Genomic DNA, 57,237 nt, shown 5'->3' with positions numbered 1-57,237 from the left:
TTCACGGGGCTCTGGGCGTTGGCCGGCGCTTCCTGCCCGCCGCGGGCGGTGCGATAAGCCTCGAAGAAATAGCGGATCACGAAGATGATGGTGACGCTTGCCACTACAAGGCGCATCGCATCGGCCGAAATCATGCTGGACATCGCCCATCCGAGCGTAATTCCTGCAATCGCCCCAGGCAGCATGAGCAGCAGGGTCTGGCGGTGATTGTATTTGCGCCAAGCCATCAGTGCGACCAAATCCATGACCACGAGGATCGGCAAAAAGATCGCGGCGGCCTGAACCGGCGGCACGGCCAGCGCCATCAAAGGCACACCCATCAATGCCAAAGCGCCGCCCAGCCCGCCCTTGGAAAGGCCGACGAGGATGACTGCCGGGATGGCGACGAGGAAAAAATGGAAATCGGTCAGCATGGATGGACGGTTGATCCTTTCGTCAGTCCGGTTTATCGGAAGTATCTCATGAAAACGAGTGCAGATAACGCAGGAAGCGTCCCGTCTGCGGAAAATGGAAAAACCGATGACTGCACCCAAAGACCGCTGCCGACTCGTTCTGATCGTTCCTGCGCACGACGACGCCGATCACCAAGCCAGGACCTTGGAGGATGCATTGCGCGGCGGCGACGTGGCCTCCGTCATCATTCCGCAATACGGTCTCGATGATGCGACCTTCCAGAAGCTCGCCGAAACTTTGGTGCCGATCGTTCAGGAAGCGGGTGCCGCAGCGCTTGTGGCGGGCGATAGCCGGACGGCCAGTCGCGTCAAGGCCGATGGTCTGCACGTCAATGGCGGTGCTGAAGCCCTGTCCGAAGCCGTCGAGAGTTTTTCGCCAAAGCTCATCGTTGGCGGCGGTAATGCCGATGACCGTCACAAGGCGCTGGAGCAGGGTGAAAGCAACCCGGATTACATGTTCTTCGGCAAGCTGGACGGCGATATCAAGCCGGAAGCGCATCCGAAAAATGTGGCGCTGGGCGAATGGTGGGCCTCGATGATCGAAATCCCGGCCGTCGTCATGGGCGGTTCGGATGTCGCTTCGGTGGTTGCCGTTGCCGAAAGCGGCGTCGAATTTGTGGCGCTGCGCAACGCGGTTTTTGGCCATGCTGGCGGTGTGGCTCAGGCCGTTGCCGAAGCGAATGCGTTGCTTGACGAAAAAGCGCCACGGTTTGGCGGTTGATACAGGCGATGATCGCTCGTTTCCTTCGTTTGCAACCGTCTGTTTTGGCTCTCGCGCTGGCTTGCGCCTCCATCTCGCATGGCGTTTTTGCGCAAGATCCGACCACGGCCCCGGCCCAGCCACAGGCCGATTTATTGCCGGGTGTCGGAGCCAACGCGCCGCAGCCTGACGTGACGCCGACGGATGGGGATACGGATTTTGGGCCTGCCAAGGCCGGTGCGCCCGAGATTCTGTCGCGTCCATCCGATCCGAATGCCGATCCGATCCGCAAGGGCCGCGTCGGTACGAGCGACCAGAAGGATCTGCAGCCGTCCGAAGGTGTGAACGTTTACCAGCGTATGGGCGCCGATCTTCCGGCACTTCCGCCGGAAAAGAAATTTCTGGGCAAGGTCGATGAAGCCTTTGGTCACTATCAGCGCGGCGAATATGTTCAGGCACTGTCGAAAGCGCTGACCCGCGCCCAGGCGGGCGACGCGGCGGCGCAGACGCTGGTTGCCGAAATGATGTCCCGTGGGTTCGGTATTGCGCGCGACGAAAAGACCGCTGCCTTCTGGTACGAGCAGGCTGCCAAGGGTGGCGATGCGGTCGCCATGTTCAAATATGCCCTGCTGCTGATAGACGGCAAAATCGTCAAGCACGACAAGACCCTGGCCGACGATTACATGCGCCGCGCTGCACAAGCGGGAAATGGCGAGGCCGAATTCAACTGGGCGCAAATCCTTGTGTCGCAGACGCCCGGGGCCAATGGCTTGCAGGCTGCCCTCCCATTTTATGAAAGATCCGCTGAAAAAGGCATAGCCGACGCGCAATATGCCGTTTCGCAAATCTATTGGAACCTCAAGGACATCCCGGCTGCCAAAAAAGCGAAAGCCCGTGACTGGCTGACGCGTGCGGCAAAAGCCGGCTTCGATACCGCACAGGTTGATCTCGGCGTCTGGTTGATCAACGGCGTGGGCGGCGAGCGCAATTTGGAAGAAGGCTTCCGCTGGCTCTATGGCGCGGCCCAACGCGGCAATGTCGTTGCCCAGAACAAGGTCGCCCATCTCTACATTCAGGCACTTGGGACCAAGCCCAATCCGGTCGAAGCTGCGAAATGGTATGTGCTGTCACGCCGCGCGGGCCTCAAAGACGCAAGTCTGGAGGATTTCTATCTCGGCATCGAAGAGGACCAGCAGAGACAAGCGATCGACGCCGCGAACCGTTTCCGTCCGAGTTGAGTTCCTATCGTCTTTCGGCTTTTTACCTTGAATTCCAGCGCGTTTTGTGGTCTTGAACCGCAAACTTTCAATCAGAAACCGCATTTGCGTGCCTGCCGGAAATTTCGGCTAGCAGGTTCAGCCACCTTTCAGGAACATCGTCATGGCCCGTTCAGCCCTTCTCAACGTCATGGTTCAGGCCGCCCTCAAGGCTGGAAAATCGTTGTCGCGTGACTTCGGTGAAGTGCAGAACCTGCAGGTCTCAGTCAAAGGCCCTGGCGATTTCGTCTCGCAGGCCGATCTCAAGGCTGAGAAGATCGTCCATGACGAGTTGATGAAGGCCCGCCCGACCTACGACTTTCTTGGCGAAGAAGGCGGCGAGGAAAAGGGTTCCGACGGCGCCCATCGCTGGATCGTCGACCCCCTGGACGGAACCACCAACTTTCTGCACGGCATCCCACAGTTTGCCGTCTCCATCGCGCTGGAGCGCAACGGCGAAATTGTTGCCGGCGTGATCTTCAACCCTGCGACAGACGAGCTTTACACCGCCGAGCGTGGCAGCGGCGCGTTTCTTAACGATCGCCGCATTCGTGTCGCCGCACGCAAGCAGATTACCGATTGTGTCGTCAGTTGCGGCGTTCCGCATCTGGGTCGTGGCAATCACGGCAAGTTTCTCGTTGAGCTTCGTCACGCCATGGGTGAGGTCGCTGGCATCCGCCGCTTCGGTGCGGCTTCGCTGGATCTCGCTTATGTTGCGGCTGGTCGTCTTGACGGTTTTTGGGAGGCGGAGCTGGCGCCTTGGGACATGGCCGCTGGTCTCGTTCTGATTCGTGAAGCTGGCGGCTTCGTCAGCGACATGAAGGGCGGACAGGACATTCTCGGGACAGGGAGCGTCGTTGCCGGAAACGAATATATCCAAAAAGCGCTGAGCGAAGTCATCAACCGTCCGATACCAGGGCGTTAATGCTGTCATGTCATCATTCGGGCCTTGAGCCGGAATTCAGCACTGTTACGTTGACTGTGCAAAGTAATGTTGTGCGATCAAGGGGTTGATCGCACCTGTCCGGCATAAGATGCGGGATGACGCAAACGGTCCTCCCCACGGCCCTGTTATCAAGACATCTTGCAAAAACCCTTTGGCCTCCGGCTTTTCACTTCAATTCGTCGTAATTTTCCACTAGCTTCCCGTCATAACAGCGATGACGCGATGCCGAACCGCTTTCAGGCGCGTTTACGCGGACGTCGCGGCAGGTCCAGAGGGAATGAGCATTATGGCGGATACGGAACGGCTCGATGTCGGCGTCGAGAGGTCGGTCACGAAAGAATATCATCATAAGCTGTCGAGCCCCACGCCGTTTTTGTGGACGATGGTCCTCTTCCTCATCATCGTCGCCTTCCTCGCTGCAATCCTCTTTCGGCAGGCGCAAACCGCGTTCATGACCAATCCAGGCCTGAACGGCTTCATTCTCGGCGTTCTGGTTATTGGCATCATTCTGGTGTTCACCCAGATTCTTTCGCTTCGCCCCGAGGTGAGCTGGTTCAACCGGTTTCAGGCGGCTGGCACCGTGGACAAGGCTGGACGAGCGCCAAAGCTGCTGGCTCCCATGCGCTCGGTTCTCGACAGGCGCGCCGAGGTTCGCCTGTCCACCGTCACCCAACGTTCGCTGCTGGATTCGATCGCCACGCGTCTGGACGAATCGCGCGACACATCGCGCTATCTCATCGGTCTCTTGGTCTTTCTCGGTCTGCTCGGCACCTTCTGGGGTTTGATCGGCACCATCGCTGCCATTAGCGACGTCATTCAGGGGCTCGACCCCACAGCGGGTGATACCAACGACATTCTCTCCTCTTTGAAATCGGGTCTGACCGCGCCCCTTTCCGGCATGGGTACGGCGTTCTCGTCCTCGCTGCTGGGTCTGTCCGGCTCGCTCATTCTCGGCTTTCTCGATCTTCAGGCCGGGCGTGCCCAGAACCGGTTTTACACCGAGTTGGAAAACTGGCTGTCGTCCGTGACCGATCCTGGCAATGACGTTGTCGGCGAGGGCCGGCCTGCCGCTTACGGTGCCGTCGGCACCGAACGTTCGCTCGCTGCCATGACCAGCCTTGCCGAGGGTATTCAGGGTCTTGTCAAGAACATGCGCGGTGAACAGCAGATGCTGCGTGACTGGATCGAAGCGCAGCAGGAGGAATCGAAATCCCTGCGCCGTACGCTGGACAGGCTGTCGGCCCGCATCGACGCCGAGCAGAAAAACACCGGCCGCTCCACCCGCCACGATAACGGGAGCGATTGATCATGGCGCTTGGGCGCAATCGCCGTCGCGATCGCAGTGTCGATTATTGGCCGGGCTTCGTTGACGCCCTGTCGACGCTGCTCATGGCCGTCATGTTCCTGCTTACGGTCTTCGTGCTGGCACAATTCATTCTCTCGCGGGAAATTTCCGGCAAGGATGAGGTGCTGAACCGGCTCAACAACCAGATTTCCGAACTCACCGAGTTGCTGGCACTCGAAAAGGGCAGCAAGCAGGACATCGAAGATACGCTGGCCAATCTGCAATCGACATTAGCCGTATCGGAAAGCGAACGCTCGCGGCTGCAATCCTTGCTGGATTCCGGCGCGGGCAACAGTTCCGCCGCCAATGCCCGCGTTGGCCAATTGTCTGGTGAGCTTGAGGACGCACGACAGTCCGGCGCACGTGCCTCGGCGCAGATCGATCTTCTCAACCAGCAGATCGCAGCGCTTCGCGCGCAGATCGCGTCGGTCGAATCCGCCTTGCAGGCGTCCGAAGCAAAAGACACCTCCTCACAGGTCAAGATTGCCGATCTCGGTCGCCGCCTGAATGTGGCGCTTGCGCAGCGCGTGCAGGAACTCAACCGCTATCGCTCGGATTTCTTCGGACGTCTGCGGGAAATCCTCTCGGATCGGGAAAACATCCGTATCGTCGGTGACCGCTTTGTCTTCCAGTCGGAAGTGCTGTTTCCGTCCGGTGGCAATGATCTCAACCCGGACGGTCAGACCGAGATGGCCAAGCTTGCGACTGCCATCATTGATCTCGCAAAGGAAATTCCGCCCGAAATCAATTGGGTGCTGCGCGTGGACGGTCATACCGACAACGTCCAGCTTTCGGGCAATGGCCGTTTCCGAGACAATTGGGAACTCTCGTCAGCACGCGCGACCTCGGTGGTCAAATACCTCGTTTCCAAAGGCGTTCCGGCCAATCGCCTCGTTGCTGCCGGTTTTGGCGAATACCAGCCGCTGGCCGAGGGCGATACACCGGAAGCCCGTTCTCAGAACCGCAGGATCGAGCTGAAACTGACGGAGCGGTGAGGTAGAGGTGCAGCCGCGGGACTGGCTGCCATCTCGGCATAGGTTCGGCGGATAGGGTCGCTTTGCCCTCCAGCAAGGGGATGTACCCTGCCTCTCGTTGCCCAGGTCACGATCACTTTGATTCTTCAACCGGATGCCCTCTCACCCTCACCCGTTGCATCCTTTTGACGTTTGCGTAAAAGTAAATCGATTCTGTCCGGGAGGGGTTGATGGAGCGATTTGACGTTATTGTTGTGGGCGCCGGGCTTGCCGGTCTGGTGGCCGCGATCGAGGCAGCAGAGCGTGGGCTGCGGGTTTGCCTGCTGGATCAGGAAGGCGAGCAGAACCTGGGAGGGCAAGCGTTCTGGTCACTCGGAGGGTTGTTCTTCGTCGACAGCCCGGAGCAGCGTTTCATGCGTATCAGAGACAGTCTCGATCTCGCCCGTCAGGACTGGCTGGGTTCGGCAGCGTTTGACCGGCCTGAAGACCATTGGCCGCGCCTTTGGGCTGAGGCCTATCTGAATTTTGCCGCGGGTGAAAAGCGTGCATGGCTGCATGGGCTTGGCATGCGCTGGTTTCCGGTCGTCGGTTGGGCAGAGCGTGGCGGATCGCACGCCCACGGTCACGGCAATTCCGTGCCGCGCTTTCATGTCACCTGGGGCACCGGCCCCGGCGTCTTGGAGCCCTTCGTGACGAAAGCAAAAGCCCTAGAGGCCGACGGCAAAATTGTCTTCAGATTCCGCCATCAGGTGGATGCGCTTGAAAATACCAATGGTGTGGTCACTGGCATATCCGGGACTGTTCTGGACCATGATCCGGTACGGCGCGGCGAAACCAGCAACCGCGACAGGATTGGCACCTTCCGTGTTGATGCCTCGGCTGTGGTGGTCACATCGGGTGGCATCGGCGGCAATCATGATCTGGTTCGGCAGAACTGGCCGGTGGAGCGGCTGGGCCAACCGCCAGCGGAGATGGTCTGTGGTGTGCCAGCCCATGTGGACGGGCGCATGATCGGCATTACCGAGGCGGCGGGCGGCAAGGTCATCAACCGTGATCGTATGTGGCATTATACCGAGGGCGTGAAAAACCACGACCCGATCTGGCCCAATCATGGCATTCGTATTCTCCCCGGCCCATCGTCCTTCTGGTGCGATGCACGCGGTGATCGCCTGCCTGCCCCTGCCATGCCTGGCTTCGACACGCTGGGAACGCTTAAAATCCTGCGCGAACGGAACAGCGATTACAGCTGGTTCATTCTGACAAAGGCGATCATCAAGAAGGAATTCGCACTATCGGGTTCCGAGCAAAACCCTGACCTGACAGACAAGAATATCCGCTTGCTGCTGAAACGTCTGGGCAAGGAGCCGCCGGGCCCGGTCAAGGCCTTCATGGAGCGTGGCGAAGATTTCGCCGTTCGCGAAACGCTTGAGGATCTTGTGGACGCGATGAACGCCATGACCGGTGAGCGAGCGTTGGATGCCGGTCATATCCGCACTCAGATAGAAGCGCGGGACCGGGAGCTCACCAATGGTTTCAGCAAGGATGCGCAGATCACAGCGATACGCGGTGCGCGCAATTATCTCGGCGACAAGCTGATGCGCACGGCAAAGCCACATCGCCTTCTAGACCCGGCAGCCGGGCCGCTGATTGCGGTGCGCCTGCACATCCTCACCCGCAAGACGCTGGGCGGTCTCCACACCGATCTCCAGGGTCGCGTGCTGGACGGAGCCGGTGCGCCCGTGCCTGGACTTTACGCGGCAGGCGAAGTCGCCGGGTTCGGCGGTGGGGGCATGCACGGCTACAACGCGCTCGAAGGCACATTTCTGGGAGGGTGCCTGTTTTCCGGTAGGGTCGCGGGCAGGAGCGTTGGGAGCTAAAGCGTGTCTCTGTGAATAGGATTCACTGCGACACGCTTTAGCTCTAGGTTTGTCGCTTGTACGTTATCGTTTCATTGAGGACAATGAAATGCGACATGCTTTAGCTCGATTTTACCAGCGGTACGACCGCCTCGCTTCCAGGTGTTTCGAACTGGAGGCGGGCGAGTTTTGCATAGAGGCCACCTTGTCTGGTGAGGCTCTGATGGGTGCCTTCCTCGATGATCCGGCCCTCGTCCATGACCAGGATGCGGTCGGCTTTCAGCACGGTGGCAAGGCGATGGGCGATGACGATGGTGGTGCGTTTGGCTATCAGCTGATCCAGCGCCTTTTGTACCAGTGTCTCGCTTTCGGCATCCAATGCAGAGGTTGCCTCGTCGAGCAGCAGAACGGGCGCATCTCGAAGGATGGCACGCGCAATGGCGATACGCTGACGCTGGCCGCCGGAGAGTGTGACGCCGCGCTCCCCCACGATGGTGTCGTAACCGTTGTCGAGATTGGCGATAAAGCCGTCGGCCTGTGCGGCGATGGCGGCGGTGCGCACCTCTTCACGGGTCGCTGTCGGTTTGCCAAAGGCAATGTTGTCGTGGATGGAAGTCGCAAAGATCGCGACATCCTGCGGTACGATCGCCAGCCGGGAGCGCAGCTCTTCCAGCGTCACCGAGCGTATATCCGTGCCATCGACCGTGATGCGTCCACTTTGTGGATCGTAAAACCGCATCAACAGCGAAAAGATCGTACTTTTGCCGGCGCCGGACGGGCCGACGATGGCAACCGTTTCGCCCGCTGCGACTTTGAGGGACAAATCGGTGACGACAGGTCTGCCTCCGCCTTGTGGGTAATGGAAGCTGACATTTTCGAAGCTCGCTTCACCGCGAGCCGGGGCAGGCAGGGGAACGGGCGTTGCCGGATCCGTGACGGGGGATTTTTCCTGAAGCAATTCAGACAGACGTTCAGCTGCACCGCCGGCCTGCGAAAGCTCACCCCAGACTTCAGAAAGCTGGCCAAGCGAGCTTGCGGCGATAACGGAATAGAGAACGAACTGGCTGAGTGTACCGGCAGAAATCGTGCCGATGAGCACGCCATGCGCGCCATACCACAGGATGGCGACGACGCTGCCGAAGACGAAGCTGATGGCGACAGCCGTCAGCACAGCGCGTGCGCTGATGGCAGAGCGGGCGCCACGGTAGGCTTTCTCGACGGCGTCATTGTAGCGTGAGTTGGCCAGGCTTTCGGCATTGAAGGACTGGATTGTGCGGCTGGCGGAAATGGTTTCGGCGGCAAAGGCAGAGGAAGTCGCCAGCGTATCCTGCGTCGTTCTGGACCGCGAACGCACCGAACGACCGAAGGCGATCAGCGGGAAGACGATGAGGGGGATGGCCAGCAGTGCCAGACCCGAGAGGCTGGGGCTTGTATAGACCATCATCGCCACTCCACCGAGACAGAGCAGGATATTGCGCAGTGCCTGCGACGCAGACGAGCCGAAGGCCGAGCGGATCTGCACCGTGTCGGCGGTCAGGCGCGAGGCCAGTTCACCGGAATGGTTGACGTCGAAAAAGGCCTGGGAGAGCGATGTCAGATGGGCAAACACGTCGCGGCGCAGGTCGGCCACGACCCTTTCGCCGATCGACATGACGTAATAATAGCGCATGGCACTGGCAAGTGCGAGCACGACGGCGATCGCCAGGAGGACGGCGAAATAGCTGTTGATCATCGCGCCATCTGCTCCTTCGAAGCCATGGTCGATGATGCGCCGAACGGCGAGGGGCAGGGCAAGCGTGGTGGCCGACGACAGGACGAGCGCGAAGACGGCAGCCGCCACCAGCCCGCGATATCGCTTCAGATAAGGCAGGAGACTGGCCAGCGGTTTCGGCGTCTTGCGCGCGGACGATTTCTGGTCCTCAATGTCTGCCACGATCTACTCCTGCATCTGCCGGCTTGACGAATGGCTTTTGCCAGCCTGCGGCAAGCTCAGCGTCTTTTGTGTGTCGCCAAGTGTGAAGCCAGGCATCGGCAGGCACTTGTTATCTCGGCGACCTTCATGTATAGGCTCCGCATCGAATTGGGAAGCCATGGCCAAATGGTCTGGAGCTTCATTATTGAATTGGCTCAGTTGACGCAATTGCGGCAAATGGTCCGCACGTTACCAAAGCAGGAAGATTGTCATGAAGGCTGAAATTCATCCCGACTATCACATGATCAAAGTGGTCATGACTGATGGCACAGAATACGAAACACGCTCCACATGGGGTTCTGAGGGTCAGGTCATGAACCTCGAAATCGATCCAACGTCGCACCCGGCATGGACCGGCGGCAACCAGCAGCTGATGGACCGTGGCGGTCGCGTTTCCAAGTTCAACAAGCGCTTTGGCGGCCTCGGCCTCTAATCCTCTTGACTGTCGAGACAGAAAAAACTCCGGAGTGATCCGGGGTTTTTTGTTGTTTGAGATTCGGGAATGATGCCGGCGATCTGAAGGGCAGGGGGCGGGATGTGGACATTGCCGAAACAAAAAAGCAGGCCGAAGCCTGCTTTCCTCATTTTCAGCATCCAGCGCCTTAGTTGCCGGAAAACGCGGTCCGCAGCAGGTTGAGCTGTGCCTGAACGCTGTTCTCGTTATCTGGAACCTTGTTGGCTTCAGACGGACGGTAGATTTCACGATCCAGCAGGGCAACGCGATTCTGGAGACGAAGGGAACGCTCAACCAGATCACGGAAGGATTCAGGCAGGTCGCCCCAGCCCGGTGCGCTACGATCAACGTTGAAGTTATCGAGACGAACCTTGTTCTTCTCGCTCAGAACCTGATCCCGGCTCATTTCGCCATTGTTGACGGCGCGCTGGAGAAGAAGCCAAGAGGCCATCTGCATCAGGCGTGTGGTCAGTCGCATCGACTCTGCCGCGTAGAGAACAGAAGCCATCCGTGGCAATACTTTGGACGCGGCACGTCCGGAACCGTCCAGGTAAGTCGCCGTTTCTTCCACCAAAGTCATTCCCTCAGAATAGAGAGACTTAAACTGGTTGGATGCCGCAGCACGGCCTGCAAAACTTATGGTATTCAAAACCTGTTCTGACATTTTTTCGAATCCTGCTTACGCACCATACTAAGGCAACGGGACTGAGGCTTAATAGTTCCGGCCTCTTTGTATTTTCAGGATGATATCAATAACGCAAATGCGCAAGCTGATTATTAAAGAAAGGTTAATACCCACAGCTTTGGTAATAGTGACGCGAGACAAAAAAAGAGCCGCAAAAGCGGCTCTCAAGGTAAAACAGGGAGAAAAATCAGACCAAATCGCCGATAGGAGAAACTGCCTGAGGTTCAGCAGGACTGAACATGTATAATATTCACTTAAAAAGCTTAATTTTTCGTTAATGGTAAACGGAAATCTGATCCTTTGTGTAACGTTAATAAAACGTTGCTAAAGGGATGAGGATCGAAACAGGCTTTCTGCTGCCTTTCTCCCGGCTGACTTCTTTTCCCGCTCGACCTCCAGACGTTTGATCTCGTCTCGCAAAATATTGATGCGGGCGGTCAGGTCATCGACGGATAAAAGTGCAAGGTCGCCACCGATAACGTGAGTCGTGGCCTGCTGTTTCAACGGTTCATCATCGAAGACGCTCATATTCCAGCTCCTTTTTCCAACTCTGCCTCATCCTCGGGGTATTGCGGTGCACGCGGATCGAGCGAGACGCTTTCCGGTGTAATCTGCGCCATGGCCGTGGTCGAGAAATTGTCTTTCTCTTCTGTTGGCAGCGCCGCACGCTGTCTGGATCTGAACATGGCGTAGGCCGTGATGAGGAGATGCGAGATGGCCGTGACCCAGAACAGGGCATAGGGGCCAAAGGATGTCATGATCGGGCCGCCCAGCGTCGGGCCGATGATGGTGCCGATGCCGTAGAGCAGCAGCAACCCGCCCGACACTTTGACAAAATCTTCCGATGAAGCGTAGTCGTTGGCATGCGCTACGGCGATGGGATAGAGCGCGTTTGCAGTTGCGCCATAGACTGCGATCATGCCGATCAGCACATAGACGTGGCCGGGCTGGACAATCGTGACCGCAAGACCTGCGAGTGCCGCCACACCGGAAAGACCCGCCAGCACATATCGCCGGTCTATCCTGTCGGACAGCTTGCCTGCGGGGAACTGCGCGAGCGCCCCGATGAAAATGGTGACGCTGACCATGATGGCGATGGTCGTCGCATCAAGTCCCGCCCGCGCGCCAAACACCGCGCCCAGCGTTCCGTAGGCGCCATTGGCGATGCCGATGAGCAGAATGCCGATAAAGGAGACCGGCGAGTTTCGGTAAAGCGCCGGTAGATCCAGCTTGACTTTTTTCAGCGGTTTTGGACTTTCGGCTTTTGACAGCATGGCCGGCATAATGGCGACGCAATAGATGATGGCGCAGACCATGAAGAGCGACGTGGTGCTTACATTGCCAAACGGCACGATCAACTGACCCGCGACGACCCCGAACAGCGTGATGGCAATGTAGAGCGAGAAGATCGCCCCACGGCTTTCATTGGTGGCACGCTCGTTCAGCCAGCTCTCGATGATCATCGAGGTGCCTGCGGTGCAGAAACCCGTCAACGCGCGCAGGGCGACCCATGACACGTCGTCGATGAAGAGCCCGGTCAGCAATATGGTCAGGCAGATCAGGGCGACGAAACTGCCGAATGCTCTGATATGACCGGCACGCCGGACGATGGCGGGCGCCACGAAACAACCAACAACGAAGCCTGCGGCCCACGACGTGCCGAGAAAACCAAGCACTTCGTTGGAGTACCCTTCGGCCGATCCTCTGACCGGTAGAAGAAGGCCCTGAAGACCGTTGCCCAGAAACAGAAACAAGGTGCTGGATAAAAGAGCGAATACGGGTAGAAGGTTTCTGCTCATAAGCCACTCTCATGCTAAGCGATTCAAGATGTCAATCTGGGTCGACGACGCGCGAATAGGTTGCCTGTCCTTGGTGAACATTAAAAATGTCCAGCCTGTGACGCTGTTTCAATAAAGCCAAAAGGTTTCGGGATGACGAAGGCAATCGGGCTTTTTCTGCTTTTGGCAATGTGCATCCAGATCATTCGTCCGCTCGGCTTGCCAGGTTTGCGCAAGCGTGGCGATTGCTGGAAGATCGCTGTCTCTGCTTTTGTTATCTGGAGTTTGGTGCTGTTGCTGCGGCCTTGAAGGGGGATTTCGCCCAACTCCACAAACCAAACCGCCCGCAACCAGGTTGCGAGCGGCGGGTTTGACCAGTTTGGTAAAGACGTTGGCTCAAGCGGCTTTTTCGACATCCTGTGTCCAGTTGCCGAGCGCCGCCAGCGAGTTCATTTCAGCACGGTGCTGGAAGGCGCGTTGGCCGGCGGCGACGTTTTCAGCCTTGCCGCCCCAAGCCTTGAGCGCCGTATCCTGAAGTGCGCGACCGTAGGAGAAGGTCAGTGCCCATGGCAGGTCGTAACCTGCATTCATGGCCGAGAGATGCGCGGTTGCTTCTTCCGCCGATTGGCCACCGGACAGGAAGGCAACGCCTGGCACGGCGGATGGCACGGTCGCTTTCAAAACCTTGACGGTCTTTTCTGCCACTTCATCGACAGATGCCTTGCGGGCGTTCTTGCCGTCGATGACCATGTTCGGCTTGAGGATCATGCCTTCGAGGTTGACGCGGGCGTCGTAAAGATCGGTGAATACGGTACGCAGAACCCATTCGGTGACTTCGGCGCAGCGGTCGATGCTGTGGGTGCCGGGTTCACCGTCCATCAGCACTTCAGGCTCAACGATCGGCACGATGCCAGCCTGCTGGCAAAGCGCTGCGTAACGGGCGAGCGCCTGTGAATCCGCCTTGATGGAGCCCCATGTCGGCAGACCGTTACCAATGTTGATGACGCCGCGCCATTTGGCGAAGCGTGCACCGGCATCGTAATATGTCTTCAGACGATCAGCGAGGCCATCGAGGCCTTCGGTGACTGTTTCACCCGGAAAATACGCCTGCGGCTTGGCGCCGGTGTCGACCTTGATACCTGGAATGCTGCCCGCCGCCTTGATGAGGTCAACGAAAAGCGTTCCGTCGGCAGCCTTCTGGAAAAGCGTTTCTTCGTAGAGGATAACGCCGGAGATGCACTCTTTCATCGCCTCGTCTGTGCGAAACAGCATTTCGCGGTAGTCGCGACGGCTCGTTTCCGTCGATTCCAGATTGATGCTGTCGAAACGTTTCTTGATGGTGCCGGTGGACTCGTCCGCAGCCAGCAGACCCTTGCCATTGGCGACCATTTTCACTGCGATATCTTCAAGACGCTCAGTCAATTTTCAATCTCCCTTCGAACCAGTAAATCCGGGTTATCAGAAGTTCCGAGGCAGGAAAATGGCAGGCTAAATCATTGAAACGATTGAAATGATTTCAATCGTTTGAAACTTTAGGAAACCTTTAAAATTTTTTAAATGCCAGACGGTTGGGGGGGGGTCGATCCCGTCATCCCCGGGTGAAGTCCAAGGATGACGGTAAACGTGTTGGATATAAGGGTCGTCTTATTTCTGTTCATGCAAGATAGCGACGCCGGGCAGAACCTTGCCTTCCATCCATTCCAGGAACGCGCCGCCTGCGGTGGAGATGTAGGTGAAGTCATCTGCGACGCCTGCGTGGTTCAGCGCTGCCACCGTATCGCCACCACCGGCAACGGAGACGAGTTTGCCGTTTCTGGTGCATTCTGCGGCGTGCTGGGCGGCTGCAACGGTGGCTGTGTCGAACGGGGCGATTTCGAAGGCCCCGAGCGGGCCGTTCCAGACCAGTGTTTCAGCGCGGGAAATCCAGCCCTTGATGGCTTCGACCGATTTCGGACCGACATCGAGCACCATCGCGTCTTCCGGGATGTCGTTGATATCGACGACTTCATTGTCGGCATTTGCCTTGAACTCGCGGGCTACAACGCCGTCTTCCGGCAGCACGATAGCGCAGCCCGCAGTCGCAGCCTCGATCATGATCTGCTTTGCGGTTTCGGCCAAATCATGCTCGCACAGGGACTTGCCGACAAGGGTGCCACGCGCTGCAAGAAATGTGTTGGCCATGCCGCCACCGATGACGAGAGCATCGACCTTTTTCACAAGGTTCATCAACAGATCGATCTTGCTCGATACCTTGGCGCCGCCGACGATGGCAACGACAGGACGGGCAGGCGCGCCGAGGCCTTTTTCCAGAGCTTCAAGCTCGGCCTGCATGGTGCGGCCGGCGTAGGCAGGCAGGTGGCGGGCCAGGCCTTCGGTGGAGGCGTGCGCGCGGTGCGCTGCCGAGAACGCGTCATTGACATAGATGTCCCCGTTCTTCGCAAGCTCTGCCACGAAGGCGGCATCATTCTTTTCCTCGCCCTTGTGGAAGCGGGTGTTTTCCAGAAGCAGTATATCGCCGTTGTTCATCTTGGCGACGGCGTCTGCAGCCTGTGAGCCGATGGCGTCGGAGGCGAAGTGAACCGGGTGGCCCAGGACGGATTCGACTGACGAAACGATGGGCGAGAGCGACATATCGGCAACGGGCTCACCCTTCGGGCGGCCGAAATGGGCAAGCAGAATAACCTTCGCGCCCTTGTTCGACAGTTCGAGGATCGTCGGCGCAACGCGTTCGATGCGGGTCTTGTCCGTTACCTTGCCGTCGGCAACCGGCACATTGAGATCGACGCGGACGAGGACGCGCTTTCCAGAGATGTCGGTGAGGTGATCGAGGGTCTTGAAGGCGGGCATATATCGATCCTGATATCGTTGAACGGAATGGCTTTGCGCGCGACCATACTATGCCTGACCAGCGGTGCAAGTCGCTCAGTCATCATTTTCTGCCTGACCGGGACCTGAGTTTGATCCCGGTATCTTGTTACCGGAGGCCGTCATCGTGCGGGTTAGTTTTCGTTTCGCCAGACGGGCGCGGCTGCGCTGGACGATTTCCTTCAGATTGATGAAGACGGGGAGTTCCGTGGCAGGCTCCACGGGTTCCAGCGAGATGCCAACACTGGAGATGGCATGGTTTTCATCGAGATCGCGGACAATGAGAATGAGGGAGCCCAGCCTCACGCGGTCGGCATATTCCGCTTTGCCACCAAAGCGGTTCTGGATGAGTTCGCCAACGGTCAGCGACAGTTCCTGAGGAGAGAGGAGGCCGGGACCATATGACGCCTCCAGTTCTTTTGCCGGACGTTGAGGTGAGATGGCAAAGGTACCGAAAATGTCCTCGTCGTCTTTTGTCACGGGCTTGGCGCTGGCAAACAACCGGTCGAGAAGGCGCGTGTAGCTGGGCATGACGAAGAGATAGACCAGATCTTTTTCCCGCAGTCGGCCCGCATATTGATAACGGATGGATTTGCCGTCCCGAACCACCAGTGAAGGCATGGCCCAACGCGGAATCCGCTCGCCCTGCAGCACGGCGCTGCCTTTGGCGACGCGATAGGAGATGAGTTCGTGGTTGGCGGTGCCGGGCAGATCCACCTCCAGCTTGTCGACATCGCCCATGCGTGGCGGGACGATGAGGCCGAGCCGGGTGGCGACCGGCTTGATGGTCCAGCCCTGTATCAAGAGAGAGACAAGGACGATGATGAAGGCCGCGTTGAAATAGGTCTCCGCGCCGTCCAGCCCGCCCAAAGCTGGAAGGATGGCGAGCAAAATGGACACCGCGCCGCGCAGGCCGACCCAGGCAACGAAGGTCGTCTCCTGTTGGGTATAGTTAAACGGTAGCAGACTGAGCCACACGGCCAGCGGTCTGGCGATGAAGATCAGAAAAAGTGCCAAAAGGACCGCAGGTACGATAATGGCCGGAAACTGCGAGGGTGTGGCGAGAAGGCCGAGCATCAGGAACATGATGATCTGCGCCAGCCAGGTCATGCCCTCGTGAAAACGGCGGATCGCGCCCTTGGCAAAGACGGTGCGGTTGCCAGCAACGATGCCCGCCACATAGACCGCCAGAAAGCCGCTGCCATGCAGTGCGCCGGTGAAGGAAAAGACGAGCAGCGCCAACGCCAGAACAAGGATGGGCACGAGGCCGCGGTCCACCTGAAAACGGTTGACGACATTGGCGATCATCAGTCCGCCAAGCACACCGAAGATGACACCAAGCCCCATTTCCTGCACGAACAGCAGAAGAAAGCTCGTATCGAAGCCTGCGAGACCCTGACCCTTGGCGACCACTTCCACCAGTGCAATGGTAAGAAAGATGGCCATCGGATCGTTGGTGCCGGATTCGACTTCAAGCGTCGAACGCACCTGATCACGGATGTGGATGCCACCGATGCGCAGGAGGAAGAACACCGCCGCTGCATCTGTGGATGCCACGATCGACCCGAGCAACAGGCCTTCCAGCCAGGAAAAACCGAGCAGCAACGCCGCAGCGCCTGCGAAAAAGATCGATGTCAGCACCACGCCGACAGTGGCCAGCGCGATCGACGGACCCGCCGCCAGCCGGAAGGATTGCACGGAGGTGCCGAAACCGGAATCGAACAGGATGACGGCCAGGACCAACGACCCCAGCATATAGGCCAGCGGATTGTTGCTGAAATGAATGCCCAATCCGTCCGTCCCTGCGGCGAGACCAATCATCAGGAAAAGAAGCAACAGAGGCGCGCCGAAGCGGTAGGCAATCAGGCTTGAAAACGCTGCAACGAGAACGAGGACCGTGGCGACCAGTAGCAATATGTAAAACGATTCCAAGCACACGTCCTTTTGTGAAGGTCGTTGCAAGGCATGCTCTGCACGTCAGCAGTCAATCCGGCCCGGGTGTTGGACGGCCTTGGCGCACGGAGGTGCGCAGGGCAGGGCAAGCGGGTGTATCGATTGATACGGCAGGGCACGATGCGCATTGCACGCGACCGAATCCCTAGGTTCGATTTTTCCGGGGCAAAGTGGACCAGAGCAAGGCGGTGGCGGGAAATTCATGAAAGATGTACTTTCGAACACAACCGCAGAGAACATCGGTGTTGATGTGTATAGCGTAGCTTGACGCTTTTCATGCGATTTGCTAGCTTTTAATATGAAAATTCGAAACGTGATCCATAAAGGTTTACGCCGTCTCATCGAAGACGATGACGCGACCGGCTTGCCGTCGGCGGTAGTACCGAAACTGCTTCGCATCGTTTCTTTCCTTCAAGACATGGAACGAGAAGACGAGTTGCGCACGGTTCCGAGCTGGAAGGCGCATCAACTTACCGGTGATCGTAAAGGCACCTGGAGCCTGTTCGTGACCAAGAACTGGCGGATCACGCTTCGGATCGATCAAACTGAAATCGAGATTGTCGATCTCGACTACGAAGACTACCACTAGGAGGTGGCCATGAATGCGTTGCAAGGCATCCGTCTTAAAAACCCTGCTCATCCCGGCGGTTTCATTAAAAGCGAGATTATCGAAGCGCTGGAGCTGTCGGTCACGGCTGCGGCACAGGTGCTCGGGGTTACGCGCGCGGCGTTATCGGCGCTGTTGAATGAGCGGTCAAATCTGTCTTCAGAGATGGCGTTGAGAATAGAGAAGGCCTTTGGGGTGTCTATGGATACGCTCATGAGGATGCAGAATAGCTTTGACATTGCTCAGGCGCGCAAGCGTGAAGGTGACATTCACGTCGCACAGTTCCGTCCAAGCCAATCGACGACCCGATCATGCTGACTTTGCCTGAGGACTGACACCTTCAAACACAAAACCCGGCAGGATCGCTCCCGCCGGGTTTTGCTTATTCGCAATCTGCGAAAATCAAATGGTCTTGGCCAGTGCCACTGCCGTGTCGGACATGCGGTTGGAGAAGCCCCACTCGTTGTCGTACCAGGTGAGGATACGCACGAAGTTGCCTTCCATGACCTTTGTCTGGTCCGTTGCGAAGATAGAAGAGTGGCTGTCGTGGTTGAAGTCTCTGGAGACCAGTGGCTCGTCGGTGTAGCCGAGAATGCCCTTGAGCTTGCCGTTGGAAGCAGCCTTGATGGCTTCGTTGATTTCTTCAACTGTCGTTGCCTTCTTGGCCACAAACTTGAAGTCGACAACCGAGACATTCGGTGTTGGAACGCGGATGGACGTGCCGTCGAGCTTGCCCTTGAGGTGCGGAAGAACAAGGCCAACGGCCTTTGCCGCGCCGGTCGAGGTCGGGATCATGGACAGGGCTGCGGCGCGGGCGCGGTACAGATCCTTGTGCATGGTGTCCAGTGTCGGCTGGTCGCCCGTGTAGGAATGGATCGTGGTCATGAAGCCATGATCGATGCCAACAGCGTCATCCAGAACCTTCACAACCGGCACGAGGCAGTTGGTGGTGCAGGAAGCGTTGGAGATGACGAGGTGATCCTTCGTCAGCTGGTCGTGGTTGACACCGAAGACGACCGTCAGGTCCGCACCTTCGGCAGGTGCCGAGATAATGACGCGCTTGGCGCCTGCGGTGAGGTGGGCGGCGGCCTTGTCACGGGCAACGAAAATGCCTGTGCATTCAAGCGCGATATCGACGCCGAGTTCCTTGTGCGGAAGCTGTGCAGGATCGCGGACGGCTGTCACCTTGATCGGCTTGCCACCGGCTACGATGATCGTGTCGCCTTCGACCTTAACGTCCGCCGGGAACTTGCCGTGGATGCTGTCATAGCGCAGCAGATGCGCATTGGTTTCAACCGGGCCGAGGTCATTGATGGCAACCACTTCGATATCCGTGCGGCCGGATTCGACGATGGCGCGAAGGACGTTACGGCCGATGCGGCCAAAACCGTTAATGGCAACTTTTACAGTCATTGAGCTACTCCCTGTCAATATCTTCGAATTTTGTGCGAATGCTTGGAGCGGCGCAGACGTTGGCCGTCACGCCACTCCCGGTTCTGTTCAGGCGGTCAGCCGAGCTTTTCTTCCGCAGCAGCGACCACAGCTTCTGCAGTGATGCCGAACTGCTTGTAGAGATCCTTGGCCGGTGCGGATGCGCCGAAGGAATTCATGCCAATGAACGCGCCATCGTTGCCGATGAAGTAATCCCAGCCCTGGCGGATGGCCGCTTCGACACCGATTTTCACCGGAGAATTGCCGATGATCGCCTTGCGGTAGGTCTCCGGCTGCTCCTTGAAGAGTTCAAAGCATGGAACGGAAACGACGCGGGTCGAGATACCCTTGACCTTGAGGTCGGCCGCAGCCTTCAGCGCAATCTCGACTTCAGAACCCGAAGCAAAGATCGAGACCTTGGCATCGCTTGCCGAAACCAGCTCGTAAGCGCCGTAGGAAACGAGGTTCTTTTCCTCGTAATCCTTACGGGCCGGCGTAAGGTTTTGGCGGGTCAACGCGAGGGCAGACGGGCGGTTCTTCTGATGAAGGGCAAACTGCCAGGCCTCCGCCGTTTCCGTTTCATCCGCCGGGCGGAAGACCAGAAGGTTTGGAATGGCACGCAGGGCTGCGATCTGCTCGACCGGCTGGTGCGTCGGGCCGTCTTCACCAACGCCGATGGAATCGTGCGTCAGTACGTGAACGACGCGGATGCCCATGAGCGCGGCAAGGCGGATCGACGGACGGCAATAGTCCGAGAAGATCATGAAGCCGCCAGCATAGGGAATAAGACCGCCATGCAGCGCGATGCCGTTCATGGCTGCTGCCATTCCATGTTCGCGAATGCCGTAGTGGAGATAACGGCCCGAGAAGTCTGCCGGTGTAATCGACTTCATCTGGCTGGTCTTGGTGTTGTTGGATGGCGTCAGGTCGGCAGAGCCGCCGATGGTTTCGGCCAGGATGCCGTTGACGACCTCCAGCGTGTCTTCGGATGCCTTACGGGTGGCGACGGTCGGATTGTTCTCCGAAACCTTCTTCTTGAATGCGTCGATGGAGCTGTCGAAGTTGCCGGTCAGATCGCCTGCAAAGCGGCGCTTGAACTCAGTCTTCTTGTCGGTCTCGGTTGCTTCCAGGCGCGCTTCCCATTCCTGGCGCGTCTTGGTGGAACGCAGGCCGGCTAGACGCCAGGCGTCGAGCACGTCTTCTGGAATGACGAAGGGTTCGGCTTCCCAGTTCAGGCTCTTGCGGGCCGCGGCAATTTCTTCGGCACCCAGCGGATTGCCGTGTACCTTGTGCGTGCCCTGCTTGTTCGGCGCGCCAAAACCGATGATGGTCTTGCAGGCGATGAAGGTCGGACGGTCGGACTGGTGAGCAGCCTCGATGGCGTTGGCAATTGCTTCGGGATCGTGACCGTCGATTTCGATGGTGTTCCAGTGAACGGCCTTGAAGCGCGCGATCTGGTCCGTTGAGTCGGACAGGCCGACCTCGCCGTCGATGGTGATGTTGTTGTTGTCCCAGAAGAGAACGAGCTTGTTGAGCTTCAGGTGGCCAGCCAACGCAATCGCTTCGTGGCTGATGCCTTCCATCAGGCAACCGTCACCGCACAGCGCATAGGTAAAGTGGCTCTGGAGATCGGAGCCGAACTCTTCTTCCAGCTTGCGCTCGGCGATGGCCATGCCGACTGCGTTGGCAATGCCCTGACCCAGTGGACCAGTGGTGGTTTCGATGCCGGTCGCGTGGTGATATTCCGGGTGACCTGCGGTCTTGGAACCCAACTGACGGAAGCGCTTGATCTCGTCGATCGTCATGTCCTCATACCCCGTGAGGTAAAGGAGTGAGTAGAGCAGCATGGAGCCGTGACCGGCTGACAGCACGAAACGATCGCGGTCTGGCCACTGCCATGCCTTCGGATCAAATTTCAGATACCGTGTGAAGAGGACCGTGGCCACATCTGCAGCGCCCAATGGCAGGCCTGGATGGCCGGAATTGGCCTTCTCCACAGCGTCCATGGCAAGAAAGCGGATTGCATTGGCCATCCGGTCGTGTTTGTCGCGAGAAATCATGGCTTTTCCGTCTGTTCCGGGTGAAAGGAGATAGCCATTATGACTATCCAAAAAGCGGGTTGATGCATAGCAGGTAGGGCGGGGCTGTCAATAAAACGAGGGGTGCTTGCGGTTCGATCAGCAACAAAAATCGTTTTGTATTCTGGCAATATTCGGGCCGCCGCCCACAATCGGCCCCTGCCGTGCTGCATTCATCCACAGCGCAAAGTGTTTGAATGTATTGGTTTGATTGACGTGGGCGTTAATCAGGTCATATCGTGCAAGCGCCCTGATTGACACCAAGAGACAACGATTCGGCTTGGCTCTGGCGGTTTGGAAGAAACGATGACGGCGGAAAAAACCATACAGATTGCGTTGACGGAGCTCAGCTCCGCCATCAACAGCCTTGAAAACGCGATCGACATGCGGATCGAGCGTCAACGGGAAAATGGCGAGGTCGAGAGCGAAGTGAAGCGTGTGCATGTGGACCGTGCCCGGCTGGCGCAGGAGCTTGACCAGTCGCAATTTCGTGCCAACCGTCTCGAAGAGGTCAACCGTGAGGTTTCCCGCCGCTTGGTGACCGCGATGGAGACAATCCGCGCAGTGCTGGATCGATAAGGATTTAGGATATCATGGCTCAAGTCACGGTGATGATCGACGGCAAGGCTTACCGCATGGCATGCGAGGCGGGGCAGGAAGCGCACCTGACCGATCTCGCCAGCCAGTTCGACCAGTATGTCGGCCATCTGAAGAGCCAGTTCGGTGAAATCGGTGATCTCAGGCTGACGGTCATGGCGGGCATCATGATCACCGACGAGATGTCGGAGCTTTCCCGCAAGATCGAGGCGCTGGAGGCCAAGGTCGCGACCTTACAGCAAAACCGCGATGGAATGGCGGAAAGCAAGGCCAAGACAGAGGAAATGCTGGTGGATGCTATCTCCGAATTGTCCACCCGCTTGAACGGCATTACCGAAAAGCTGGTGGCGCGTCCGAAGCCGGTCGTGAATTAAGGTTTCTCCTCAAGGGTTTCCTGCAAACCTGGTCTTTTGTAGCGGAGAAGCTGTTTTCCACGATATTGCAGTCGGTTGCCCCTTCCGCATTTCATCAAACCACCCTATATAGAAGATGCGTTCTGCGCTTCTCGACAGGAAACTCAATCCCTGGGGCCATACTCGATCCAAAGGGAGCTGTCCCTGGCCAGGCCCGTGGGCTTGGACATATGGCGCCCACCTACGTTTGTAGGCACCCAGGATCGTAAAACTCCATCGGTCGCCGCGGATCGCACTCTTTTCGATTGATCGACCAAGCTTCGTTGCTTAGCTCTCCGCCAAGGAAATGAGCGCAGTGCGCATCTTAAACGTGTGGTTGCTTAAGGCGATGCACGGTGCAGCGACTGTATCATTCGTTTTTCATCTTCCGGTCATTGCATTGGCGGAACAATTCCTTATTATCCGTGTTGGTATGTCCGCTCCCGCTTTCAACTCTAGCGATTGTGGTTGCAGCCGCGACATGCCGTTCAACAGCCCAGAAGAGCTAAACTTGTTTATTGAAATTATGACCGTGGTTCTGCTCACCGTACTGAACGGTGTGCTTGCCATGTCCGAGCTTGCCGTTGTCTCCTCCAGACCGGCGAGGCTTAAAGTGCTTGCCGCCCAAGGCAGCAGAGGCGCCGCAATGGCGCTGACTCTTTCCGAAAACCCAGGACGTTTCCTTTCCACTGTACAGATCGGCATCACGCTCGTCGGCGTTCTGTCGGGTGCGTTTTCCGGTGCGACACTGGGTGCCCGCTTTACCGGCTGGCTTTTGGAGCAGGGTGTGCCCGACCGTGCCGCCGACGCCATCGGTGTGGGTTCCGTGGTTCTTGCGATTACCTACCTGTCCCTGATCGTCGGCGAATTGGTTCCCAAGCAGATTGCCTTGCGTGATCCTGAAAAGGTTGCCGTGCGGGTGTCTCCCGCCATGGTGATGCTGTCGAAGATCGGTGCGCCGGTTGTCTGGCTTTTGGATCGCTCCGGCAAGCTGTTGCTCGCGATCCTCGGCCATAGCGGCGAGTCCAACGCATCGGTCACAGACGATGAGATTCGCACCGTTTTGGCCGAAGCGCACAGTGCCGGCGTGATCGAGACCGAAGAATCGGCCATGATCACCAGCGTCATGCGGCTTGCAGATCGCAATGCCCGTGGTCTCATGACGCCACGCCGCGATGTGGAAGTCGTTGATATCGAGGATTCGGCAGCGGAAATCCGTGAGCAATTGCGTGCCACGCAGCGCTCACGTTTGCCCGTGCGCAATGGCGCTTCCGATGAAATTCTCGGCGTCCTCTTCGTCAAGGATGCGTTTGATGCGTTTGCTTTCGGCAAGGAACTCAATATTCGCGAATTGCTGCGCGAAGTCCCTGTCGTTTCAGACCTGACGAGTGCGGTTGATGTTATCCAATCGCTACGTCGCTCAACGGTTCATATGGTTCTCGTTTACGACGAATACGGCCATTTCGAAGGTATCATTAGCTCCGGCGACGTTTTGGAGGCCATCACAGGTGCCTTCCAGGAAGACGACGGCGAAGAGCCAGCCATGGTGGAGCGCGAAGATGGCAGCTTCCTCGTGGCTGGGTGGATGCCTGCCGACGAGTTTGCCGACCGTATGGGTTTCCAGATTTCCGACGATGCCGAATTCGAAACGGTGGCCGGTCTGGTGCTGGACGAGTTCCGCCGTTTGCCGGAACTGGGCGAGCACATCACCCGCAACGGCTGGCGTTTCGAAGTCATCGACCTGGACGGTCACCGCATCGACAAGGTGCTGGTCAGCCGGGCAGCCTGATGACGTCGGGTCACCTCGATAAAGCACAGATCAGAATTGAGCGTCTTGCCTTGCGGGACGCTCTTTCCGTTGAGCAGCGCCTCGACAAAAGTCTCAGCATTGCCGCCCGTGGCGCAGCGGAGTTGAAATTCGAGGCGGGGGCGACAATTTCGGGTTTTCTGCCCATTCGCTCAGAGGCAGACTTGCGCCCCTTGATGGATGGTTTGCGCGTGCGCGGTGCACGCCTTTGCCTTCCGGTTATCCTAGACCGCGAGACGATCGTATTTCGAGAGTTTGCGAAGGACGCAGAGCTGGTCAAGACCGGCTTCGGGACGACCGGTCCGGACGAACGTTCGCAGGTGCTGGATCCGAATATCCTCCTGGTTCCTCTCGCCGCTTTCGATATGACGGGCCAACGGATTGGCTATGGTGCCGGACATTACGACCGCGCAATCGCCCGTCTTCACACAAAAGGGCTTGCACCAACCCTCGTCGGCATTGCATTCGACTGCCAGGAAGTGCCATCAGTGCCCGCGCAGCCTCATGATGTGGCACTGCATGCCGTTCTGACCGAGAGCGGCCTACGATATTTCAACGGCAGGACGACGGAATGAGATTACTGTTTCTGGGGGATATGGTTGGCAAGGCGGGCCGCACAGCGGTGTGGGAGCGTCTTCCGGGACTGATCTCCGATCTCAATCTGGACTTCGTCATCGTCAATGGCGAGAACGCCGCTGGTGGTTTCGGCATTACGGAAGAAATCTACCTTGAGACGATCAATGCCGGTGCCGATGTGGTGACGACCGGCAACCATGTCTGGGACCAGAAGGAAGCCGTGACCTTTTGCGAGCGGCACGACCAGTTCTTAAGGCCTGCCAATTATCCGAAGGGGACGCCGGGCAAGGGTTCGGGTCTGTTCTACGGCCGCAACGGCGCCCGCATTCTCGTGGCCAACATCATGGGCCGCGTCTTCATGCATCCGGAATTGGACGATCCATTTTCCTCGGCAGAAAGCATTCTCGGTGCCTGCCCACTGGGTGAACAGGCCGATGCCATCGTCTTTGATTTTCACGCAGAGGCGACCAGCGAAAAGCAGTGCTTCGGCCACTTCGTCGATGGTCGCGCAAGTTTTGTCGTCGGTACCCACACGCATGTGCCGACGGCTGACGCGCAAATCTTGAACGGTGGTACGGCCTATATGTCGGATGCCGGCATGTGCGGCGATTACGACTCATCGCTTGGCATGGAAAAGGAAGAACCGATCAACCGCTTTATCTCGAAAATGCCAAAAGGCCGGTTTGAAGCGGCCAGCGGGCCAGCGACGATTTGCGGCGTGGGCGTCGAGATTTCCGACAGCACAGGTCTTGCCGAAAAGATCGCGCCTTTGCGGATTGGGCCACGGCTCGCAGAGACCATCCCGCCATTCTGGGTTTGACTGCATCTGGGTCTAGCGGCGTTTGAAATCTCGCAGAGAGGTCAGCCTTACTCGCCTTACCTAAAATGACGTGAATGTGAGCGCCTCGACCTGATCGTTGCTTTACGATGCCGGTACCTTGCCGCATCCTGCTGTCCATTCACCTCGTGAAGGGAGTGGCGTAATGCTTCGCATGCTGATGCTCGCATTGACCGGATTTCTGTTGGGTGCAGCCTCGACGCAGGCCCAGCAACAGCCCACCCGACCCTTGGTCAATCGCCCGCCGATCAGTCAATGCCAAGCGATTGCCCAATCAATGCCCGGGGCCAGTTTCGCGAGCTTCAAACCTTCGGACCTGCAGCGCATCCAAGCCACCAAGGAAGAGGTGAACATCCAGTATATTGGTCACTCGACCTTTCTGATCACGTCACCGGATGGTGTGACGATCGCAACAGATTATAACGGTGTCTACCTCCCACCCGTTACGCCCGATGTCGTGACGATGAACAACGCTCACTCGACGCACTATACGTTGCACCCGGACCCTGCGATCAAAAACGTGCTGCATGGCTGGGGCGATGTGCCTGGCGAAAAGGCTGTGCATAAACTGCAGGTCGGGGATGTCTATATCCGCAACGTCACGTCCGATATTCGCAATCGCTGGGGTGGTGGTGGCTTATTGCAAAAGGATGGAAATTCTATCTTCATTTTTGAAGTCGCTGGCCTTTGCATCGGCCACCTCGGTCACCTTCACTATGAACTGACGGAGAGCCAGTATGCGGAAATCGGCCGTCTCGATATCTTGATGGTGCCGGTTGACGGTGGGTTGACGATGGGCGCCGATAGTATGAGCCGTATCGTGAAACGGCTGCGGTCTGCGCTTATTTTGCCTATGCACCAGCCAAGCGGTCTGGAGCAGTTTCTGGTGACATTCGGTCCCCAATTCAAGATCGCTTACGCCAACGATCCTGTCATTCGCGTCTCTATGCGAAGTCTTCCCCGCCAGCCGCAGATTCTCGTGCCGCAAGGCATGTGAATGAGCGGTGGCGGGAGTGATATTATGCGAAGGTCAGATGCTGACGCACGCCAATGTTTGGCATCTTGTCGTCTGACAAATTCGCCTTGGCGATTTCCCAGCCGAATTTCAGCGTGCTGTCGGTGGATGCCCAGATTTCTGCATCATCGACGTGCAAAGCAAGCATGGTTAGATCGGGGTCGCTCTTGCCGTGTTCATACCACGCGGCGGTGACGGAATTCCAGTATTCGTCGAGCTTCGCCTTGTCCTCTCGCACCTCCAGCTTGCCAGAAAGGCACGCATGATAATCGTGGTCCTTACCAATGACGCAGAAGTGGGCGCGGGCGCCGGACTTGAGAGTTTGAACGAGATCGGCGCTTTTCTTGGTGAAAAACCAGATGGTGTTGGTCTTTGGATCAGCATGTGGTGCCATTGGCTGCATATGGTTGTGGAGGCCTTCAAGGCCCAGCATCCCGGCATGCACGGAATTGATTTCGTCCCAAAGCTGACGGGCAGGGGCTTCGCGTGCTTCACTCAGACTGACCATTGAATGTGTCTCCTTCACGTTTCTCGTTATCGTCACGATCAGTGGGCAAGGCTGCCCGCTTCGTACTGGTAACCAAACGAAGAGCGAACATTTCAGTTCCTTAATGTGTTGCGAGAAGAGTGGGCATCTGGGCTTGAACAGGCGGGCCATCGCACTTATAAGCACCGCAATCCAAACAAACGATCCGATCAGGGGTGCCATGGCTGGCCATTCACAGTTCAAGAACATCATGCATCGCAAGGGAAAACAGGATTCGATCCGTTCGAAGATGTTCTCCAAACTTGCGCGTGAAATCACCGTTGCTGCGAAGTCCGGTCTGCCGGATGTGAGCATGAACGCTGCGTTGCGTTTGGCGGTCCAGAACGCCAAGGCGCAGTCCATGCCCAAGGACAACATCGACCGTGCCATCAAGAAGGCATCCGGTGCGGATGCTGAAAACTACGATTACGTGCGTTACGAAGGTTATGGTCCGGGCGGCACGGCGGTTATCGTTGAAGCGCTGACGGACAATCGCAACCGCACGGCGTCAAACGTCCGCTCGATCTTCACCAAGGCCGGTGGCGCGCTGGGTGAAACCGGTTCAGTATCCTTCTCCTTCGACCGCGTTGGCGAAATCACCTACAAGGCCTCTGTCGGCGACGCGGATACCGTCATGGAAGCGGCGATAGAAGCCGGGGCCGATGACGTGGAAAGCAGCGAAGACGGCCACACGATCATCTGCGGCTTTGAAGCGATGAACGAAGTTTCCAAGGCTCTCGAAGCGGTGCTCGGGGAAGCCGAAAGCGTCAAGTCCATCTGGAAACCGCAGAACACGGTGCCTGTGGATGAGGAAAAAGCGCAGTCGCTGATGAAGCTGATCGACAACCTCGAAGATGACGACGACGTCCAGAGCGTCTACTCAAACTTCGAAGTATCGGAAGAAATCATGTCCAGGCTTTCGGCCTGATCCATATTCCATTGCAATGTAAAAGCCTCCGGCAGCGATGCGCGGAGGCTTTTTTCATGAGGTTTGAGGAGACGCCGTTAGGCAGCCTGCCTCAGTTCGCCCCGAACTTCGGCGAAAACTTCTACAGAGCGTAGGCGCTTCTGGATGTCATGGACTGGCATGGAGACGATCAACTCGTCAGCGCCGGTTACCGCGAGGAACTCACCGAGTTTGTGTTCCACCGTCGCGTGAGAACCGACAACCGCGTATCTCAGCGTATGGTCGACCGTGATGCGCTCCATATCGCTCCAATAGTCATCCATGCTGTCGACCGGCCGTGGGAACTGGCTTCGGATATTCTTTCGCAAATTGACGAATTGCTGTTGGGCTGAAGTAAACAGGTGCTCCGCTTCCGCGTCGGTGTCAGCGCCCACGCCCATGACGCCAACCATCACATAGGGTTTTTTCAGCGTTGCCGAGGGCTGGAAGCGCTCCCGGTAAATAGCGATGGCGTCCATCAGCATATCCGGCGCAAAATGCGATGCGAAGGAATAGGGCAGGCCAAGCATGGCCGCCAAATGCGCGCTGTAGGTGCTGGACCCCAACAGCCAGATCGGCACATTGGAATGCATTCCGGGTACAGACAGGATCGACTGGTCTGGCTGCGGTGCACCCAGATATTGTTGCAGTTCGATAATATCATGCGGGAAATTTTCAGCACCGGCATCGAGATTTCGTCGCAAGGCGCGCGCCGTGCGCATGTCCGTGCCGGGTGCACGACCGAGACCAAGATCGACGCGGCCCGGCAACAAGGCATTGAGCGTGCCGAATTGTTCAGCGATGACGAGCGGCGAGTGGTTTGGCAGCATGACACCCCCGGAGCCGACGCGGATGCGCGACGTTGCGGCACCGACATGGGCAATCACAATGGCAGTGGCGGCGCTGGCAATGCCGGGCATGCCGTGGTGTTCGGCCAGCCAGATGCGCTCGTAGCCTTGTTCTTCGGCCTTGATGGCCATGCGGCGCGAATTCTCAAGCGCCTTGCTCGCGTTCTCGCCTTCACCGATGGGCGACAGATCGAGAATGGAAAAGGGAATCATAGGACGCTCCTGATGCGTTTCGGGTTGTGCTAGATGTAAGTTTCATGGCCAAATTTGCCAGTGCAATCGCGCCGAATTGAACGATGGATCAAAAAAACTGGTGCACATATGCGGTGGTTACGGAGCCCGTTTCGATCAGACCCAGCGTGAGCGGCCATGCCATCTTGTGCAATGTTGTCGTTTTGTTCACTTATCGCTGGCAGGTTTCGCGCCTGAACGGTAGGGTGCCACATGACAAATGCGATTCGAATTATCGGGATTGACCCAGGGCTTCGGCGAATGGGCTGGGGCGTCATAGAAACGCTGGGCAACAGCCTGCGCTTCGTGGCCTCCGGCACTGTCACGTCCGATGGCGATATGGACCTGGCGTCGCGCCTTTGCCAGCTCCATGACGGCCTTTCCGCAATCGTCCATTCCCACCAACCGCACGAGGCGGCGGTGGAGCAGACCTTCGTCAACAAGGATGCTGTGGCGACGCTAAAGCTTGGTCAGGCGCGCGGTATCGCGATGCTGGTTCCCGCACGCGCGGGCCTTCCGGTAGCGGAATATGCACCGAATGCCGTCAAGAAAGCCGTGATCGGTGTCGGGCATGGCGAAAAGCAGCAGATTCACATGATGTTGAAAATTTTGATGCCTAAGGCTGAGTTCAAGGGTAATGACGCAGCTGATGCTCTTGCCATCGCCATTTGCCATGCACACAACAGGGCGGGCGAGCGCATGCGCCGCGTGCTGGCCGCAAGCTGATTTCCTCTTTTCACAGGCATTCCCATGATTGGAAAACTCAAAGGCACGATCGATGAAATTGGCGATGACCATGTGGTCGTTGATGTTCACGGTGTCTGTTACGTGGCCTATTGTTCGGCGCGAACTCTGTCGCGCCTTGGCTCTGCAGGCGAGGCCGTGGTCCTCTTCATCGAAACCTATGTGCGCGAAGACCAGTTGCGGCTGTTCGGGTTCCTGACAGCACTGGAACGGGAGTGGTTCACCCTGTTGCAAAGCGTTCAGGGGGTGGGTGCCAAGGTTGCGCTTGCGGTACTGTCAACATTGACGCCCTCTGAATTGGCCAACGCGATTGCCCTTCAGGACAAGGTCGTCGTGTCGCGTGCGCCCGGTGTCGGGCCGAAAGTTGCCGTGCGCATCGTCACGGAACTTCGCAACAAGGCGCCTGCCTTTGCTGGTGAGGTATCGTCCTCCATCGGCTTCAAACAGGAACTGGGCGAAGGCGTCGCATCCGCACCCGTGGCCGATGCCGTGTCTGCCCTCACCAACCTTGGCTATTCCCGCGATCAGGCCGCCAATGCCGTGGCGGCCGCGCTGAAGAATGGCGGTGAGGGTGGCGATAGCGCCAAGCTGATCCGGTTGGGCTTGAAGGAGCTTTCGCGGTAGAACGCCCTGTGTTATTTTCCTTGCGATCTTTAAAAACTAAGAACAGAGGTCGTCATGGGGCTCCAGACGACCATGACATCCAAAGGCGAAACGACTGGTCCAAAAGCGTGTTCTAGATCAGCTCGGCTGAAAGCCTGGTGACAGATGATTGACACATTCGATCAGAGAGCCGCACGCAAAATACCCGGAATGGAACTTCTGACATGAGTGACGCGGCACGGCTGATTTCTTCGGAAAAGCGCGGCGAAGATATCGATACGACGCTTCGCCCACAAACGCTGGATGACTTTACCGGCCAGGCGGAGGCGCGGGCGAACCTCAAGATTTTCATCGAAGCGGCGAAGAACCGTGGCGAGGCGCTGGATCATGTGCTGTTCGTCGGGCCACCGGGTCTTGGCAAGACGACGCTGGCGCAGATCATGGCCAAGGAGCTGGGGGTCAACTTCAAGTCCACGTCCGGACCGGTGATTGCCAAGGCCGGTGATCTGGCGGCGCTTCTGACCAATCTGGAAGAACGGGATGTTCTGTTCATCGATGAAATCCACCGGTTGAGCCCTGCCGTGGAAGAAATCCTCTATCCTGCGATGGAGGATTTTCAGCTCGATCTGATCATCGGTGAGGGACCGGCTGCGCGGTCCGTAAAAATCGATCTGTCGAAATTCACGCTGGTTGCGGCCACCACGCGTCTCGGCCTTTTGACAAATCCGTTGCGAGATCGCTTCGGCATTCCCGTTCGCCTGTCTTTCTACACGGTGGAAGAACTCGAACTGATCGTGCGCCGTGGTGCGCGCATCATGGGTTTGCCGATGACGGAAGAGGGCGCACGCGAAGTGGCGCGTCGTTCGCGCGGCACCCCACGCATCGCCGGGCGGCTGTTGCGCCGTGTTCGTGATTTTGCCGAGGTGGCGCGGGCAGAATCCGTGACGCGACAGATTGCCGACGAGGCGCTGACGCGGCTGCTCGTGGACAATATGGGTCTTGACCAATTGGACATGCGATATCTGACGATGATCGCCGTGAATTTCGGCGGTGGTCCCGTTGGCATCGAAACGATTGCCGCCGGCTTGTCGGAGCCACGCGATGCCATTGAGGACATTATCGAACCCTACATGATCCAGCAGGGTTTCATTCAGCGAACGCCGCGAGGACGTATCTTGACCGCAACGGCGTGGAAGCATCTGGACCTGCAGCCGCCGAAAGATATCGAAGCGGCGCAGTTTCGTTTGACGCTCGAGGACGACTGATCGTGATCACCCGTCGCGCATTGCTCAAGACGGCTGCCACCATGGCGGCGGGTCTGGTTTCTCTTGGTGCCTATGCGGGTGGCATCGAGCCCTTGGCGCGGCTATCGACCACGCGATATCGTATCAATCCGCCCGGCTGGCCCAAGGGGCAACGCTTGCGCATCGTGGCGCTTGCCGATTTTCACGCCTGCGAGCCATGGATGCCTGCCGAGCGCATTGCAAAGATCTGCGATTACGCCAACACGCTGGGTGGCGACGTCATTCTGCTGCTGGGCGATTACATGTCCGGCATGAAACTGGTGACAGGTGTCGTTCCACCGGGAGACTGGGCGAAGGCTCTTTCGGGGTTGAAGGCACCGCAAGGGGTGCACGCCGTGTGCGGCAACCACGATTGGTGGCAGGACCTTGAAGCGCAGAGGCTGCGGCTGAAGGAAACGGTTGCGCATAAGGCGCTTCGGTCGGTCGGCATTCAGACATATTCGAACCATGCTGTGCGTTGCGGTTCCGATACCCAACCCTTCTGGATTGCGGGAATAGAAGACCAATGGGCCTATCTGACCGGACGCCGCACGACGGGTCTGGACGATCTTCCCGGCACACTTGCGCAGATCACGGATAACGCCCCCGTCATTCTTCTTGCGCATGAGCCTGACATCTTCGTTTCTGTCCCGGACCGGGTATCGCTGACATTGTCGGGCCATACGCATGGCGGGCAGGTCAATCTGTTCGGCTGGCGTCCAGCTGTGCCGTCGCGCTTTGGCGAGCGTTTCGTCTATGGTCACGTTGTCGAAGATAACAGGCATCTTGTCGTCTCCGGCGGGCTCGGCTGCTCCATCGCCCCGGTCCGTTTCATGTCGCCGCCAGAGGTGGTGGTGATCGATCTGGGTGAGGCATAGGAACCATCCCGCTTGCCGGCCATTTCACGTTCTTTGCCAGGAGCGTGACATGACGAAATTCCGTAAGGGTACCAAAGTCCAGTGGAAATGGGGTTCGGGTAAAGGCGAAGGCAAGATTGCCGAGAGCTTTACGAAAGACGTCGAGCGCAAGATCGAAGGCTCGGTCATCAAGCGGAAGGCAAGCGAGGACGAGCCCGCTTACCTGATCGAGCAGGAAGACGGCGGCAGGGTCCTGAAAAGTCATTCGGAGCTCGATAAGGCCGATTGACGCTTTTCACGCAGTCGCGTCTTTTCCCCGCTGCGCAGAATAGGAGAAAGCCATGAGTTACGACCCTCGTCGCGTGTTCCGAAAGCTCGCCCGCAACAACCGGTTGGCAAATCTCAGGCTGCACGCTGCTTGCGGCAGGCTTTCTCCCGCCGAATTCGTCGCGGCGCGAAATGGTTTCTTTCCCACCATCTGCGCCACATTGAACCACATCTATCTCGTCGACCTGTTTTACATCGATGCTCTGAAAGGTGGAACGAGGGGCCCTGACATTTTCGCTCACGGTGATCCTTTCGCAGACATGAGCGCTCTCCAGAAGGCGCAATCGCAGCTGGACGACGACCTCATCGCCTTTGTCGATACATGCACGGACATCGATCTGGAAGCAGACGTGCGCGTGCACCGTGCAGAGAGAGTTCAACAGGACCGTTGCGACGATATTTTAAGCCATCTTTTTCAACACCAGACCCATCACCGAGGTCAGGTGCACGCAATGCTCTCCGGCAGCTCCGTCAAACCACCCCAGCTGGACGAGTTTATCGTGGATGATGATGCAAGGGTTCGCAAAACGGAACTGGACGCGCTAGGTTGGGCGGAGCGTGACCTCATGTTCCCGGAAGCCAAAGCATATGACTGAAGACCTTCGTATCCGCATCAAATTCAAGCCCAAGCGCCTCTTCCAGATGCGTGTAGCGGGTATCGCGTTTCGCGACGGCCACGTGCTGGTGCACCGGGCGACGCACGAGAAATTCTGGAGTTTTCCCGGTGGCCGGGCGGAAATGGGCGAGCAATCGCGCGAGACGCTGGCGCGTGAAATGGTGGAGGAGCTTGGTGTCGAGGCCAAGGTCGGGCGGCTGCTTTGGGTGGTAGAGAATTTCTTCCATTATGAGGGCAAGGACTGGCACGAGCTTGGTTTCTATTATCTGATGGAATTGCCCGAAACCTTTCCTTTCCACGAAGAAGACATCGTCCACCGCATGCAGGATGGCAAGCATCCGCTGGAGTTCCGCTGGGCGCGTGCGACCACGGAAGCCTTGACGCAGCTGGACATTCCACCGTATTTCATCGCCGGTGAGATCGAAAACCTTCCCACTTCCACGCAACACGTCGTTTGGGATGACCGCAATCTGGATGATAAATGAACCTTTGTGCCGCTCCACATCCGGGACTTTCACATGACTGATCTGACCGTTTCCCTCTCCGGTGAGCTCATCGAACACGGCCACCGGCTGACACAGCGCGTCTATTACGAGGACACGGATTTTTCCGGCCTCGTGTATCACGCGCGCTATCTGCATTTTCTGGAGCGAGGTCGTACCGATTACCTGCGCTGCCTTGGCTGTGAGCAGAGCGCGCTTCTGACCGCCGATGACGAAGGCCTGGTTTTCGTCGTTCACCGCATGGAAATCGACTTCAAGTCGCCTGCACGCATGGACGATGTGCTGGTCATTACCACGCTGACCGAAAAGGCGGGCGGGGCGAAAATGGTTCTCAATCAGGAAATACGACGCGGCGAAACGCCACTCATTGTCGCAAAAGTGATTATCGCTGTGATCAATTCGAAGGGAAGACCGCGCCGTCTGCCGGACGCGATTGCAGAGAAATTTCTGAAGTAAGAGCGAAGAAACACGCGACGGCTGTTAGACGTGCCTATTTCGTAACACTCTCTTAACCATAATGTAGTCTACCTTAACCATTCGGTATTTGTGCGCCACACGCCTTCCTTTTACCAAATTTACGGTCAAGGAAGGCTAAATGGTCATATCGGGGCACGGCTCAAGGGGTTTTCGGCGACTGCCGCAGGACTTCAAACGTTGATGCGCGTTTAAATCGCCCGGTCATGCACCGGGCGTTTGGATTCGGGGATTGGATTTTTATGGAACAGGCAGGTTTGGCCGCAGCAACGCACGACGTAAGTCTTTGGGCGCTGTTCATGCAGGCTGGTCTCATCGTCAAGCTGGTCATGATCGGTCTTATAGCCGCATCTGTCTGGACGTGGGCCATTGTCATCGACAAGTATGTGTCCTTCGGCAAGGCAAAGCGCCAGTTCGACCAGTTCGAACAGGTCTTCTGGTCTGGCCAGTCGCTTGAAGAGCTGTACCGGACGCTGGCCGAGCGCCAGAATACGGGCCTTGCGGCGATCTTCGTGGCGGCGATGCGCGAATGGAAAAAGTCATTCGAGCGTGGTGCGCGATCGCCGATCGGGCTCCAGATGCGGATAGACCGGGCGATGGACGTGACCATGGCGCGGGAAGGCGAGACCTTCGAGGCGCGTCTCGGTTCGCTGGCAACGATCGGTTCGGCAGGTCCGTTCATCGGTCTGTTCGGTACTGTTATCGGTATCATGACCTCATTCCAGGCGATCGCCGGTTCCAAGTCCACCAACCTCGCGGTTGTGGCGCCTGGTATCGCCGAAGCGCTTCTGGCAACGGCCATCGGTCTTGTCGCCGCTATTCCGGCCGTTATCGCATATAACAAATTCACCGGCGATGCAGGCAAGCTCTCTGCGCGTATGGAAGGTTTTGCGGATGAGTTTTCCGCTATCCTTTCGCGCCAGATCGATGAGAAGCTGCAGACGCGTCAGGCCGCGCAGTAAACGCGCTTCCGAGCGAGTGGAGTAACACGATGGGAATGTCAGCAGGCGGTGGCGGCGGTGGATCCGGCGGACGCCGTGGTCGAGGCCGGGGACGCCGCAAGGGTGGCGCGATCAGCGAAATCAACGTGACGCCGCTTGTCGACGTCATGCTAGTCTTGCTCATAATCTTCATGGTGGCTGCACCGATGATGACGGTCGGCGTGCCTGTCGATCTGCCGCAGACATCAGCCAATGCGCTGAATTCCGATACGCAGCCGATTACCATTTCGGTCAATGCCGATGGCGTGATCCATTTGCAGGAAACGCCGATCCAGGCAACGGAAGTGGCCGACAAACTGCAGGCAATTTCGACCACCGGCTACAATGAGCGTATTTTCGTCCGTGCGGACTCGGTTGCCGCTTATGGCATCGTTGCCGATGTCATGGCGCGTATCCAGGCTGCGGGTTTCAAGAATATCGGTCTCGTAACACAACAGAAACAGGACAACTGATCTCGGTATGAAAGGCAGCGTCACCACATCTGCGATCGTGCACGCCTCACTGCTGGCCTTTGCCCTCGTGTCTCTGGGCTCGCCAGCGCCGCTCGAGGTGTCTCAGGCCGAGTCGATGCCTGTCGATCTGGTGTCCGTGGAAGAGATGACGCAGATTCAGCAGGGTGACAAGAACGCGCCCAAGGCGGAAAAGTCTGCGCCTGTTCCGACCACTCGTCCCGACATCGTTGCCAACGCCCAGAATGCCGGTAACAACAGCGTCGATCTCGAAGCGCCGCCGACGCCGACGGAAAAGCCCAACAATAATGAGAGTGCTGCTGCTCCTCCCAAGCAGGAAAAGCCAGCGCCTGTCGTCGATACCAAGCCCAACGATGTGAAAGACATCGTCAAGGAAGAGACGTCTGCGCCAAAGCCATTGGAAACGGCGTCGCTGCCTGTTCCCAAGCCGGAAATAGCAACGCCACCGACGCCGACGCAGCCGCCCGCGCAACAGCAGGCTCAGGAGCCACCACCGCAAAATCAGGAACCGGCGGAGATTCCGGTGCCGCCAAATGTGCCGCGCCCGAATTCGCGCCCACAGCCGGCTGAGCCGAAGCCGGAACCTCCGAAGCAGGCCGAACAAAAGCCAGCCGAGACGAAACCAGCCGAAAAACCGGCGGAGAAGAAGCCGGAGCAGGCGAAGTCGACAGAGAAGCCGTCCGACAAGAAACCGGCAGACCGCAAGCAGGAGACCGCCAAGTCTGCCGCTTCGCAGGCCAGCGAGTTCAACGCCGACGACATCTCGAAACTGTTGAACAAGCAGGCCCCGTCCGGCGGCGGTGCAAAACGGTCTACCGAAACAGCGTCGCTTGGTGGCAAGAAGACAATTGGCACCGGTTTGAGCGCTAGTGAGATCGACAGTGTTCGTGGTCAGGTTCAGGGTAACTGGAGCATGCCCGGTGGTCTGACGGGTGTGGCCGAGGTGAGAGTCGTCGTTCGCGTATCACTCGATCAGAACGGCATGGTTGTCGGTCAGCCAGAGGTGACGGCCACTGGTGGACCCGAGGGTACGCGCCGCGCCGTCGAAGGCAGCGCGCGTCGTGCGATCTTGAAGTCCCAGCCTTTAAAAAACCTTCCGCCGGATAAATACGAAGGTGAAAGGGGATGGAACACGATGGTTCTGAACTTCGACCCCTCTGAGTTTGCGATTTAAACCGACAGTTTTGGGATCTATGACAAAAACCACACCCAATTCGATGTCCAATTTTGTATGAAGCTGAAAGGCTTGTCTCAATGATCAAGTTCTCTCTCCTGCGCGCGATGATGGTTGCCTCTGGCATGCTGTTGTCTTTCGTTGCGGTCACACCGGCCAGTGCCGAAGTTCAAATCAACATCAACAAGGGCAACGTTCAGCCGTTGCCGATCGCGATCACCGATTTCATGTCGGGTGACGGCATCGGTGCGCAGGTCTCGCAGGTTATCGCGGCCGACCTCCAGCGTTCCGGGTTGTTTGCGCCCGTCAACAAGAATGCGTTCATCGAGAAGATCAGCAATCCCGATCAGCAGCCCCGTTTCGAGGACTGGAAAGTCATCAATGCGCAGGCACTGGTCACGGGCCGTGTGACGAAGGAAGCCGATGGCCGACTGCGCGCCGAATTCCGCCTTTGGGATACGTTCGCCGGTCAGCAGATGAGCGGTCAGCAGTTCTTCACCCAACCGGAAAACTGGCGTCGTGTGGCCCATATCATCGCCGATGCGATCTACGAGCGTGTCACGGGTGAAAAGGGTTACTTCGACACCCGTGTCGTCTTCGTCTCCGAAAGCGGTCCCAAGACCGACCGAAAGCGTGCGCTCTCGATCATGGACCAGGATGGCTTCAATGTTCGCAACTTGACGACGACCAAGGACCTCGTTCTGACGCCGCGCTTTTCGCCAAGCCGTCAGGAAGTGACCTACATGTCGTTCGAGGGCCAGCAGCCGCGCGTCTATCTGTTGCAACTGGAAACCGGACAGCGTGAAGTCGTCGGCAACTTCCCCGGCATGACGTTCTCGCCGCGCTTTTCGCCAGATGGACAGAAGGTCATCATGAGCCTTCAGCAGGAAGGCAATGCCAACATCTACACGATGGACCTGCGTTCGCGTACCACGACCCGCCTGACAAACACGGGTGCCATCGATACGGCACCGTCCTATGCGCCCGATGGCCAGCGCATTGCGTTTGAAAGCGACCGCGGCGGTCGCCAGCAGATTTACGTGATGAATGCCGATGGTTCCGGCCAGAACCGCATCTCCTTCGGCGATGGTTCCTACTCCACGCCGGTCTGGTCTCCGCGCGGCGATCTGATTGCTTTCACCAAGCAGTCTGGCGGCAAGTTCTCCATCGGCGTCATGAAGCCGGATGGGTCCGGCGAGCGTATTCTGACCTCGGGCTTTCACAATGAAGGACCGACATGGGCACCAAACGGCCGCGTACTGATGTTCTTCCGTCAGGCAGCCGGTTCCGGTGGCCCGCAGCTCTACTCCATCGATCTGACCGGCTATAACGAGCAGCTGATCAAGACGCCGACATTTGCATCCGACCCGGCATGGTCGCCGCTTCTGGATTGATAACGCGATTATGGCGGTATGTTGCAAGCATGCCGCTATATTTTCTACGCATGTGATACCGGGACCTGTCTCGCCTTTTGCTGCAAAGTTGTTGTGAGGGCGCTAAAAAAAGCGGGACATTTCCTTTCTGTTAACCATAATTGTTTGGGGGCAATTAACTGCATTCGGTTATTGTCTGGCAACGTTACTGAAATTCTAAGGAGAGACCGGCTATGAGCCGTACAAACACTTCGGCACTCGGCCCGATGCAGAAAATTGCCCGTAACCCGGCTGTTATCGCTTTGACGCTTGCTCTTGCGCTGGCTGGTTGTGCCAACAAGAAGAACATGCCCAACAGCGCCGGCGAACTTGGTCTTGGTGGTGGTGCAGGCTCTGCGACGCCGGGTTCTGCCCAGGACTTCACCGTCAATGTCGGCGACCGCATCTTCTTCGATACCGACAGCACGTCGATCCGCGCAGACGCGCAGCAGACCCTGCAGCGTCAGGCACAGTGGTTGGCCCGTTATCCGAACTACGCCATCACAGTCGAAGGTCACGCCGATGAGCGCGGCACACGCGAATACAACCTCGCACTGGGCGCTCGCCGTGCAGCTGCCACCAAGGAATTCCTCGCTTCGCAGGGTGTTCCTGCCAATCGCATGAGAACCATTTCCTACGGCAAGGAACGTCCTGTTGCCGTTTGCGACGACATTTCTTGCTGGTCGCAGAACCGTCGCGCTGTCACCGTTCTGGGCGGTGCCCGCTAAGGTCTCGCGATTGTATGATCATGTTTGAGAGGCGGTCTTCGGGCCGCCTTTCTTTTTTCCATAGTTTGGCCGAACTTAAGTTGCTTTTTTACGCCAAATGGAAAAAATCCGGATTTGCGTCGTTGGGGCGCAAATCAACCAGACAGGACGCAACATGAAGAAACTTGTCGTGGCGGGAATGCTGGGGCTTGCAGCCTTCACCGGCTTGAGCGGCGCGGCCGTCTCGGGGCCGTTGTTCGGCTCGGGTGGGGCCTTCGGCACGTTGAACACGCAAAATGCACCCGTCGTGAAGGTGCAGGCAAACGATGCCTATCGTGTCCAGCAACTCGAGGAGCAGATTCGTCAGCTGAACGGCCGTATCGAGGAAATGAGCTTCCAGTTGCTGCAAATGCAGGAAACGATCCGCAAAGCCCAGGAAGACAACGAGTTCCGCTTCCAGGAACTCGAAAGCGGCAAGGGTGCGTCACCTGCACCGAAGAAGAAGGCCGAAGCCGAGATTCCGTCGGCAGGTCCGCAGGATGACGTCGCAACCATCATTGAAACGCCGTCCCAGGGCGGCGCTTCAATGGGCGGCAGCGAACGGGGTACCGGCCCGTTGGCCTCAGCGCCACGCAGCAATGCGGCGCCGGGTGAAAGCACACTCGGTTCCATTGAGCTCGATTCGCGTGGGCTGCCTGTTGGTGGTTCGATGAACCCGAACGCCAATAACTCGGCTGGTACGTTGCCTGGTGTCGAGACCGGCCGTTCGACGACCACCGATCCTGTCAACACAGCGGCGCTCACCAGCGAGAACGATGTCTATCAGGCGGCCTACAGCCATGTTCTGTCAGGTGACTATAAGGCGGCGGAAACGGGTTTCGAGCAGTATATCCAGGGCTATCCCAAGGGTGCCAAAGCCGCGGATGCCAATTTCTGGCTGGGCGAAGCCCAGTATAGCCAAGGCAAATTTACTGATGCTGCCAAGACGTTTCTGAACGCTCACCAGACCTACAGCAAGTCGCCAAAAGCGCCAGAAATGCTGCTGAAGCTGGGTATGTCGCTGGCCGCCCTCGACAACAAGGAAACCGCCTGCGCGACCCTTCGCGAAGTGCCCAAGCGCTACCCCACCGCATCCAAGACTGTTCTGGGCAAGGTTACCAGCGAACAAAAACGCCTGAGCTGCTGAGCCGGTGACGACCGCTGACCATGGCAGGTCGTCCGCAGCGATGCCGGTTGCACCCCTTGAGGCTGCTCGGCTTTTTGTCCAGAAAATTACAAGTCGGTCCTGTGTTCTCGTTGCCATTTCCGGCGGTAGCGATTCCACCGGATTGCTGTTGGCGCTGCATCAGGCCCTTCGCGATCTCGGCAGGCAGGATATTTCTCTTCAGGCAGTCACGATCGACCACATGCTTCGTCCTGAATCGGGGGAGGAAGCCGAGGGCGTTGCGGCCTTTTGCCTGACCCTTGGCGTCCCGCATCACCTTCTTCGTTGGGAGGGGCAGAAGCCGAAGGCGGGACTGTCTGCGGCGGCGCGGGTTGCGCGTTACGCGTTGATCGGAACGGTCGCGGGTGAGATCGAGGCCGATATGGTTGTCGTCGGCCACACCTTGGGTGATCAGCAGGAAACGATCGCCATGCGCGGCGCCCGAAGTGATCGACCAGACAATCTGGGTCTTGCCGGCATGGCGGATGCGGTGCTCTACGACGCGCGCCATTGGGTCCTTCGTCCCTTCCTGACCGTGACAAGACGTGACATTCGCGACTTCCTCGTTGCACAGGGACAATCATGGTACGACGACCCCAGCAATGACGATGCGACATACGAACGCGTGCGGGTGCGAAACACACCTCGCGAGGCTCAACGGACGTTGATTGATCAGTCAATCAACCGATTGGCCATGTCATCGGAGTCCGCCCGACTCATCGAACAATTCGCAACATATTGCGGCTATGGGCTCGTTGCGCTGGATGCAGGATGTCTGGCTGGGAACTCCACAACGGTTCGACATGCGCTTTCTGCTCTTGCCTGTGTCATCGGTGGTCGGCGGTTCGCTTTGGGCGCTGCGAGCATGGACAAAGTTCTGGCCTTCGCCAAAGCCGGAGAGCAGGGCAGGGTGACGGCCAGCCGGGTGGTGTTCGAGCGACGCAGGGATACCCTTTTTCTGATGCGCGAAAACAGAGATATTCCCCATGTGACGGTGGCCAGAGGGGCGAGCATCCGATGGGATGAACGGTTCGATATCACCAACCTGTCGAGCAGCGATATTACCGTGCGCGGATTTGGCACATGCGACATCTCGATACCGGATGAGGTCGGGCCCTCCGTTCCGTCGGGCATCGTCAAGCGCGCTTTGCAGGCGATGCCGATCTACGGGGGGGAGGGCGATGCGCCAGCATTGACGCCACCGCCAGGGGTGACCAGTCAATTCAGGCTTGCGCCTTATGATCTCTTTCTCACACGATTTGATTTCGAGTTGGCGAATACCATTGCGAGGCTTGTCGGCCGATTTGCCTATCCCAGGCCGCCTGTTTGAAGGTCCAATGGCGGTAAAACCGATTTTTGTCAGAGTTTTTACCGCAAATCGCAACTCATCTCTTCGCCTGCCTTGGCAACGGCAACTGTCCTCCTTATGTTAAGCCCAACATAATGGCGGGCGCATATTCGCACGTTGCAGTTCGGGGAGTTCGATGAACCCAAATTTTAGAAATTTCGCCCTGTGGGCAGTGATCGCTCTGTTGCTGATCGCGTTGTTCAGCATGTTCCAGACGTCGCCGTCACAATCGGCGTCACGAGAGATCGCCTATTCACAGTTTTTGAGTGATGTCGACGCAGGGCGCGTCCGTGAGGTGACCGTCACCGGAAACCGTGTTCTCGGAACCTACACCGAAAGCAATGCAGCGTTTCAGACCTATTCGCCCGTGATTGACGATGCCCTGTTGGCGCGTCTCCAGGCAAAGAACGTCGCCATCAACGCGCGTCCTGAAAGCGATGGTTCGTCAGGCTTCCTGAGCTATCTGGGAACGCTCCTGCCGATGTTCCTTATTCTGGGTGTCTGGCTGTTCTTCATGCGGCAGATGCAGGGTGGGTCGCGTGGCGCGATGGGCTTTGGTAAATCCAAGGCCAAGCTCCTGACCGAAGCGCATGGGCGTGTGACGTTTGAAGACGTCGCAGGCGTCGACGAAGCCAAGCAGGATCTGGAAGAAATCGTCGAATTCCTGCGTGACCCGCAGAAATTCCAGCGTCTGGGCGGCAAAATTCCGCGCGGCGTTCTGCTGGTCGGTCCTCCGGGTACGGGTAAGACATTGCTCGCACGGTCAGTCGCGGGCGAAGCGAATGTGCCGTTCTTCACGATCTCCGGTTCCGACTTCGTGGAAATGTTCGTCGGCGTCGGCGCAAGCCGTGTCCGCGACATGTTCGAGCAGGCGAAGAAAAATGCGCCCTGCATCATCTTTATCGACGAAATCGATGCTGTTGGCCGCCATCGTGGTGCAGGTCTCGGCGGTGGTAACGACGAGCGTGAGCAGACCTTGAACCAGTTGCTGGTGGAAATGGATGGCTTCGAGGCGAATGAGGGCATCATTCTGATTGCCGCGACCAACCGTCCAGATGTCCTCGATCCCGCATTGCTGCGCCCAGGCCGTTTTGACCGTCAGGTCGTTGTTCCGAACCCGGATATCGTCGGTCGCGAGCGCATCCTGAAGGTTCACGCGCGCAACGTACCGCTGGCGCCGAATGTAGATCTCAAGGTCCTCGCACGCGGCACACCCGGTTTTTCCGGTGCCGATCTGATGAACCTCGTCAACGAAGCAGCACTGATGGCCGCCCGCCGCAACAAGCGCGTCGTGACCATGGCGGAATTCGAAGACGCCAAGGACAAGATCATGATGGGCGCCGAGCGCCGCTCGTCCGCCATGACCGAGGCCGAAAAGAAACTGACGGCCTATCACGAAGCCGGTCATGCCATTACGGCGCTGAAAGTGCCGGTGGCCGATCCCTTGCACAAGGCAACGATCATCCCCCGCGGCCGCGCGCTTGGCATGGTCATGCAGTTGCCGGAAGGCGACCGCTATTCCATGAGCTACAAGTGGATGGTCTCTCGTCTCGTCATCATGATGGGTGGTCGTGTCGCCGAAGAGCTCACGTTCGGCAAAGAAAACATCACCTCGGGCGCCTCGTCCGATATCGAGCAGGCCACCAAGCTTGCCCGTGCAATGGTGACACAGTGGGGCTTCTCCGATGCTCTGGGTCAGGTCGCCTATGGTGAAAACCAGCAGGAAGTGTTCCTCGGTCATTCCGTTTCGCAGTCGAAGAATGTTTCTGAGGCCACCGCACAGACGATCGATACCGAAGTGCGTCGCCTGATTGATGAGGCCTATACGGAAGCGCGTCGTATTCTGACCGAACATCACGATGGCTTCGTCGCCATTGCGGAAGGTCTTCTCGAATATGAAACGCTGACGGGCGAGGAAATCAAGGCTTTGATCCGCGGCGAAAAGCCTGCGCGTGATCTGGGTGACGATTCGCCGAGTGGTCGTGGTTCTGCTGTGCCGAAGGCTGGCACCAAGAAGGACGGCCCGACCGAAGCCAAGGACAACGGTGAGGCCGAAGACGGCATGGAGCCGCAGCCGCGCTGATTGCTTTGCAATTCAAATTCAAGGGCCGTCCGTCAGGACGGCCCTTTTGCGTTTCAGCACGTCTTGTTAGCGCGTGAGGTTTGGTAACAACATATATTGGCTGTTAGCGGTAATTGACGTGCTGTCGGCAGCCTTTTATGGCATTGAGCGGACAAAGGGTGTGGCGCGTATGATCGCAGCCGCTTCCGTGGAACAATCTGGAGCTCACATGACACGTCGCTATTTCGGAACGGATGGAATTCGCGGGGAATCCAACGTGTTCCCGATGACGCCGGATCTGGCGATGCGCGTCGGTATCGCGGTGGGGACGATTTTTCGACGTGGCCAGCATCGCCACCGTGTGGTGATCGGCAAAGACACGCGCCTGTCCGGTTACATGCTGGAAAACGCGCTGGTGGCCGGTTTCACGGCAGCAGGGCTGGACGTGTTTCTGCTCGGACCGATCCCGACGCCCGCGGTTGCCATGCTGACGCGCTCGCTGCGGGCGGACATCGGCGTGATGATTTCGGCCTCTCACAACCCGTTTGCCGACAACGGCATCAAGCTTTTCGGACCTGACGGTTACAAGCTTTCTGACGAGTTAGAGCTCGAGATCGAAGAGCTTCTCGACCGCGATATCTACGCACAGCTTGCCAAGCCGCACGAAATCGGTCGCGCCAAGCGCGTGGACGGTGACATCTATCGCTACATCGAATTCGTCAAGCGCACCCTGCCGCGCGACGTGACCTTGAGCGGCTTGAGGATTGCCATCGATTGTGCCAATGGCGCCGCCTATAAGGTCGCGCCTGCCGCGCTTTGGGAGTTGGGTGCCGAGGTCGTGACGATCGGTAACGAGCCGAATGGCACCAACATCAATTTCGAATGTGGCTCGACCCACCCCGATGCCTTGCAAAAGAAGGTGCATGAGGTCCGGGCAGATATCGGTATTGCACTGGATGGTGATGCAGACCGGGTGATCATCGTGGACGAGCGCGGCCAGATTGTCGATGGCGACCAGTTGATGGCGACGATTGCCGCAAGCTGGGCTGACGACAATATCCTGCGCGGCGGCGGTATCGTTGCAACCGTCATGTCCAACCTTGGGCTTGAGCGTTTCCTGGATGATAAGGGTCTGACGCTTGCGCGCACCAAGGTCGGCGACCGTTACGTCGTCGAGCACATGCGCAACAACGATTTCAACGTGGGTGGTGAACAGTCGGGTCACATCGTTCTCTCGGATTATGGCACGACGGGCGATGGCCTGGTTGCAGCGCTTCAGGTGCTGGCACGCGTCAAGCGGTCTGGTCGCACGGTGAGCGAAGTCTGCCGCAAGTTCGAGCCGGTGCCGCAGCTGCTGAAAAACGTCCGTATTTCAGGTGGCAAGCCATTGGAAAACCCGGTGGTCAAGCAGGCTATCGCCGATGCGGAAAGCGCTCTGGCCAATAATGGTCGTTTGGTCATTCGCCCATCCGGCACCGAGCCGCTTATCCGTGTGATGGCGGAAGGCGATGATAGCGCGCAGGTCGAGCGTATCGTCAACGATCTCGTCGGTGTGATATCGAACGCGAAGACGGCGGCATAGTCGGTTTGCCGTTTCCATCTCGTACGTAAACGCTCTAGGCAAGAAGGCGCTTATAGGCGGTCGATATCCCGCTCGCCTTTCATCTGGGCCATGCGGTCGTCCAACCTTCGCAAGCGCTCCAGACTGGGCTGAACACGCTCGTTTGGTGGCGTCCTGTCCGGCGGCAGCAGCGTGTAAGGCTGCGGCTCCTTCCAGACGGGCGGATTGAGCTTACGCAAATGATAGAGGTAGAGCGCCGCAAACCCCAGCGCGAAGACGCAGGGCATGTAGATGAGCAAGACCTTCACCTGATCGGACATCATGCGGAAGGTGTGTAAGAGATCGGCCCAAAAACTATAGGATTCCATCGCATTTCCCCATCGGCAGAGGTGCTCACGCGAAAGACGCGCAGTACCATCGCCATCTTGTTGAAACGGGAAATCGACCACCGGAGGAAACGGACCTCTGGTGGCCGGGGAGTTCGTAAGCCGTAACTGGACGACCGCCCTGACCTTTAGGCTTGCGCCTTGAACATACGTCAGAGCCTCCCCGGCCGTAGGCAGATGAGCTATATAGTCACAATGGACCGCCTCAGCCATAATTATATATGGCTGAGGGGTGTCATCACGGCCGACACCGGCCGCCAGTTAAGGGGTTACGAGCCCCAAGACCGGTCCGTTACGCCCGGTCTCGCTGCAACCGTAGCGAAAGTTGCATGGCGAGGAAATAGCTAGATTTAGCATGGGGCATGCGACGCGTAGCGGGGCCGGACTGGTTTCAGGGTTTGCGCCCAAAGGGTTTGCCCGGAACGAAAATACTTTCCTGCCAGCGGTTTGTTGGTCTCTCCCGGCCCGTCAGGAAGCGAGCGGTTCTGCGGCTCTCGATATTTCCTCCGCGCACAGGAAATCGGCTATATCACTCTCCGCCATGGGGCGAGAGAAGTAATATCCCTGTACCAATGTGGCCCCGAGATTGCGAATGACAGCCATTTGTTCTGCGGTTTCAACGCCTTCAACAATAGCGTCCAACCCCATTTCACGGCTGAGGATCAGCACGGATTTGACAATCTTGTAGCTGGCCGGATTGCTTTGCACTTCATGGACGAAGGTGTGGTCAATCTTGATCTTGGTGAGCGGCAGGGAATGGAGCGATGTGAGGCTGGAATAGCCGGTTCCGAAGTCATCCAGCGAAATACCGCAGCCGATCTGTCTCAGCATTTCCACCGATTGCCGTGCTTGCCACGTATCGTGGATGAATGCCGTTTCGGTAATTTCGAGATCCAGGCGGGATGCGGGAAAGCCGCTCGTCTCGATGATAGCAATGATGCCGATCACGGCTTCCGAGCTGTTTAAATCCTGTGCCGACAGATTGAAGGACAGACGAATATCGGCGGGCCATTTGACGGCGGCGTCGAGTGCCTTTTTCAACAAAGGTCGCGTGAGACTTCCGATGATGCCCGCGCGTTCGGCAATGGGAATAAACTGGCCGGGTGAGACCTGGCCCAAATGCGGGCTGTTCCAGCGTGCTAATGCCTCAAAGCCCGTTGTTCGATGCTGGGCGATATCGACAATGGGTTGGAAGACAGTCGAGAGTTCGCTGGTGAGGTCCGCCTGCTTCAGCGTCTGTTCTACGCGCGCATCGCGATGAATTTCTGCCACATGCTGTGCCGTAAAGAGCGTGCTGTTGCCCCGCTTTCTTCGTTTGCCGTGATAAAGCGCATAATCGGCACGGTCGAAGAGTTCATCAGGCGAGGATGCAAGATCTGGAAAAACGGCGATGCCGATGGAGCCGGAAATCATGATCGTCGCGTCGGGGAGGTTGAACGGCGAGCGTAGCAGGTCGCACATGCGGTTGCCGTCTCCCACGATGTCATGATCGTCAGCGACCTCCGAGATGACGAACGCAAACTCGTCGCCGCCGAGACGGGATAAAAACAGGTCTGATGAAGAGACGGGCCGGCCGAGACGGTTGCTGACTTCCACCAGAAGCCGGTCGCCCGCCGAGTGCCCGTAGAGGTCATTGACGGGTTTGAAACCGTCCAGATCGATCACGCCGACCGCCAGCCGTTTGTTCCCGGTCTTCGCGGACTCGAATGCGCTTGAAAGGTGCTGGAAAAATGCCCGGCGGTTTGGCAATCCCGTGAGGCTGTCGATATTTGCCAGCCGGAGGTTTTCGTTGCTAAGTGCCTGGGTCTGCTGCTGCGCAACGATCATTCGTTCGAAATTGCCATAATTTACAGTCAGCACCGCGAGCATGCCAAAACTGACCAGCAAAATGTTGATCGCGATGGCGAGGAAAGTCGGCTGGCCGGTGGTGGCGAAAAAGACGATGAAGGTGCCGTTGACGATGATCGCCACGATAAAGGCGGCAGAGCGAACATGCATCAGACAGAAAATGCAGGAAATGACCGTTATGGCCATATAAAAAGCGACGTGGGATTGCTGGTAGGCGTTGCCATAGGGGTAAAGCAGGAAAGACCAGAGTGTGAATGCAGCTGCTATGCCGATGGACAGGCGTTGTGTGCGTTTCAGAGCCGAAAGCGCCTGGACTGCCGACGGGGACTGCTTGCGGGATGTCCACCAGAACACGACTCTGACGGCGCTGATCAATGTGAAGAGAGACGGAACGAGGATGGTTAGCAACGCCGGTGCAATGGACATGTGCGTTGCCGCGAGCGCCCACGTGCTTGAAATCAGAATGAAGTACATCATCGGCATCTGCTTGCAAAACGCGCGATATTTTGCCTTCAGCAGGTCCGGATTGTTATCTGGAATGCGGAGGAATTCGATAATGTGGTTCAAAGTACTGCTCAAGGCGTGACGATCCTGCAGTCGTTCCGGTGATGTTTGCGAGAATGCATCGCGCGGTCGTGTGGAAAGTTATTTTGCTGACCGGTCAGCGCATCATGGCTGCCCTAAACCTTGGATCTTTCAAGTCATCGCAGGGCTTGTACTGATGATGTCGTATGATTGTTGCGATAGGCACAACAATATTAGCTAATGAAACATTATTTTATATTGATATTATTACTTAAAAGCATCGCAAGCAGATATTTCCAAGCCCGGCGCGCGCGCATTGAAAGGGTGCTTAGCCTGTATTCACCGCCTCTTAACCGTAAATGTTAGGAAATGAGGCGGCTACATAGGGATTTTTAAGAGTGATTTAACCATTTTCCTTTAGATTTCAGGCATGAACAAATTAACGGGTCTTGCCGCGCTGGGCGCTTTACCTTTTATGGAGCCGCAATCATGAAAAAGAGCCTGATCGGTCTTGTTGCCGTTTTATTTGGAAGCCATACCGCATTTGCTGCCGATGTCTATCAAGAGCCGCCTCCGGCATTTGCCGATCAGGCGCCTGAAGTCGCCGTTCAGGAAGCCAGTGGCTGGTACCTTCGTGGTGATGTCGGCTATTCGTTCAACGATGCGCGTCGCTTCGAGTTTAGCCGTGCGAGCGGTGGAACGAACACTCTTATCCAATCCGACAGAACCGAGGCAGATGACAGTTTCCTCTTCGGCGCGGGTGTGGGTTATCAGATCAACAATTACCTGCGTACGGACTTGACGTTCGACTACATGGGAAAATCGGACTATCACGGTCAAGCTAATGCAGCGGGCGGCGGTGTCGACAACTTCAGCTCGTCGCTGCGTGCCTACAGCCTGTTGGCCAACGCCTATGTCGATCTGGGTACATACGGTCGTATTACCCCTTATCTGGGTGCGGGTATCGGTGGAGCACACGTGAAGTGGGATACCGTTAAACTTGATAGCGGTTGCTGCGAGTTTGAAGGCAAGGGTGATTGGCGCTTTGCTTACGCATTGATGGCCGGCGCATCCATCGATGTGACGTGTAATCTCAAGGCCGATGTTGGTTATCGTTTCCGGCAGATCGGCAGTGGTGACATGTTCGGTGGCCGTGGTGCTGTCGGTCCAGGACGCGACAAGGGTTTGACCTCGCATGAAGTGCGCGTCGGTGGTCGTTACGTCTTTAACGGCTGCGATACCGCCCAGTATATTCCGCCCGCAGACATTCCGCTTCAGCCTGCCGTTTACAAATAACCGTCACGTTCAAGCTTTAGAGATAAACCGTTCGCGTCCACGCTGGATGCGGGCGGTTTTTGCTGTTTGGGCGTCTGGCCGGGGGGGTCGCAGTGCGAAATTCTTGTCAGCTGCAACATATTTCACTTGACCGGACCGGACGAGAAGAATAGCAACGACGGCAGGCCACCTCTCCCTAACGAGAGGCTTTCTATCTGGAAGGATAGCATGATGACACAGATTACGAAGCCGGACCTTCGTCCGCAAAATTCCCATTTCTCTTCTGGTCCCTGCTCGAAGCGCCCCGGTTGGTCGCTAGACGCTCTCGCTGATGCACCGCTCGGTCGCTCGCATCGCGCCAAGGTTGGCAAAGCCAAGCTCAAGCAGGCCATCGATCTCACCCGCGAAGTTCTGAATGTTCCCGCCGATTATCGCATCGGTATTGTTCCCGCGTCTGACACCGGTGCCGTTGAAATGGCTCTGTGGTCGCTGCTCGGTGAGCGCGGTGTGGACATGGTTGCGTGGGAAAGCTTCGGTGCCGGTTGGGTCACCGATGTCGTCAAGCAGCTGAAGCTGAAGGACGTTCGCAGAATTGAAGCCGATTACGGCGTTCTGCCTGATCTTTCCACGATCGATTTCGACCGTGATGTGGTCTTTACCTGGAACGGTACGACGTCTGGTGTTCGAGTGCCCAATGCCGATTTCATTCCGGCCGACCGTCAGGGTCTGACGATCTGCGACGCGACCTCTGCGGCATTTGCGCAGGACATGGACTTCTCCAAGCTTGATGTCGTGACCTTCTCCTGGCAGAAGGTTCTGGGCGGCGAGGGTGGCCACGGCGTCATCATTCTGTCTCCGCGTGCGGTCGAGCGTCTGACGAGCTACGTGCCTGCATGGCCGCTGCCGAAGATTTTCCGCATGACATCTGGCGGCAAGCTGATCGAAGGCATTTTCACCGGTGAGACGATCAACACACCGTCCATGCTGTGCGTCGAAGATTACATCGATGCGCTGCTGTGGGCGAAGAGCCTCGGCGGCCTCAACGCCCTGATGGCGCGTGCCGATGCCAACGCCCAGGTCATCTTCGACTTCGTGGCCGAGCACAACTGGATCGCCAATCTCGCGGTCGTTGACGAGACACGTTCCAACACCTCCGTCTGCCTCAAGATCGTCTGCAAGGACGTCGCAGCTCTGGACGCAGCTGCACAGGCCGATTTCGCCAAGGGCATGGTTGCTCTTCTCGAAAAAGAAAACGTGGCGCTCGATATCGGCGCTTACCGCGATGCGCCGTCCGGTCTTCGCATCTGGGCCGGTGCCACGATTGAAACGGCTGACATGAAAGCCGTCATGCCTTGGCTGAAATGGGCTTTTGAAACGCAGAAAGCTGCGGTTTTCAAGGCTGCGGCCTAATCTATTCCGGCCCTGCTATGGTAGGGCCGCTCATACCTCATTCTCAAAAATAAACCCATTTTCAAGGAGCCCAACTCATGGCACCTCGCGTACTCGTATCTGACGAATTGTCGGAAACCGCCGTCCAGATTTTCCGTGATCGCGGCGTCGACGTCGATTTCCAGCCGAAGCTTGGCAAGGATAAAGACAAGCTGGCCGAAATCATCGGCAATTACGATGGTCTCGCTATCCGTTCCGCCACCAAGGCGACGGAAAAGCTGATCGAAGCCGCGACCAATCTCAAGGTCATCGGTCGCGCCGGTATCGGTGTCGATAACGTCGATATTCCAGCAGCCTCGCGCCGCGGTATCATCGTCATGAACACGCCGTTCGGCAACTCCATTACGACAGCCGAACACGCGATCGCGCTGATGTTTGCCGTCGCCCGCCAGCTTCCTGCCGCTGACACGTCCACGCAGGCTGGCAAGTGGGAGAAGTCGAAGTTCATGGGTGTCGAAATCACCGGCAAGACGTTGGGCGTTATCGGTGCGGGTAATATTGGCGGCATCGTCTGCTCGCGTGCCCTTGGCCTGAAGATGAATGTTCTGGCCTACGACCCCTTCCTGTCGCCAGAGCGTGCGCAGGAAATGGGTGTGACCAAGGTCGAGCTGGACGAGTTGCTCGCACAGTCCGATTTCATCACGCTGCATGTGCCGATGACCGACAAGACGCGCGGTATTCTGGGCGCTGAAAACATCGCCAAGACCAAGCCCGGCGTTCGTATCATCAACTGCGCCCGTGGTGGTCTGGTGGATGAGGCTGCACTTGCCGACGCCATCAAGTCCGGCCATGTTGCCGGTGCCGGTTTCGACGTGTTCGAAGTTGAGCCTGCGACGGAAAGCCCGCTGTTTGGTCTTCCAAACGTCGTCTGCACGCCGCACCTGGGTGCATCGACCACCGAAGCACAGGAAAATGTCGCGCTTCAGGTTGCCGAGCAGATGTCGGATTACCTCGTCAAGGGTGCCGTTTCCAACGCCATCAACATGCCGTCGATCACGGCTGACGAAGCACCACGCCTGAAGCCTTTCATCAAGCTGGCAGACGTCCTCGGTTCCTTCGTGGGTCAGGTGCAGGAAAGCGCTACCAAGGAAATCGAAATTCTCTACGATGGTGCAACCGCCAACATGAACACCAAGGCGCTGACATCCGCGCTGCTGGCAGGTCTCATCCGTCCGCAGGTGGCCGACGTCAACATGGTTTCTGCCCCGATCATGATCAAGGAGAAGGGCATCATCCTTTCCGAGGTCAAGCGCGACAAGACCGGCGTCTATGATGGCTTCATCAAGGTGACCGTGAAGACGGAAAATCAGGTCCGTTCGGTAGCCGGTACGGTGTTTTCGGATGGCAAGGCACGCTTCATCCAGATCAAGAACATCAACATGGATGCCGATGTTGGCAAGCACATGATCTACATCACCAACACCGACGTGCCCGGCATGATCGGCTTCATGGGCATGACGTTGGGTGAAGCGGGCGTCAACATCGCCAACTTCCAGCTGGGCCGCGAAAAGGAAAGCGGCGATGCTATCGCACTTCTCTACGTCGATGGTCCCGTGTCTGAAGAGGTGCTGGACAAGCTGCGCGCCAACCCGGCCATCCGTCAGGTCAAGTCGCTGTCGTTCAACATCGACTGAGCACTTCTGATACCAACAAACAGCCATCATCACCCGGCACAGAAGACATTCTGTGTCGGGTTTTTTGTGTTTATGGTCAAACATTTATCTATGGTTGCATATCACGAAAAATTTTATGCCATGTCCCTAAAAATGATGATCCATAGTTGCTATATCGACGATAACGAGCCGCTCGATGGGAGGGTGGCATAACAGGAGATGACGATGTTTGCTGCCATCAGGCGCTTTAGGGGTGTTTTTGCGGTTGCCGCGCTGGGGATTGCCGTTTCATTCATTGCCGTTGATATGGCTGAGGCCAGACGTGCGAGTGGCGGATTTGGCAGCCGTGGGACGCGCACCTTTTCTGCGCCGCCGACAACCAACACCGCTCCTGGTCAGGCTGCTCCGATCAATCGCAGCATGACGCCCAACACCAATCAGGCGACCCAACCGGGCGCTGCTCAGCCGGCACGTCCGGGCGCGCAGGCACCGCAACAGAGCCGCGGTATGTTCGGTGGCATGATGGGCGGTCTTATGGGTGGTTTGCTGATGGGTGGCCTGTTCGGCATGCTCATGGGCGGCGGCTTCGGTGGCATGGCAGGTTTCTTCGGCATGTTGCTTCAGGGTTTGCTGATCGGCGGTCTGATCATGCTGGCGATGCGTTTCTTCGCATCGCGCCGCAAGGGTCAGCCAGCGTTTGGTGGTGCACCCGGCAACGCGTCGTCGCGTCATGATTATTCTGCCCCGCAGACCAATCAGGGCTCGACCGGCGGGTTCAAGATTCCGCAGATGGGCTCCAAGGCCGGTGCTGTTGCAGGAGCTGCGGCAGCCACCGTCGCGCCCCGGGGGACGCCGCATGAAAATGCGGTCTCGCAGGGTGACGAGATTGGCGTGACGCCGGTAGACCTCGAAACGTTCCAGAAAACGTTGCAAGACGTGCAATCGGCCTATGCCGCCGAGGACTATGGCACGCTTCGCAAGCTGACCACGCCGGAGGCGATGTCCTATCTGGCCGAAGAGCTGAGCGATAACGCGACCAGCGGCGTTAAGAACGACGTTCGCGATGTGACGCTGCTGCAGGGTGACGTTGCCGAAGCCTGGCACGAAGAGGGCAAGGATTACGCGACGGTGGCCATGCGGTATTCCGCCATCGACGTCATGCGCGATCGCAATACCGGCAAGATCGTTCAGGGCAATGAACACGAGCCGGAAGAATCAGTCGAGATGTGGACGTTCGTTCGCAACGGCAAGGCGGAATGGCAGGTGGCGGCCATTCAGGAAGCCGCTTGATCGCTTGAAATAAATCTCGCGGGAATTGTGGCCGGTGCAGGACGTGTTCTGGACCGGCCTTTTGTTTTTCAGATGCCTTGCGGGGTAGGTAAAAGCGCCTTCTCGGCCATCAAGTGTTTGTTTCTGTTGCACACGATCTTTCCACGCAAATGCCTTTTTCTGTTCATCCAGCGTTCAGTCGTCTCCCTCTAACCAGAGCCGGGACACAGCAATGTGAAACTGACGCGAGCAGCAAAACGCTTTTTTCAGCGGAACCGTAGCTCTAAAACGGCGTTCACGATCCACGTTCGGATGGTACCCCAAGAACCATCCCATCAACCGGATCAGGCAACCTTAGCTCGTTAGGTTCCTGCGAGTATGGAGAGCAAGCAAGATGAAACGCTTCGACCTGATCGACGGAATGCGCGGGTATTTCCTCGTCTTTATGCTCATCAACCACCTCGTCTTTGCGGGTGGTCTATGGCTGATGGAAATCAACCATAGACAGCTTGCCTTCGTTGAAGACGCTCAGGGCTTCGTGTTCCTGTCCGGTCTGCTGATCGGTATGGTTTATGCCCGCAAGATGATGAAATACGGATATGAGCAGGGTCGCGACCTCATCTGGGCACGCGCACTCGAGCTCTACAAGTACGCGATGGGCCTTGTGATCGCGGTGATGTTTGTCCGCATGATAATCCCGCATGCGCCTTATATCTGGTACAATTGGCTGGGCATGACGTCGTTCGACGATCCGCTGCGCCTCGCAGCAATTGCCACCTTCCTGTTCCAGCCGACTTTTATGGACATTCTCCCACAATACATCGTCTACATGATCTTCGCTCCGCTGTTGGTGAAGCTTTGCCTCGATGGGAAGTGGGCCTATGTCATCGCCGGTTCATTGCTGGTGTGGATGGCTGGTCAACTCGGCTTGCAGCAGCTGTTCACGGCGCCTGTCAACGAGCTTGTCAAGGGTGCTGACGAGCAGGGCATTCGCGTCAGCTTCAACCTGTTCGGTTGGCAGCTGGTGTTCTACTCCGGTCTGGTTTTGGGTGCGATGACAGCGCAGAACAAGATCGCTTGGACGAAGATCTTTTCGCCCCAACGCAGCTGGATCCCGAAGGCTGCCCTCCTTGTCTGCCTGTTTTTTGTCCCGCTGCGCATTGCAACGGCATGGAACCTGATGCCCGAATTCATGCTGGGCAAGTTCTCCACCATGGAAATCCGGGCTGACTTCGGTCCCGTTTACCTGATCAACTTCCTGGCTGTGGCTGTTGGTCTGACGTGGTTGCTGATCGCTGGCCCCAAGCACCACAACCCTCTGGTTCAGAGGGCTGCCGGCGCTGTGATCTGGGTTTTGTCACTGAAATTCCTGCAGCTGCTGGGCCGCCACTCGCTTCAGGTCTACGTCTGGCATGTCGCGATTGTCTACGGCATCTACTATCTCGACGGTCGTACCGCGGAGCTTACGCAATTCGAAAAGACCATCATTGCGCTGGTTGGCGTGGCGATGCTGGCTCTTCCTGCCCTGTGGCGCGAGCGGGACAAGTGGATTGGCAGTGGCCAGAAAACAGCTGGCGCTTAAAGCACGATTACCCGAGTTTCTAAGCCCTGGGGGCGGCCATGCCGCCCTCTACTTGCGTCTTCGCTCAATTTTTTCTATATGCAGGCCAGAAAAATCTGGCTGACGCCCGTGTGGATCGCGTGATCCTTCATCGGTGGACCAGACACGACAGGCGGCGGGGCCTTGAACCCCGGTATGACTGACGATTGGAAAACACGTGAATACGCTCGACTTTGATAAGAAGCCGGAAGACACCCGTATTGTCGTCGCCATGTCCGGTGGGGTCGATTCCTCGGTGGTGGCCGGCATCCTGAAGCGCGAAGGCTACGATGTCCTCGGCATAACGCTTCAACTGTATGACCACGGTGCAGCCGTTCACCGCGCTGGCTCCTGCTGTGCTGGACAGGACATCGATGACGCCCGTCGCGTCTGTGAGACGCTGGGCATTCCTCATTACGTGCTCGATTACGAAGCCCGCTTTCGCGAAACTGTGATCAACCCCTTTGCTGAAGCCTATGCCATGGGTGAAACGCCTGTGCCGTGTGTGGCCTGTAACCAGACGGTCAAATTCGCTGATCTTCTGGCAACTGCGCAGGAACTCGGAGCGGATGCGCTAGCGACCGGCCACTACATTCGATCGCGGCTCAATCCCGTCCCCGGCCACCCGAACCGCCGTGCGCTCTATCGCCCCATCGATAGCGACCGTGACCAAAGCTGGTTCCTGTTTGCCACCACGCAGGAGCAGATCGATTATCTGCGCTTTCCGTTGGGGGGGCTCTCCAAAGCAGAAACGCGTGAGCTCGCGGAAGAGATGGGGTTGGTCGTCGCCCAGAAGGCCGATAGCCAGGACATCTGTTTTGTGCCGCAGGGCAAATATACCGATATCATCAACAAGCTGAAACCAAACGCGGCGCTGGTGGGTGATATCGTCCATCTCGACGGTCGTGTGCTGGGTCGTCACGATGGTATCGTACACTATACGATTGGACAGCGTCGCGGCATTGGCGTCGCCACCGGCGAGCCGCTTTATGTGGTGCATCTGGACGCCCGTGGCCGCCGCGTTATCGTCGGTCCGCGCGAGGCGCTGGAAACCCACCGCGTCTATTTGCGGGACATGAACTGGCTGGGAGACAACGCACTTCTGGACGACGCCATCGGAGGCTTTTCCTGCTTCGCAAAGGTCCGCTCCACACGTCCGCCGGGCGAGGCCGTGCTGTATGCCGACGACAGGGGTATCTATGTGGATCTTGCAGTCGGCGAGGCGGGTGTGGCACCGGGACAAGCCTGCGTTCTCTACTCGGCCCCCGGCGCCGATGCGCGGGTCTACGGCGGTGGCTTCATCGAGCGTTCGGAACGCTCCGCGGACGCAGAAGCAGCACTGAAAGCCCTGCTCCAGAACAAGGTTGCAGCCTGAAGTCGCTGATGTTTTTGTCACAAGACATAAAGCGACGTTTTTGCGCATCTTGCGCTTGACACTCAAGGGAGCGGCACCTTATAAGCCGCTCATCCTTAGGGACCGACAGTAACGCAACTGTCACGTTCCTCTGTGGCGGGGTAGCTCAGGTGGTTAGAGCAGCGGAATCATAATCCGCGTGTCGGGGGTTCAAGTCCCTCTCCCGCTACCAAAAATTCTTAAATCGAGCCTGTTGTGCCCTGTAACGGCGTTTCGGAATTTCTCGTGTTGTACCCTTGTACCGCGGTTTCGGAATTTTGACACGAGAAACCGGAATTTCTCGTGTTTCTGATTTCCTCGTCAGGCTTTCTTAGGGCGCATTGTTTCCTTGCACCGGTCCCATTACTCTTCGCACTTCTGGGTCGCTATTCGCGCTGTGCCAAC

General features: G+C 57.6%; 55 protein-coding genes, 1 tRNA gene and 1 other RNA gene (1 of these 57 cut by a window edge). 42 read left to right on the top strand and 15 right to left on the bottom strand.

The window, feature by feature from the left end:
• Positions 1-413, bottom strand: partial view of a sulfite exporter TauE/SafE family protein gene (locus EKM04_RS17480; RefSeq protein WP_183895908.1) — the 5' portion only. The gene continues 355 nt to the left of window position 1, outside the view; 413 of the gene's 768 nt are visible here — the first part of the coding sequence; its start codon is at positions 411-413; its stop codon lies off the left edge, out of view.
• 106 nt (positions 414-519) lie between these two features.
• On the opposite strand from EKM04_RS17480, the gene EKM04_RS17475 reads away from it, so the two are divergent.
• The 6 genes from EKM04_RS17475 (at position 520) to EKM04_RS17450 (ending at position 7,550) form a co-directional block, all read left to right on the top strand.
• On the top strand, positions 520-1,173 hold the full coding sequence (locus EKM04_RS17475; protein WP_174153888.1) for a thiamine phosphate synthase: 654 nt from the start codon (positions 520-522) through the stop codon (positions 1,171-1,173).
• Positions 1,170-2,390 (top strand): tetratricopeptide repeat protein, encoded by a 1,221-nt coding sequence (locus tag EKM04_RS17470; RefSeq protein WP_412762968.1) that lies wholly within the window; start codon positions 1,170-1,172, stop codon positions 2,388-2,390. Before EKM04_RS17475 ends, EKM04_RS17470 begins: the two co-directional genes overlap by 4 nt.
• Positions 2,391-2,532: 142 nt before the next feature.
• Complete coding sequence (locus EKM04_RS17465) at positions 2,533-3,333, top strand: inositol monophosphatase family protein (RefSeq protein ID WP_174153887.1); 801 nt, start codon at positions 2,533-2,535, stop codon at positions 3,331-3,333.
• A 307-nt stretch (positions 3,334-3,640) separates the two neighbouring features.
• Positions 3,641-4,660 carry a flagellar motor protein MotA gene (locus EKM04_RS17460; RefSeq protein ID WP_174154091.1) on the top strand — a complete coding sequence of 340 codons (1,020 nt, stop codon included), beginning with the start codon at positions 3,641-3,643 and terminating at the stop codon, positions 4,658-4,660.
• A gap of 2 nt (positions 4,661-4,662) precedes the next feature.
• On the top strand, positions 4,663-5,694 hold the full coding sequence (locus EKM04_RS17455) for a peptidoglycan -binding protein (protein WP_183895906.1): 1,032 nt from the start codon (positions 4,663-4,665) through the stop codon (positions 5,692-5,694).
• Between the two features lie 209 nt (positions 5,695-5,903).
• A complete protein-coding gene (locus EKM04_RS17450; RefSeq protein WP_183895904.1) occupies positions 5,904-7,550 on the top strand; it encodes an FAD-binding dehydrogenase in 1,647 nt (548 codons plus the stop codon).
• A 100-nt stretch (positions 7,551-7,650) separates the two neighbouring features.
• Here the strand turns inward: EKM04_RS17450 and EKM04_RS17445 are convergent, their stop codons facing one another.
• Positions 7,651-9,462, bottom strand: a complete 1,812-nt coding sequence (locus EKM04_RS17445; protein WP_183895902.1) for an ABC transporter transmembrane domain-containing protein — start codon at positions 9,460-9,462, stop codon at positions 7,651-7,653.
• A 30-nt stretch (positions 9,463-9,492) separates the two neighbouring features.
• Between EKM04_RS17445 and EKM04_RS17440 the strand changes: the two genes are divergently transcribed.
• Together EKM04_RS17440 and rpmE are read left to right on the top strand one after the other, a co-directional pair.
• Positions 9,493-9,723, top strand: a complete 231-nt coding sequence (locus EKM04_RS17440) for a hypothetical protein (protein ID WP_183895900.1) — start codon at positions 9,493-9,495, stop codon at positions 9,721-9,723.
• Positions 9,713-9,934: a 50S ribosomal protein L31 gene (gene rpmE, locus EKM04_RS17435; RefSeq protein ID WP_045228450.1), complete on the top strand. Its 222-nt coding sequence runs from the start codon at positions 9,713-9,715 to the stop codon at positions 9,932-9,934. Before EKM04_RS17440 ends, rpmE begins: the two co-directional genes overlap by 11 nt.
• A 169-nt stretch (positions 9,935-10,103) precedes the next feature.
• Here rpmE and rcdA read toward each other — a convergent pair whose 3' ends face one another.
• From rcdA to EKM04_RS17400, 7 genes are all read right to left on the bottom strand, one after another.
• On the bottom strand, positions 10,104-10,619 hold the full coding sequence (gene rcdA / locus EKM04_RS17430; protein WP_174153882.1) for a protease adaptor protein RcdA: 516 nt from the start codon (positions 10,617-10,619) through the stop codon (positions 10,104-10,106).
• A 345-nt stretch (positions 10,620-10,964) separates the two neighbouring features.
• Positions 10,965-11,168 (bottom strand): DUF1192 domain-containing protein, encoded by a 204-nt coding sequence (locus EKM04_RS17425; protein ID WP_174153881.1) that lies wholly within the window; start codon positions 11,166-11,168, stop codon positions 10,965-10,967.
• Positions 11,165-12,439 (bottom strand): MFS transporter, encoded by a 1,275-nt coding sequence (locus EKM04_RS17420; protein WP_174153880.1) that lies wholly within the window; start codon positions 12,437-12,439, stop codon positions 11,165-11,167. The genes EKM04_RS17425 and EKM04_RS17420 overlap by 4 nt, the downstream gene beginning before the upstream one ends.
• Positions 12,440-12,519: 80 nt before the next feature.
• A complete protein-coding gene (locus EKM04_RS17415; RefSeq protein ID WP_183896163.1) occupies positions 12,520-12,834 on the bottom strand; it encodes a hypothetical protein in 315 nt (104 codons plus the stop codon).
• Positions 12,815-13,840, bottom strand: coding sequence for a class I fructose-bisphosphate aldolase (locus tag EKM04_RS17410; RefSeq protein WP_183895898.1), 1,026 nt, complete (start codon positions 13,838-13,840; stop codon positions 12,815-12,817). Before EKM04_RS17410 ends, EKM04_RS17415 begins: the two co-directional genes overlap by 20 nt.
• A 222-nt stretch (positions 13,841-14,062) precedes the next feature.
• Positions 14,063-15,265: a phosphoglycerate kinase gene (locus EKM04_RS17405; RefSeq protein WP_183895896.1), complete on the bottom strand. Its 1,203-nt coding sequence runs from the start codon at positions 15,263-15,265 to the stop codon at positions 14,063-14,065.
• 75 nt (positions 15,266-15,340) lie between these two features.
• Positions 15,341-17,215, bottom strand: a complete 1,875-nt coding sequence (locus EKM04_RS17400; RefSeq protein WP_183895894.1) for a potassium/proton antiporter — start codon at positions 17,213-17,215, stop codon at positions 15,341-15,343.
• Between the two features lie 334 nt (positions 17,216-17,549).
• Between EKM04_RS17400 and EKM04_RS17395 the strand changes: the two genes are divergently transcribed.
• Together EKM04_RS17395 and EKM04_RS17390 are read left to right on the top strand one after the other, a co-directional pair.
• The gene (locus EKM04_RS17395; RefSeq protein WP_252094087.1) at positions 17,550-17,825 is read left to right on the top strand and encodes a type II toxin-antitoxin system RelE/ParE family toxin; all 276 of its coding nucleotides are present in this window, start codon (positions 17,550-17,552) and stop codon (positions 17,823-17,825) included.
• A gap of 9 nt (positions 17,826-17,834) precedes the next feature.
• Positions 17,835-18,161 (top strand): HigA family addiction module antitoxin, encoded by a 327-nt coding sequence (locus EKM04_RS17390; protein WP_174153874.1) that lies wholly within the window; start codon positions 17,835-17,837, stop codon positions 18,159-18,161.
• 84 nt (positions 18,162-18,245) lie between these two features.
• Here the strand turns inward: EKM04_RS17390 and gap are convergent, their stop codons facing one another.
• A complete protein-coding gene (gene gap, locus EKM04_RS17385) occupies positions 18,246-19,256 on the bottom strand; it encodes a type I glyceraldehyde-3-phosphate dehydrogenase (protein WP_183895890.1) in 1,011 nt (336 codons plus the stop codon).
• 95 nt (positions 19,257-19,351) lie between these two features.
• A complete protein-coding gene (tkt, locus tag EKM04_RS17380) occupies positions 19,352-21,334 on the bottom strand; it encodes a transketolase (RefSeq protein WP_183895888.1) in 1,983 nt (660 codons plus the stop codon).
• Positions 21,335-21,658: 324 nt separating this feature from the next.
• Here tkt and EKM04_RS17375 point away from each other — a divergent pair, with 324 nt between their 5' ends.
• From EKM04_RS17375 to EKM04_RS17345, 7 genes are all read left to right on the top strand, one after another.
• A complete protein-coding gene (locus tag EKM04_RS17375) occupies positions 21,659-21,931 on the top strand; it encodes a DUF4164 domain-containing protein (RefSeq protein ID WP_174153871.1) in 273 nt (90 codons plus the stop codon).
• A 14-nt stretch (positions 21,932-21,945) separates the two neighbouring features.
• Entirely contained in the window at positions 21,946-22,323 is a 378-nt protein-coding gene (locus EKM04_RS17370; RefSeq protein WP_174153870.1) for a cell division protein ZapA, read from the top strand.
• Between the two features lie 116 nt (positions 22,324-22,439).
• A non-coding RNA gene (gene ssrS, locus EKM04_RS17365) (6S RNA) lies at positions 22,440-22,598 on the top strand.
• 269 nt (positions 22,599-22,867) lie between these two features.
• Entirely contained in the window at positions 22,868-24,130 is a 1,263-nt protein-coding gene (locus EKM04_RS17360) for a hemolysin family protein (protein WP_174154090.1), read from the top strand.
• Complete coding sequence (locus tag EKM04_RS17355) at positions 24,130-24,723, top strand: 5-formyltetrahydrofolate cyclo-ligase (RefSeq protein ID WP_183895886.1); 594 nt, start codon at positions 24,130-24,132, stop codon at positions 24,721-24,723. The genes EKM04_RS17360 and EKM04_RS17355 overlap by 1 nt, the downstream gene beginning before the upstream one ends.
• Positions 24,720-25,544, top strand: a complete 825-nt coding sequence (locus EKM04_RS17350; protein WP_174153868.1) for a TIGR00282 family metallophosphoesterase — start codon at positions 24,720-24,722, stop codon at positions 25,542-25,544. The genes EKM04_RS17355 and EKM04_RS17350 overlap by 4 nt, the downstream gene beginning before the upstream one ends.
• Before the next feature lie 163 nt (positions 25,545-25,707).
• A complete protein-coding gene (locus tag EKM04_RS17345; RefSeq protein ID WP_183895884.1) occupies positions 25,708-26,559 on the top strand; it encodes an MBL fold metallo-hydrolase in 852 nt (283 codons plus the stop codon).
• A 22-nt stretch (positions 26,560-26,581) separates the two neighbouring features.
• Here the strand turns inward: EKM04_RS17345 and EKM04_RS17340 are convergent, their stop codons facing one another.
• Positions 26,582-27,085 carry a pyridoxamine 5'-phosphate oxidase family protein gene (locus tag EKM04_RS17340; RefSeq protein ID WP_183895882.1) on the bottom strand — a complete coding sequence of 168 codons (504 nt, stop codon included), beginning with the start codon at positions 27,083-27,085 and terminating at the stop codon, positions 26,582-26,584.
• A gap of 199 nt (positions 27,086-27,284) precedes the next feature.
• Here EKM04_RS17340 and EKM04_RS17335 point away from each other — a divergent pair, with 199 nt between their 5' ends.
• A complete protein-coding gene (locus EKM04_RS17335; RefSeq protein ID WP_183895880.1) occupies positions 27,285-28,031 on the top strand; it encodes a YebC/PmpR family DNA-binding transcriptional regulator in 747 nt (248 codons plus the stop codon).
• 77 nt (positions 28,032-28,108) lie between these two features.
• Here the strand turns inward: EKM04_RS17335 and EKM04_RS17330 are convergent, their stop codons facing one another.
• Positions 28,109-29,110 (bottom strand): LLM class flavin-dependent oxidoreductase, encoded by a 1,002-nt coding sequence (locus EKM04_RS17330; RefSeq protein WP_183895878.1) that lies wholly within the window; start codon positions 29,108-29,110, stop codon positions 28,109-28,111.
• Positions 29,111-29,341: 231 nt separating this feature from the next.
• Here EKM04_RS17330 and ruvC point away from each other — a divergent pair, with 231 nt between their 5' ends.
• The 17 genes from ruvC to glmM all read left to right on the top strand — a co-directional run bounded on the left by ruvC (position 29,342) and on the right by glmM (position 45,495).
• Entirely contained in the window at positions 29,342-29,854 is a 513-nt protein-coding gene (ruvC, locus tag EKM04_RS17325; RefSeq protein ID WP_183895876.1) for a crossover junction endodeoxyribonuclease RuvC, read from the top strand.
• A gap of 24 nt (positions 29,855-29,878) precedes the next feature.
• Positions 29,879-30,496: a Holliday junction branch migration protein RuvA gene (gene ruvA / locus EKM04_RS17320; protein WP_183895874.1), complete on the top strand. Its 618-nt coding sequence runs from the start codon at positions 29,879-29,881 to the stop codon at positions 30,494-30,496.
• A gap of 203 nt (positions 30,497-30,699) precedes the next feature.
• Entirely contained in the window at positions 30,700-31,740 is a 1,041-nt protein-coding gene (gene ruvB / locus EKM04_RS17315; protein WP_183895872.1) for a Holliday junction branch migration DNA helicase RuvB, read from the top strand.
• 2 nt (positions 31,741-31,742) lie between these two features.
• Positions 31,743-32,636 carry a metallophosphoesterase gene (locus tag EKM04_RS17310; RefSeq protein ID WP_412762967.1) on the top strand — a complete coding sequence of 298 codons (894 nt, stop codon included), beginning with the start codon at positions 31,743-31,745 and terminating at the stop codon, positions 32,634-32,636.
• A 49-nt stretch (positions 32,637-32,685) separates the two neighbouring features.
• Positions 32,686-32,904 (top strand): hypervirulence associated TUDOR domain-containing protein, encoded by a 219-nt coding sequence (locus EKM04_RS17305; RefSeq protein ID WP_183895869.1) that lies wholly within the window; start codon positions 32,686-32,688, stop codon positions 32,902-32,904.
• A 52-nt stretch (positions 32,905-32,956) separates the two neighbouring features.
• Entirely contained in the window at positions 32,957-33,538 is a 582-nt protein-coding gene (locus EKM04_RS17300) for a DinB family protein (RefSeq protein WP_183895867.1), read from the top strand.
• The gene (locus tag EKM04_RS17295) at positions 33,531-34,043 is read left to right on the top strand and encodes an NUDIX hydrolase (RefSeq protein ID WP_183895865.1); all 513 of its coding nucleotides are present in this window, start codon (positions 33,531-33,533) and stop codon (positions 34,041-34,043) included. The genes EKM04_RS17300 and EKM04_RS17295 overlap by 8 nt, the downstream gene beginning before the upstream one ends.
• A gap of 33 nt (positions 34,044-34,076) precedes the next feature.
• A complete protein-coding gene (gene ybgC / locus EKM04_RS17290; protein ID WP_174153857.1) occupies positions 34,077-34,517 on the top strand; it encodes a tol-pal system-associated acyl-CoA thioesterase in 441 nt (146 codons plus the stop codon).
• Between the two features lie 260 nt (positions 34,518-34,777).
• Entirely contained in the window at positions 34,778-35,497 is a 720-nt protein-coding gene (gene tolQ / locus EKM04_RS17285; RefSeq protein WP_045228480.1) for a protein TolQ, read from the top strand.
• A gap of 29 nt (positions 35,498-35,526) precedes the next feature.
• Complete coding sequence (tolR, locus tag EKM04_RS17280) at positions 35,527-35,988, top strand: protein TolR (RefSeq protein WP_067644342.1); 462 nt, start codon at positions 35,527-35,529, stop codon at positions 35,986-35,988.
• 7 nt (positions 35,989-35,995) lie between these two features.
• On the top strand, positions 35,996-37,180 hold the full coding sequence (locus tag EKM04_RS17275; protein WP_174153856.1) for a hypothetical protein: 1,185 nt from the start codon (positions 35,996-35,998) through the stop codon (positions 37,178-37,180).
• An 80-nt stretch (positions 37,181-37,260) separates the two neighbouring features.
• Positions 37,261-38,574, top strand: coding sequence for a Tol-Pal system beta propeller repeat protein TolB (gene tolB, locus EKM04_RS17270; protein WP_183895863.1), 1,314 nt, complete (start codon positions 37,261-37,263; stop codon positions 38,572-38,574).
• A gap of 212 nt (positions 38,575-38,786) precedes the next feature.
• A complete protein-coding gene (pal, locus tag EKM04_RS17265; protein WP_174153854.1) occupies positions 38,787-39,320 on the top strand; it encodes a peptidoglycan-associated lipoprotein Pal in 534 nt (177 codons plus the stop codon).
• 154 nt (positions 39,321-39,474) lie between these two features.
• The gene (ybgF, locus tag EKM04_RS17260) at positions 39,475-40,485 is read left to right on the top strand and encodes a tol-pal system protein YbgF (protein ID WP_183895861.1); all 1,011 of its coding nucleotides are present in this window, start codon (positions 39,475-39,477) and stop codon (positions 40,483-40,485) included.
• Between the two features lie 40 nt (positions 40,486-40,525).
• Positions 40,526-41,833, top strand: coding sequence for a tRNA lysidine(34) synthetase TilS (gene tilS, locus EKM04_RS17255; protein ID WP_183895859.1), 1,308 nt, complete (start codon positions 40,526-40,528; stop codon positions 41,831-41,833).
• A 154-nt stretch (positions 41,834-41,987) separates the two neighbouring features.
• Entirely contained in the window at positions 41,988-43,934 is a 1,947-nt protein-coding gene (gene ftsH, locus EKM04_RS17250; protein WP_183895857.1) for an ATP-dependent zinc metalloprotease FtsH, read from the top strand.
• A 208-nt stretch (positions 43,935-44,142) separates the two neighbouring features.
• Positions 44,143-45,495, top strand: coding sequence for a phosphoglucosamine mutase (glmM, locus tag EKM04_RS17245; RefSeq protein ID WP_174153850.1), 1,353 nt, complete (start codon positions 44,143-44,145; stop codon positions 45,493-45,495).
• A gap of 50 nt (positions 45,496-45,545) precedes the next feature.
• On the opposite strand, the gene EKM04_RS17240 is transcribed toward glmM, so the two are convergent.
• The gene (locus EKM04_RS17240) at positions 45,546-45,842 is read right to left on the bottom strand and encodes a hypothetical protein (RefSeq protein ID WP_183895855.1); all 297 of its coding nucleotides are present in this window, start codon (positions 45,840-45,842) and stop codon (positions 45,546-45,548) included.
• A 486-nt stretch (positions 45,843-46,328) separates the two neighbouring features.
• Complete coding sequence (locus tag EKM04_RS17235; protein ID WP_183896138.1) at positions 46,329-48,185, bottom strand: putative bifunctional diguanylate cyclase/phosphodiesterase; 1,857 nt, start codon at positions 48,183-48,185, stop codon at positions 46,329-46,331.
• A gap of 537 nt (positions 48,186-48,722) precedes the next feature.
• Between EKM04_RS17235 and EKM04_RS17230 the strand changes: the two genes are divergently transcribed.
• The 7 genes from EKM04_RS17230 (at position 48,723) to EKM04_RS17200 (ending at position 57,025) form a co-directional block, all read left to right on the top strand.
• On the top strand, positions 48,723-49,529 hold the full coding sequence (locus EKM04_RS17230) for an outer membrane protein (RefSeq protein ID WP_174153848.1): 807 nt from the start codon (positions 48,723-48,725) through the stop codon (positions 49,527-49,529).
• A 210-nt stretch (positions 49,530-49,739) separates the two neighbouring features.
• Entirely contained in the window at positions 49,740-50,918 is a 1,179-nt protein-coding gene (locus EKM04_RS17225; RefSeq protein ID WP_174153847.1) for a phosphoserine transaminase, read from the top strand.
• Between the two features lie 77 nt (positions 50,919-50,995).
• Entirely contained in the window at positions 50,996-52,591 is a 1,596-nt protein-coding gene (gene serA / locus EKM04_RS17220; RefSeq protein ID WP_174153846.1) for a phosphoglycerate dehydrogenase, read from the top strand.
• Between the two features lie 204 nt (positions 52,592-52,795).
• Positions 52,796-53,860, top strand: coding sequence for a Tim44 domain-containing protein (locus EKM04_RS17215; RefSeq protein ID WP_174153845.1), 1,065 nt, complete (start codon positions 52,796-52,798; stop codon positions 53,858-53,860).
• A 373-nt stretch (positions 53,861-54,233) separates the two neighbouring features.
• Positions 54,234-55,421 (top strand): OpgC family protein, encoded by a 1,188-nt coding sequence (locus tag EKM04_RS17210; protein WP_183895853.1) that lies wholly within the window; start codon positions 54,234-54,236, stop codon positions 55,419-55,421.
• A 196-nt stretch (positions 55,422-55,617) separates the two neighbouring features.
• Positions 55,618-56,814 (top strand): tRNA 2-thiouridine(34) synthase MnmA, encoded by a 1,197-nt coding sequence (mnmA, locus tag EKM04_RS17205; RefSeq protein WP_183895851.1) that lies wholly within the window; start codon positions 55,618-55,620, stop codon positions 56,812-56,814.
• A 134-nt stretch (positions 56,815-56,948) separates the two neighbouring features.
• Positions 56,949-57,025 (top strand) — tRNA-Met (locus EKM04_RS17200).
• Positions 57,026-57,237 lie beyond the last annotated feature (212 nt).

Origin of the sequence: Rhizobium skierniewicense Ch11, from assembly GCF_023757665.1 — a bacterium.
In the GTDB taxonomy this organism is placed as follows: Bacteria; Pseudomonadota; Alphaproteobacteria; order Rhizobiales; family Rhizobiaceae; genus Agrobacterium; species Agrobacterium skierniewicense.
Note: the sequence above shows the minus strand (reverse complement) of the source record. Positions and strands in the feature narration are given on the sequence as shown.

Excerpts from the sequence above, each read along its gene's own strand:
- EKM04_RS17375 (WP_174153871.1), top strand. The coding sequence starts at position 21,659 with ATGACGGCGGAAAAAACCATACAGATTGCGTTGACGGAGCTCAGCTCC.
- ruvA (WP_183895874.1), top strand. The coding sequence starts at position 29,879 with ATGATTGGAAAACTCAAAGGCACGATCGATGAAATTGGCGATGACCAT.
- rpmE (WP_045228450.1), top strand. The coding sequence starts at position 9,713 with ATGAAGGCTGAAATTCATCCCGACTATCACATGATCAAAGTGGTCATG.
- ruvC (WP_183895876.1), top strand. The coding sequence starts at position 29,342 with ATGACAAATGCGATTCGAATTATCGGGATTGACCCAGGGCTTCGGCGA.
- tolQ (WP_045228480.1), top strand. The coding sequence starts at position 34,778 with ATGGAACAGGCAGGTTTGGCCGCAGCAACGCACGACGTAAGTCTTTGG.
- EKM04_RS17390 (WP_174153874.1), top strand. The coding sequence starts at position 17,835 with ATGAATGCGTTGCAAGGCATCCGTCTTAAAAACCCTGCTCATCCCGGC.
- tkt (WP_183895888.1), bottom strand. The coding sequence starts at position 21,334 with ATGATTTCTCGCGACAAACACGACCGGATGGCCAATGCAATCCGCTTT.
- EKM04_RS17350 (WP_174153868.1), top strand. The coding sequence starts at position 24,720 with ATGAGATTACTGTTTCTGGGGGATATGGTTGGCAAGGCGGGCCGCACA.
- EKM04_RS17455 (WP_183895906.1), top strand. The coding sequence starts at position 4,663 with ATGGCGCTTGGGCGCAATCGCCGTCGCGATCGCAGTGTCGATTATTGG.
- EKM04_RS17465 (WP_174153887.1), top strand. The coding sequence starts at position 2,533 with ATGGCCCGTTCAGCCCTTCTCAACGTCATGGTTCAGGCCGCCCTCAAG.
- EKM04_RS17295 (WP_183895865.1), top strand. The coding sequence starts at position 33,531 with ATGACTGAAGACCTTCGTATCCGCATCAAATTCAAGCCCAAGCGCCTC.
- ybgF (WP_183895861.1), top strand. The coding sequence starts at position 39,475 with ATGAAGAAACTTGTCGTGGCGGGAATGCTGGGGCTTGCAGCCTTCACC.
- EKM04_RS17370 (WP_174153870.1), top strand. The coding sequence starts at position 21,946 with ATGGCTCAAGTCACGGTGATGATCGACGGCAAGGCTTACCGCATGGCA.
- EKM04_RS17360 (WP_174154090.1), top strand. The coding sequence starts at position 22,868 with ATGACCGTGGTTCTGCTCACCGTACTGAACGGTGTGCTTGCCATGTCC.
- EKM04_RS17240 (WP_183895855.1), bottom strand. The coding sequence starts at position 45,842 with ATGGAATCCTATAGTTTTTGGGCCGATCTCTTACACACCTTCCGCATG.
- EKM04_RS17340 (WP_183895882.1), bottom strand. The coding sequence starts at position 27,085 with ATGGTCAGTCTGAGTGAAGCACGCGAAGCCCCTGCCCGTCAGCTTTGG.
- EKM04_RS17415 (WP_183896163.1), bottom strand. The coding sequence starts at position 12,834 with ATGTCGAAAAAGCCGCTTGAGCCAACGTCTTTACCAAACTGGTCAAAC.
- EKM04_RS17300 (WP_183895867.1), top strand. The coding sequence starts at position 32,957 with ATGAGTTACGACCCTCGTCGCGTGTTCCGAAAGCTCGCCCGCAACAAC.
- EKM04_RS17355 (WP_183895886.1), top strand. The coding sequence starts at position 24,130 with ATGACGTCGGGTCACCTCGATAAAGCACAGATCAGAATTGAGCGTCTT.
- tilS (WP_183895859.1), top strand. The coding sequence starts at position 40,526 with ATGCCGGTTGCACCCCTTGAGGCTGCTCGGCTTTTTGTCCAGAAAATT.
- EKM04_RS17275 (WP_174153856.1), top strand. The coding sequence starts at position 35,996 with ATGAAAGGCAGCGTCACCACATCTGCGATCGTGCACGCCTCACTGCTG.
- ftsH (WP_183895857.1), top strand. The coding sequence starts at position 41,988 with ATGAACCCAAATTTTAGAAATTTCGCCCTGTGGGCAGTGATCGCTCTG.
- EKM04_RS17420 (WP_174153880.1), bottom strand. The coding sequence starts at position 12,439 with ATGAGCAGAAACCTTCTACCCGTATTCGCTCTTTTATCCAGCACCTTG.
- pal (WP_174153854.1), top strand. The coding sequence starts at position 38,787 with ATGAGCCGTACAAACACTTCGGCACTCGGCCCGATGCAGAAAATTGCC.
- EKM04_RS17210 (WP_183895853.1), top strand. The coding sequence starts at position 54,234 with ATGAAACGCTTCGACCTGATCGACGGAATGCGCGGGTATTTCCTCGTC.
- EKM04_RS17235 (WP_183896138.1), bottom strand. The coding sequence starts at position 48,185 with ATGATGTACTTCATTCTGATTTCAAGCACGTGGGCGCTCGCGGCAACG.
- EKM04_RS17460 (WP_174154091.1), top strand. The coding sequence starts at position 3,641 with ATGGCGGATACGGAACGGCTCGATGTCGGCGTCGAGAGGTCGGTCACG.
- glmM (WP_174153850.1), top strand. The coding sequence starts at position 44,143 with ATGACACGTCGCTATTTCGGAACGGATGGAATTCGCGGGGAATCCAAC.
- EKM04_RS17335 (WP_183895880.1), top strand. The coding sequence starts at position 27,285 with ATGGCTGGCCATTCACAGTTCAAGAACATCATGCATCGCAAGGGAAAA.
- ruvB (WP_183895872.1), top strand. The coding sequence starts at position 30,700 with ATGAGTGACGCGGCACGGCTGATTTCTTCGGAAAAGCGCGGCGAAGAT.
- EKM04_RS17475 (WP_174153888.1), top strand. The coding sequence starts at position 520 with ATGACTGCACCCAAAGACCGCTGCCGACTCGTTCTGATCGTTCCTGCG.
- EKM04_RS17440 (WP_183895900.1), top strand. The coding sequence starts at position 9,493 with ATGGCTTTTGCCAGCCTGCGGCAAGCTCAGCGTCTTTTGTGTGTCGCC.
- EKM04_RS17425 (WP_174153881.1), bottom strand. The coding sequence starts at position 11,168 with ATGAGCGTCTTCGATGATGAACCGTTGAAACAGCAGGCCACGACTCAC.
- EKM04_RS17305 (WP_183895869.1), top strand. The coding sequence starts at position 32,686 with ATGACGAAATTCCGTAAGGGTACCAAAGTCCAGTGGAAATGGGGTTCG.
- rcdA (WP_174153882.1), bottom strand. The coding sequence starts at position 10,619 with ATGTCAGAACAGGTTTTGAATACCATAAGTTTTGCAGGCCGTGCTGCG.
- tolB (WP_183895863.1), top strand. The coding sequence starts at position 37,261 with ATGATCAAGTTCTCTCTCCTGCGCGCGATGATGGTTGCCTCTGGCATG.
- EKM04_RS17225 (WP_174153847.1), top strand. The coding sequence starts at position 49,740 with ATGACACAGATTACGAAGCCGGACCTTCGTCCGCAAAATTCCCATTTC.
- EKM04_RS17405 (WP_183895896.1), bottom strand. The coding sequence starts at position 15,265 with ATGCCCGCCTTCAAGACCCTCGATCACCTCACCGACATCTCTGGAAAG.
- EKM04_RS17450 (WP_183895904.1), top strand. The coding sequence starts at position 5,904 with ATGGAGCGATTTGACGTTATTGTTGTGGGCGCCGGGCTTGCCGGTCTG.
- gap (WP_183895890.1), bottom strand. The coding sequence starts at position 19,256 with ATGACTGTAAAAGTTGCCATTAACGGTTTTGGCCGCATCGGCCGTAAC.
- EKM04_RS17215 (WP_174153845.1), top strand. The coding sequence starts at position 52,796 with ATGTTTGCTGCCATCAGGCGCTTTAGGGGTGTTTTTGCGGTTGCCGCG.
- ybgC (WP_174153857.1), top strand. The coding sequence starts at position 34,077 with ATGACTGATCTGACCGTTTCCCTCTCCGGTGAGCTCATCGAACACGGC.
- EKM04_RS17230 (WP_174153848.1), top strand. The coding sequence starts at position 48,723 with ATGAAAAAGAGCCTGATCGGTCTTGTTGCCGTTTTATTTGGAAGCCAT.
- serA (WP_174153846.1), top strand. The coding sequence starts at position 50,996 with ATGGCACCTCGCGTACTCGTATCTGACGAATTGTCGGAAACCGCCGTC.
- tolR (WP_067644342.1), top strand. The coding sequence starts at position 35,527 with ATGGGAATGTCAGCAGGCGGTGGCGGCGGTGGATCCGGCGGACGCCGT.
- EKM04_RS17330 (WP_183895878.1), bottom strand. The coding sequence starts at position 29,110 with ATGATTCCCTTTTCCATTCTCGATCTGTCGCCCATCGGTGAAGGCGAG.
- EKM04_RS17345 (WP_183895884.1), top strand. The coding sequence starts at position 25,708 with ATGCTTCGCATGCTGATGCTCGCATTGACCGGATTTCTGTTGGGTGCA.